The sequence below is a fragment of the Nocardioides kribbensis genome, assembly GCF_015070375.1.
In the GTDB taxonomy this organism is placed as follows: domain Bacteria; phylum Actinomycetota; class Actinomycetes; order Propionibacteriales; family Nocardioidaceae; genus Nocardioides; species Nocardioides kribbensis.
This window is the reverse complement of the sequence record NZ_JADCLL010000001.1, coordinates 116,371-172,353: the sequence shown is the minus strand read 5'-3', so window position 1 is coordinate 172,353 and position 55,983 is coordinate 116,371. Positions and strand designations below refer to the sequence as shown.

At 74.0% G+C, this 55,983-nt stretch carries 59 protein-coding genes (1 of these 59 only partly in view); 34 read left to right on the top strand and 25 right to left on the bottom strand.

Annotation, left to right across the window (positions count from 1 at the left end; translation table 11 throughout):
• The first annotated feature begins 67 nt into the window (after window positions 1-67).
• From IR170_RS00845 to IR170_RS00765, 17 genes are all read left to right on the top strand, one after another.
• Window positions 68-1,234, top strand: coding sequence for a site-2 protease family protein (locus tag IR170_RS00845; RefSeq protein WP_193660859.1), 1,167 nt, complete (start codon window positions 68-70; stop codon window positions 1,232-1,234).
• Between the two features lie 136 nt (window positions 1,235-1,370).
• On the top strand, window positions 1,371-2,282 hold the full coding sequence (locus tag IR170_RS00840; RefSeq protein WP_193661524.1) for a tRNA (adenine-N1)-methyltransferase: 912 nt from the start codon (window positions 1,371-1,373) through the stop codon (window positions 2,280-2,282).
• Between the two features lie 220 nt (window positions 2,283-2,502).
• Window positions 2,503-4,203, top strand: coding sequence for a proteasome ATPase (gene arc / locus IR170_RS00835; RefSeq protein WP_193660858.1), 1,701 nt, complete (start codon window positions 2,503-2,505; stop codon window positions 4,201-4,203).
• A 76-nt stretch (window positions 4,204-4,279) separates the two neighbouring features.
• Window positions 4,280-5,788, top strand: coding sequence for a depupylase/deamidase Dop (gene dop, locus IR170_RS00830; protein ID WP_056904051.1), 1,509 nt, complete (start codon window positions 4,280-4,282; stop codon window positions 5,786-5,788).
• 41 nt (window positions 5,789-5,829) lie between these two features.
• Complete coding sequence (locus IR170_RS00825) at window positions 5,830-6,027, top strand: ubiquitin-like protein Pup (protein WP_056864417.1); 198 nt, start codon at window positions 5,830-5,832, stop codon at window positions 6,025-6,027.
• Entirely contained in the window at window positions 6,027-6,872 is an 846-nt protein-coding gene (gene prcB, locus IR170_RS00820) for a proteasome subunit beta (protein WP_156697922.1), read from the top strand. The genes IR170_RS00825 and prcB overlap by 1 nt, the downstream gene beginning before the upstream one ends.
• On the top strand, window positions 6,869-7,678 hold the full coding sequence (gene prcA, locus IR170_RS00815; protein ID WP_193660857.1) for a proteasome subunit alpha: 810 nt from the start codon (window positions 6,869-6,871) through the stop codon (window positions 7,676-7,678). Before prcB ends, prcA begins: the two co-directional genes overlap by 4 nt.
• 220 nt (window positions 7,679-7,898) lie before the next feature.
• Window positions 7,899-8,204 carry a hypothetical protein gene (locus tag IR170_RS00810; protein WP_193660856.1) on the top strand — a complete coding sequence of 102 codons (306 nt, stop codon included), beginning with the start codon at window positions 7,899-7,901 and terminating at the stop codon, window positions 8,202-8,204.
• Window positions 8,204-9,835 (top strand): amidase, encoded by a 1,632-nt coding sequence (locus IR170_RS00805; protein ID WP_193660855.1) that lies wholly within the window; start codon window positions 8,204-8,206, stop codon window positions 9,833-9,835. Before IR170_RS00810 ends, IR170_RS00805 begins: the two co-directional genes overlap by 1 nt.
• Window positions 9,836-9,940: 105 nt before the next feature.
• Complete coding sequence (gene pafA, locus IR170_RS00800) at window positions 9,941-11,302, top strand: Pup--protein ligase (protein WP_193660854.1); 1,362 nt, start codon at window positions 9,941-9,943, stop codon at window positions 11,300-11,302.
• Between the two features lie 108 nt (window positions 11,303-11,410).
• Window positions 11,411-12,367 (top strand): FKBP-type peptidyl-prolyl cis-trans isomerase, encoded by a 957-nt coding sequence (locus IR170_RS20140; RefSeq protein WP_193660853.1) that lies wholly within the window; start codon window positions 11,411-11,413, stop codon window positions 12,365-12,367.
• The gene (locus IR170_RS00790; protein WP_056864424.1) at window positions 12,364-13,353 is read left to right on the top strand and encodes a helix-turn-helix transcriptional regulator; all 990 of its coding nucleotides are present in this window, start codon (window positions 12,364-12,366) and stop codon (window positions 13,351-13,353) included. The genes IR170_RS20140 and IR170_RS00790 overlap by 4 nt, the downstream gene beginning before the upstream one ends.
• The gene (locus IR170_RS00785; protein WP_193660852.1) at window positions 13,350-14,360 is read left to right on the top strand and encodes a helix-turn-helix transcriptional regulator; all 1,011 of its coding nucleotides are present in this window, start codon (window positions 13,350-13,352) and stop codon (window positions 14,358-14,360) included. Before IR170_RS00790 ends, IR170_RS00785 begins: the two co-directional genes overlap by 4 nt.
• A gap of 85 nt (window positions 14,361-14,445) precedes the next feature.
• Window positions 14,446-14,733: a Sec-independent protein translocase subunit TatA gene (tatA, locus tag IR170_RS00780; RefSeq protein WP_082500281.1), complete on the top strand. Its 288-nt coding sequence runs from the start codon at window positions 14,446-14,448 to the stop codon at window positions 14,731-14,733.
• Window positions 14,734-14,755: 22 nt separating this feature from the next.
• Window positions 14,756-15,592, top strand: a complete 837-nt coding sequence (tatC, locus tag IR170_RS00775) for a twin-arginine translocase subunit TatC (protein WP_193660851.1) — start codon at window positions 14,756-14,758, stop codon at window positions 15,590-15,592.
• Window positions 15,589-16,020: a hypothetical protein gene (locus tag IR170_RS00770; RefSeq protein ID WP_193660850.1), complete on the top strand. Its 432-nt coding sequence runs from the start codon at window positions 15,589-15,591 to the stop codon at window positions 16,018-16,020. The genes tatC and IR170_RS00770 overlap by 4 nt, the downstream gene beginning before the upstream one ends.
• 10 nt (window positions 16,021-16,030) lie before the next feature.
• Window positions 16,031-18,847, top strand: a complete 2,817-nt coding sequence (locus IR170_RS00765; protein WP_227488378.1) for a DEAD/DEAH box helicase — start codon at window positions 16,031-16,033, stop codon at window positions 18,845-18,847.
• 88 nt (window positions 18,848-18,935) lie between these two features.
• On the opposite strand, the gene IR170_RS00760 is transcribed toward IR170_RS00765, so the two are convergent.
• Together IR170_RS00760 and IR170_RS00755 are read right to left on the bottom strand one after the other, a co-directional pair.
• Window positions 18,936-19,592 (bottom strand): SDR family oxidoreductase, encoded by a 657-nt coding sequence (locus IR170_RS00760; RefSeq protein ID WP_193660849.1) that lies wholly within the window; start codon window positions 19,590-19,592, stop codon window positions 18,936-18,938.
• Between the two features lie 77 nt (window positions 19,593-19,669).
• Window positions 19,670-20,575: a 5'-3' exonuclease gene (locus IR170_RS00755; RefSeq protein WP_193661523.1), complete on the bottom strand. Its 906-nt coding sequence runs from the start codon at window positions 20,573-20,575 to the stop codon at window positions 19,670-19,672.
• Between the two features lie 77 nt (window positions 20,576-20,652).
• On the opposite strand from IR170_RS00755, the gene IR170_RS00750 reads away from it, so the two are divergent.
• Window positions 20,653-21,108, top strand: a complete 456-nt coding sequence (locus IR170_RS00750) for an Lrp/AsnC family transcriptional regulator (protein WP_082502899.1) — start codon at window positions 20,653-20,655, stop codon at window positions 21,106-21,108.
• A 197-nt stretch (window positions 21,109-21,305) separates the two neighbouring features.
• Here the strand turns inward: IR170_RS00750 and IR170_RS00745 are convergent, their stop codons facing one another.
• The 6 genes from IR170_RS00745 to IR170_RS00720 form a co-directional block, all read right to left on the bottom strand.
• Window positions 21,306-22,253: a type IV toxin-antitoxin system AbiEi family antitoxin domain-containing protein gene (locus IR170_RS00745; RefSeq protein WP_193660848.1), complete on the bottom strand. Its 948-nt coding sequence runs from the start codon at window positions 22,251-22,253 to the stop codon at window positions 21,306-21,308.
• 175 nt (window positions 22,254-22,428) lie between these two features.
• Window positions 22,429-23,895, bottom strand: a complete 1,467-nt coding sequence (locus tag IR170_RS00740) for a KamA family radical SAM protein (protein WP_193660847.1) — start codon at window positions 23,893-23,895, stop codon at window positions 22,429-22,431.
• Between the two features lie 85 nt (window positions 23,896-23,980).
• The gene (locus IR170_RS00735) at window positions 23,981-24,646 is read right to left on the bottom strand and encodes a GNAT family N-acetyltransferase (RefSeq protein WP_193660846.1); all 666 of its coding nucleotides are present in this window, start codon (window positions 24,644-24,646) and stop codon (window positions 23,981-23,983) included.
• Window positions 24,643-26,274, bottom strand: coding sequence for an amidohydrolase (locus IR170_RS00730; protein WP_319804840.1), 1,632 nt, complete (start codon window positions 26,272-26,274; stop codon window positions 24,643-24,645). Before IR170_RS00730 ends, IR170_RS00735 begins: the two co-directional genes overlap by 4 nt.
• Window positions 26,271-27,806, bottom strand: a complete 1,536-nt coding sequence (locus tag IR170_RS00725) for an AMP-binding protein (RefSeq protein WP_319804839.1) — start codon at window positions 27,804-27,806, stop codon at window positions 26,271-26,273. Before IR170_RS00725 ends, IR170_RS00730 begins: the two co-directional genes overlap by 4 nt.
• A complete protein-coding gene (locus IR170_RS00720) occupies window positions 27,799-28,545 on the bottom strand; it encodes an enoyl-CoA hydratase/isomerase family protein (protein WP_193660845.1) in 747 nt (248 codons plus the stop codon). The genes IR170_RS00725 and IR170_RS00720 overlap by 8 nt, the downstream gene beginning before the upstream one ends.
• Before the next feature lie 83 nt (window positions 28,546-28,628).
• Between IR170_RS00720 and IR170_RS00715 the strand changes: the two genes are divergently transcribed.
• The 4 genes from IR170_RS00715 to IR170_RS00700 all read left to right on the top strand — a co-directional run bounded on the left by IR170_RS00715 (window position 28,629) and on the right by IR170_RS00700 (window position 32,578).
• On the top strand, window positions 28,629-29,303 hold the full coding sequence (locus tag IR170_RS00715; RefSeq protein ID WP_193660844.1) for a TetR/AcrR family transcriptional regulator: 675 nt from the start codon (window positions 28,629-28,631) through the stop codon (window positions 29,301-29,303).
• A 316-nt stretch (window positions 29,304-29,619) separates the two neighbouring features.
• Window positions 29,620-31,200, top strand: a complete 1,581-nt coding sequence (gene lnt / locus IR170_RS00710; protein ID WP_193660843.1) for an apolipoprotein N-acyltransferase — start codon at window positions 29,620-29,622, stop codon at window positions 31,198-31,200.
• Window positions 31,197-32,009 carry a polyprenol monophosphomannose synthase gene (locus IR170_RS00705; protein ID WP_193660842.1) on the top strand — a complete coding sequence of 271 codons (813 nt, stop codon included), beginning with the start codon at window positions 31,197-31,199 and terminating at the stop codon, window positions 32,007-32,009. The genes lnt and IR170_RS00705 overlap by 4 nt, the downstream gene beginning before the upstream one ends.
• Window positions 32,006-32,578 (top strand): FxsA family protein, encoded by a 573-nt coding sequence (locus IR170_RS00700; protein ID WP_319804838.1) that lies wholly within the window; start codon window positions 32,006-32,008, stop codon window positions 32,576-32,578. The genes IR170_RS00705 and IR170_RS00700 overlap by 4 nt, the downstream gene beginning before the upstream one ends.
• A gap of 43 nt (window positions 32,579-32,621) precedes the next feature.
• Here the strand turns inward: IR170_RS00700 and IR170_RS00695 are convergent, their stop codons facing one another.
• The 4 genes from IR170_RS00695 to IR170_RS00680 all read right to left on the bottom strand — a co-directional run bounded on the left by IR170_RS00695 (window position 32,622) and on the right by IR170_RS00680 (window position 36,319).
• On the bottom strand, window positions 32,622-33,008 hold the full coding sequence (locus tag IR170_RS00695) for an RNA polymerase-binding protein RbpA (RefSeq protein ID WP_056864435.1): 387 nt from the start codon (window positions 33,006-33,008) through the stop codon (window positions 32,622-32,624).
• A gap of 224 nt (window positions 33,009-33,232) precedes the next feature.
• Window positions 33,233-34,654, bottom strand: coding sequence for an MFS transporter (locus tag IR170_RS00690; RefSeq protein WP_193660841.1), 1,422 nt, complete (start codon window positions 34,652-34,654; stop codon window positions 33,233-33,235).
• Window positions 34,651-35,520, bottom strand: coding sequence for a glycerophosphodiester phosphodiesterase (locus IR170_RS00685; protein WP_319804837.1), 870 nt, complete (start codon window positions 35,518-35,520; stop codon window positions 34,651-34,653). The genes IR170_RS00690 and IR170_RS00685 overlap by 4 nt, the downstream gene beginning before the upstream one ends.
• Window positions 35,521-35,629: 109 nt before the next feature.
• Window positions 35,630-36,319: a TetR/AcrR family transcriptional regulator gene (locus IR170_RS00680; RefSeq protein ID WP_193660840.1), complete on the bottom strand. Its 690-nt coding sequence runs from the start codon at window positions 36,317-36,319 to the stop codon at window positions 35,630-35,632.
• A gap of 58 nt (window positions 36,320-36,377) precedes the next feature.
• On the opposite strand from IR170_RS00680, the gene IR170_RS00675 reads away from it, so the two are divergent.
• Window positions 36,378-39,512 (top strand): crotonase/enoyl-CoA hydratase family protein, encoded by a 3,135-nt coding sequence (locus tag IR170_RS00675; protein WP_193660839.1) that lies wholly within the window; start codon window positions 36,378-36,380, stop codon window positions 39,510-39,512.
• Between the two features lie 179 nt (window positions 39,513-39,691).
• On the opposite strand, the gene IR170_RS00670 is transcribed toward IR170_RS00675, so the two are convergent.
• Window positions 39,692-41,218, bottom strand: a complete 1,527-nt coding sequence (locus IR170_RS00670; RefSeq protein WP_193660838.1) for a helix-turn-helix domain-containing protein — start codon at window positions 41,216-41,218, stop codon at window positions 39,692-39,694.
• Between the two features lie 103 nt (window positions 41,219-41,321).
• Between IR170_RS00670 and IR170_RS00665 the strand changes: the two genes are divergently transcribed.
• Both IR170_RS00665 and IR170_RS00660 read left to right on the top strand, forming a co-directional pair.
• Window positions 41,322-42,353 carry a zinc-dependent alcohol dehydrogenase family protein gene (locus IR170_RS00665; RefSeq protein WP_193660837.1) on the top strand — a complete coding sequence of 344 codons (1,032 nt, stop codon included), beginning with the start codon at window positions 41,322-41,324 and terminating at the stop codon, window positions 42,351-42,353.
• Between the two features lie 131 nt (window positions 42,354-42,484).
• Complete coding sequence (locus tag IR170_RS00660; protein WP_193660836.1) at window positions 42,485-44,158, top strand: alkaline phosphatase D family protein; 1,674 nt, start codon at window positions 42,485-42,487, stop codon at window positions 44,156-44,158.
• Between the two features lie 37 nt (window positions 44,159-44,195).
• Here IR170_RS00660 and IR170_RS00655 read toward each other — a convergent pair whose 3' ends face one another.
• From IR170_RS00655 to IR170_RS00630, 6 genes are all read right to left on the bottom strand, one after another.
• The gene (locus tag IR170_RS00655; RefSeq protein ID WP_193660835.1) at window positions 44,196-44,522 is read right to left on the bottom strand and encodes a hypothetical protein; all 327 of its coding nucleotides are present in this window, start codon (window positions 44,520-44,522) and stop codon (window positions 44,196-44,198) included.
• 175 nt (window positions 44,523-44,697) lie between these two features.
• Window positions 44,698-44,859 carry a hypothetical protein gene (locus IR170_RS00650; protein ID WP_193660834.1) on the bottom strand — a complete coding sequence of 54 codons (162 nt, stop codon included), beginning with the start codon at window positions 44,857-44,859 and terminating at the stop codon, window positions 44,698-44,700.
• A 184-nt stretch (window positions 44,860-45,043) separates the two neighbouring features.
• Window positions 45,044-45,436: a DUF6314 family protein gene (locus tag IR170_RS00645; RefSeq protein WP_227488458.1), complete on the bottom strand. Its 393-nt coding sequence runs from the start codon at window positions 45,434-45,436 to the stop codon at window positions 45,044-45,046.
• Between the two features lie 50 nt (window positions 45,437-45,486).
• On the bottom strand, window positions 45,487-45,891 hold the full coding sequence (locus IR170_RS00640; protein ID WP_056864441.1) for a hypothetical protein: 405 nt from the start codon (window positions 45,889-45,891) through the stop codon (window positions 45,487-45,489).
• 98 nt (window positions 45,892-45,989) lie between these two features.
• Window positions 45,990-46,565, bottom strand: a complete 576-nt coding sequence (locus IR170_RS00635; protein WP_193660832.1) for a hypothetical protein — start codon at window positions 46,563-46,565, stop codon at window positions 45,990-45,992.
• 26 nt (window positions 46,566-46,591) lie between these two features.
• Entirely contained in the window at window positions 46,592-47,242 is a 651-nt protein-coding gene (locus IR170_RS00630; protein ID WP_193660831.1) for a CG0192-related protein, read from the bottom strand.
• A gap of 36 nt (window positions 47,243-47,278) precedes the next feature.
• Here IR170_RS00630 and IR170_RS00625 point away from each other — a divergent pair, with 36 nt between their 5' ends.
• From IR170_RS00625 to IR170_RS00605, 5 genes are all read left to right on the top strand, one after another.
• On the top strand, window positions 47,279-48,121 hold the full coding sequence (locus IR170_RS00625; RefSeq protein ID WP_319804836.1) for an alpha/beta fold hydrolase: 843 nt from the start codon (window positions 47,279-47,281) through the stop codon (window positions 48,119-48,121).
• Window positions 48,122-48,131: 10 nt separating this feature from the next.
• On the top strand, window positions 48,132-48,758 hold the full coding sequence (locus IR170_RS00620; protein WP_193660830.1) for a GrpB family protein: 627 nt from the start codon (window positions 48,132-48,134) through the stop codon (window positions 48,756-48,758).
• A 32-nt stretch (window positions 48,759-48,790) separates the two neighbouring features.
• Complete coding sequence (locus IR170_RS00615; RefSeq protein ID WP_319804835.1) at window positions 48,791-49,093, top strand: AAA family ATPase; 303 nt, start codon at window positions 48,791-48,793, stop codon at window positions 49,091-49,093.
• A gap of 88 nt (window positions 49,094-49,181) precedes the next feature.
• Window positions 49,182-49,904: a carbon-nitrogen hydrolase family protein gene (locus IR170_RS00610; RefSeq protein WP_319804834.1), complete on the top strand. Its 723-nt coding sequence runs from the start codon at window positions 49,182-49,184 to the stop codon at window positions 49,902-49,904.
• Window positions 49,905-50,251: 347 nt separating this feature from the next.
• Complete coding sequence (locus tag IR170_RS00605; RefSeq protein ID WP_193660829.1) at window positions 50,252-50,719, top strand: hypothetical protein; 468 nt, start codon at window positions 50,252-50,254, stop codon at window positions 50,717-50,719.
• 83 nt (window positions 50,720-50,802) lie between these two features.
• Here IR170_RS00605 and IR170_RS19240 read toward each other — a convergent pair whose 3' ends face one another.
• The 3 genes from IR170_RS19240 to IR170_RS00590 are packed head-to-tail and all read right to left on the bottom strand — an operon-like array spanning window position 50,803 to window position 52,700.
• On the bottom strand, window positions 50,803-51,123 hold the full coding sequence (locus tag IR170_RS19240) for a hypothetical protein (protein ID WP_227488377.1): 321 nt from the start codon (window positions 51,121-51,123) through the stop codon (window positions 50,803-50,805).
• A gap of 29 nt (window positions 51,124-51,152) precedes the next feature.
• A complete protein-coding gene (locus IR170_RS00595) occupies window positions 51,153-51,701 on the bottom strand; it encodes a GrpB family protein (protein ID WP_193660828.1) in 549 nt (182 codons plus the stop codon).
• Window positions 51,702-51,710: 9 nt separating this feature from the next.
• The gene (locus IR170_RS00590) at window positions 51,711-52,700 is read right to left on the bottom strand and encodes a phosphotransferase (RefSeq protein WP_193660827.1); all 990 of its coding nucleotides are present in this window, start codon (window positions 52,698-52,700) and stop codon (window positions 51,711-51,713) included.
• A gap of 80 nt (window positions 52,701-52,780) precedes the next feature.
• On the opposite strand from IR170_RS00590, the gene IR170_RS00585 reads away from it, so the two are divergent.
• Window positions 52,781-53,008, top strand: a complete 228-nt coding sequence (locus tag IR170_RS00585) for a hypothetical protein (protein WP_056864450.1) — start codon at window positions 52,781-52,783, stop codon at window positions 53,006-53,008.
• A gap of 22 nt (window positions 53,009-53,030) precedes the next feature.
• On the opposite strand, the gene IR170_RS00580 is transcribed toward IR170_RS00585, so the two are convergent.
• Window positions 53,031-53,453 (bottom strand): MOSC domain-containing protein, encoded by a 423-nt coding sequence (locus tag IR170_RS00580; RefSeq protein ID WP_319804833.1) that lies wholly within the window; start codon window positions 53,451-53,453, stop codon window positions 53,031-53,033.
• Window positions 53,444-53,611: a hypothetical protein gene (locus IR170_RS19235; protein ID WP_227488376.1), complete on the bottom strand. Its 168-nt coding sequence runs from the start codon at window positions 53,609-53,611 to the stop codon at window positions 53,444-53,446. Before IR170_RS19235 ends, IR170_RS00580 begins: the two co-directional genes overlap by 10 nt.
• Before the next feature lie 93 nt (window positions 53,612-53,704).
• Between IR170_RS19235 and IR170_RS00575 the strand changes: the two genes are divergently transcribed.
• Window positions 53,705-54,277, top strand: coding sequence for a hypothetical protein (locus IR170_RS00575; RefSeq protein ID WP_193660826.1), 573 nt, complete (start codon window positions 53,705-53,707; stop codon window positions 54,275-54,277).
• 59 nt (window positions 54,278-54,336) lie between these two features.
• On the opposite strand, the gene IR170_RS00570 is transcribed toward IR170_RS00575, so the two are convergent.
• Window positions 54,337-55,131, bottom strand: a complete 795-nt coding sequence (locus IR170_RS00570; protein WP_319804832.1) for a DUF3626 domain-containing protein — start codon at window positions 55,129-55,131, stop codon at window positions 54,337-54,339.
• 59 nt (window positions 55,132-55,190) lie between these two features.
• Between IR170_RS00570 and IR170_RS00565 the strand changes: the two genes are divergently transcribed.
• Window positions 55,191-55,568 carry a pyridoxamine 5'-phosphate oxidase family protein gene (locus IR170_RS00565; RefSeq protein ID WP_193660825.1) on the top strand — a complete coding sequence of 126 codons (378 nt, stop codon included), beginning with the start codon at window positions 55,191-55,193 and terminating at the stop codon, window positions 55,566-55,568.
• A gap of 98 nt (window positions 55,569-55,666) precedes the next feature.
• Window positions 55,667-55,983, top strand: partial view of a DNA helicase RecQ gene (gene recQ, locus IR170_RS00560; protein ID WP_193660824.1) — the start only. Its footprint extends 1,525 nt past the window's final position; the window shows 317 of its 1,842 coding nt (coding positions 1-317); it begins with the start codon at window positions 55,667-55,669; the stop codon falls past the right edge of the window.

Sequence of the window (55,983 nt, the reverse complement as noted above, 5' to 3'; positions counted from 1 at the left end):
CCTAGGGCCGACCGCCGACGTCCCCGCGCCCGTGAGCGGGCCACCGCGGGTCCGATAGCCTCGCAGCGTGTCCCCGACCGGCCCGCAGGGCGACCCGCCGACCCCCGAGCGAGGCCGCGCGCGCCCCGCGGGCACGTTCAAGGTCGGCACCATCGCCGGCAGCGACGTCCTCGTCTCCTCCTCGTGGTTCCTGGTCGCGGCGCTGATCTCGGTCATCCTCGCCCCGCAGGTGGAGGCGGCCCGGGGAGGGCTGGGAGCGCTGAAGTACGTCGTGGGCGTCGTCCTCGCCGTGGTGCTCTACGGCTCGGTGCTGCTGCACGAGGCCTCCCACGCCGTCGTCGCCCGCCGCTACGGCTTCCGGGTCACCGCGATCACGCTGCACTTCCTCGGCGGCGCCACCACGATCGACGCCGAGTCGCGCACCCCGCGCCAGGAGTTCTGGATCGCCGTCGTCGGCCCCCTCACCTCCCTGGCCGTCGGCGCGGTGGCGGGTGGGCTGTGGTGGATCACCCCCGACGGCCTGCTGCGCCTGGGGATCGGCATCCTGGCCGCCTCCAACCTGCTGGTCGGCGTGCTCAACCTCGTGCCCGGCCTCCCGCTCGACGGGGGGCGGGTGCTCAAGGCGGCGGTGTGGGGCGCCACCGGCGACCAGCACCGCGGCAGCATCGTCGCGGGCTGGGGCGGCCGGGTGACCGCGGTGGCCGTGCTGTTCTGGCCGGCCGCGCAGCAGGCGCTCACCGGTGTGGCCCCCGACCTGCTCGACTACGTGCTGGCCTTCGTGGTCGCCACCTTCCTGTGGGCCGGGTCGAGCGCGGCCATGACGCACGCCCGGCTGCGCCGACGCCTGCCGGCGCTCGTCGCCCGCGACCTGGCCCGGCGCACCCTGGCGGTGCCGAGCGACCTGCCGCTGGCCGAGGCGGTCCGCCGCGCCCAGGAGGCCGCGGCCGGGAGCATCGTCACCGTCGCCCCTGACGGTCGCCCGGTGGGCGTCGTCAACGAGGCCGCCCTCCTCGCCACGCCGGAGGAGCGTCGCCCCTGGGTGGCCACCTCCACCGTCAGCCGGGCCCTCGCGCCCGGGCTGACCCTCCCGGTCGGTCTGAGCGGGGAGGGGCTGCTGCGCGCGATGGGCAGCGAGCCGGCCAGCGAGTACGTCCTGGTCTCCGACGACGGCTCGGTCTTCGGGGTGCTCTCCTCCGCCGACCTCGAGGCGGCATTCCGCGCCACTGCGGGCTGAGCGCGCCCGATGGCCTAGGGTTCCGGCCGTGCCCGACCAGCCTGAGCAGCCCGTGCCGACCGAGCCCGCCGAGCCCGCCGACGCTGCGGGCGAGCCGGCCCGCGATCCCGACGTACCGCCGGAGGCGTGGTCGGGTGTGCACCGCGGCCCGCTGCGCGCGGGGGAGTGGGTGCGCCTGACCGACACCAAGGGCCGCCGGCACAACTTCGAGCTGGTGCCGGGCAAGCGCTTCTTCTCCAACCGCGGCCACCTCGAGCACGACGACCTCATCGGGCGCGAGGAGGGCTTCACCCTCGCCTCGTCGGCGGGCGGGGAGTACCTCGTCTTCCGCCCGCTGCTCTCGGAGTTCGTCGTCTCCATGCCCCGCGGCGCGGCCGTCGTCTACCCCAAGGACGCCGCCCAGATCGTGGCCCTGGCCGACATCTTCCCGGGCGCGCGCGTGGTCGAGGCCGGGGTCGGCTCCGGCGCGCTGACCTGCTCGCTGCTGCGCGCGGTCGGTCCCTTCGGCCGGGTGACCTCCTACGAGCGCCGCGAGGAGTTCGCCGAGGTCGCCCAGCGCAACGTCCACCAGTTCTTCGGTGCACCCGAGGGCAGCAGCCACCCCGCGTGGCAGCTGCGCCTGGGCAACCTGGCCGAGGCGCTGCCGGCCTCCGGGGAGCGCTGCGACCGCATCATCCTCGACATGCTCGCCCCCTGGGAGTGTCTCGACGCCGCCGCCGACGCGCTCGTGCCCGGCGGCATCGTCTGCGCCTACGTCGCCACGACGACCCAGCTCTCCCGCTTCGTCGAGACCGTCCGGGCCCACGGCGGCTTCACCGAGCCCCAGCCGTGGGAGTCGCTCGTGCGCGACTGGCACGTCGAGGGCCTGGCGGTGCGCCCGGGCCACAAGATGATCGGCCACACCGCGTTCCTGGTGACCGCGCGCCGGATGGCCCCGGGGGAGCGCCCGCCGCGCAAGACCCGTCGTCCCGCCCCCGGCGCCTACGGCCCCGACTACTCCGGCCCCCGCCCGCCCGACGTGCCGGTCGAGGAGCCCGCCTCCGACTGAGCGCGCCCGGGTCGTCCCCACCCGCCCGGGTGGCACGGCGGTGCCGGTGGCGCGGCGGTGTCGGGGGCGCGACCAAAACGTGACCGACACCGTGGGATCCGCCCTTCCCTGACGTCGTCGCGCGGGTAGTGTCGCCAGCACAGGAGGTGCGCTGATGACGTCGGAGAACCCGTCAGGATCGAGTCGGTACGGCACGGGGGGCGCGAGCCCCGAGGAGCTCATGACCCAGGTCCGCTTCCTGGAGCAGGAGGTGGGCGACCTGCGTCGTCGTCTCTCCGAGGCTCCGGGGAGCCCGCGCGGCCTCGAGCTGCGCCTCGCCGACACCCAGCGGTCGCTGGCCGCGGTGACCTCGCAGAACGAACGCCTCGCGCAGACGCTGCGGGAGGCCCGCGACCAGATCCTCAAGCTCAAGGAGGAGGTCGACCGCCTGGCCCAGCCGCCGGCCGGCTTCGGCACGTTCCTGGCGCGCAACGACGACGACTCCGTCGACGTGTTCACCGGCGGGCGCAAGCTGCGGGTGACGGTGAGCCCGGGCGTCGACCTCGACGACCTGCGCCGCGGCCAGGAGGTCATGCTCAACGAGGCCCTCAACGTCGTGGCCGCCCTGGAGTTCGAGCAGGTCGGCGAGGTCGTGATGTTCAAGGAGCTGCTCGCCGACGGCGAGCGGGCCCTGGTCATCGCCAACGCCGACGAGGAGCGCGTCGTGCGCCTCGCCGAGCCCCTGCGCCAGGAGACCATCCGCGCGGGCGACTCCCTGCTGCTGGACTCGCGGGCGGGCTACGTCTACGAGAAGGTCCCGAAGTCGGAGGTCGAGGAGCTGGTCCTCGAGGAGGTCCCCGACATCGCCTACGAGTCGATCGGCGGCCTCGGCGGCCAGATCGAGATGATCCAGGACGCCGTCGAGCTGCCCTACCTCCACCCCGAGCTGTTCAAGGAGCACGAGCTCAAGCCGCCCAAGGGCGTGCTGCTCTACGGCCCGCCCGGCTGCGGCAAGACCCTCATCGCCAAGGCCGTCGCCAACAGCCTGGCCAAGAAGGTCGCGGCCAGGACGGGACAGGAGGGCAAGTCGTACTTCCTCAACATCAAGGGCCCCGAGCTGCTCAACAAGTACGTCGGCGAGACCGAGCGCCACATCCGGCTGGTCTTCCAGCGCGCCCGGGAGAAGGCCAGCACCGGCACCCCGGTGATCGTGTTCTTCGACGAGATGGACTCCCTCTTCCGCACCCGCGGCTCCGGGGTCTCCTCCGACGTCGAGAACACCATCGTCCCGCAGCTGCTCAGCGAGATCGACGGCGTCGAGCTGCTCGAGAACGTGCTGGTCATCGGGGCCTCCAACCGCGAGGACATGATCGACCCCGCGATCCTGCGCCCGGGTCGGCTCGACGTGAAGATCAAGATCGAGCGCCCTGACGCCGAGTCGGCGCGCGACATCTTCAGCAAGTACCTCAAGACCTCGCTGCCGCTGCACGCCGACGACCTCGCCGAGTTCGGCGGCGACCGCGACGCGTGCGTGGCCGGCATGATCCGGGCCACCGTCGAGCGGATGTACACCGAGACCGAGGAGAACCGCTTCCTCGAGGTGACCTACGCCAACGGCGACAAGGAGGTCCTCTACTTCAAGGACTTCAACTCCGGGGCGATGATCCAGAACATCGTCGACCGTGCCAAGAAGATGGCCATCAAGGACCTGCTCGACCACGACCAGCGCGGCCTGCGGGTCTCGCACATGCTTCAGGCGTGCGTCGACGAGTTCAAGGAGAACGAGGACCTGCCCAACACCACCAACCCCGACGACTGGGCGCGGATCTCGGGCAAGAAGGGCGAGCGGATCGTCTTCATCCGCACGCTCATCACCGGCAAGCAGGGCACCGAGCCGGGGCGCTCCATCGACACCGTCGCCAACACCGGCCAGTACCTCTAGGCCGCAGCCGGCTCCGCGGCCGACCGGACCCCCGGTGGCCGCGGAGCCGCAGGCACCTCCGGCGTAGGCTCGCGCCATGAGCGTGCGACGGGTCATGGGCACCGAGGTCGAGTACGGCATCTCCGTGGCCGGGCAGCCCCACGCCAACCCGATGGTGGCCTCCTCGCAGGTCGTCAACGCCTACGCCTCGGCCACGGTGCGCGCCCGCCGGGCCCGGTGGGACTTCGAGGAGGAGTCGCCCCTGCGCGACGCCCGCGGCTTCGACATGTCGCGCCAGGTGGCCGACGTCTCGCAGCTGACCGACGAGGACCTCGGCCTGGCCAACGTGATCCTCAGCAACGGCGCCCGGCTCTACGTCGACCACGCCCACCCCGAGTACTCCACGCCCGAGGTCACCACGCCGCTCGATATCGTGCGCTGGGACAAGGCCGGCGAGCAGGTCATGCTCGACGCCCAGGTCAGGGCGGGCCAGCTGCCCGGCGGCGCGCCGATCCTGATGTACAAGAACAACACCGACGGCAAGGGCGCCTCCTACGGCGCGCACGAGAACTACCTCATGCGCCGCTCGACCCCGTTCGCCGACATCGTCAAGCACCTGACACCGTTCTTCGTCAGCCGCCAGGTCGTCTGCGGAGCCGGCCGGGTCGGCATCGGCCAGGACGGTCGCCAGCACGGGTTCCAGGTCAGCCAGCGCGCCGACTTCTTCGAGGTCGAGGTGGGCCTGGAGACCACGCTCAAGCGCCCGATCATCAACACCCGTGACGAGCCGCACGCCGACCCCGAGAAGTACCGCCGCCTCCACGTCATCATCGGCGACGCCAACCTCGCCGAGGTGTCGACCTACCTCAAGGTGGGCACGACCTCGCTGGTGCTGGCCATGATCGAGGACCGCTTCCTCGACCGCGACCTGGCCGTCGAGGGCCCCGTCGCCGCGCTGCGCGAGGTCTCCCACGACCCGACGCTGCGCCAGCTGCTGCGGCTGCGCGACGGGCGCACGCTGACCGCGGTGCAGCTGCAGATGGAGTACCTCGAGCTGGCCCGCAAGTACGTCGAGGACCGCCTCGGCGACGACGCCGACGCGCAGACCGTCGACGTGCTCGCCCGCTGGGAGTCGGTGCTCGACCGGCTCGAGCGCGACCCGATGCTCTGCGCCGGCGAGCTGGACTGGGTGGCCAAGCTCAAGCTGCTCGAGCAGTACCGTTCCCGCGACGGCCTGGACTGGGACGACGCCAAGCTGGCCCTCATCGACCTCCAGTACTCCGACATCCGCCCCGAGAAGGGCCTCTACCACCGCCTCGTCGGCGCCGGGCGCATCGAGCGCCTGCTCGACCAGCCCGGGGTCGACGACGCCATGCACGACCCGCCGGAGGACACCCGCGCCTACTTCCGCGGCCGCTGCCTGGAGAAGTACGCCGACCACGTCGCCGCGGCCTCGTGGGACTCGGTGATCTTCGACCTGCCGGGGCGCGAGTCGCTCCAGCGGGTGCCGACCATCGACCCGCTGCGCGGCACGCGGGCCCACGTGGGCGAGCTCCTCGACCGCTGCGAGACCGCCCAGCAGCTCTTCGCCGCGCTCACCCGCTGAGTCCCGGCTCGTCGCGCCCGGGGAGTCGCTAGGGTCGGCGTATGGCACAGGAGCAGAAGCAGCCGCGCAGGTCCTCGGAGACCGAGGAGGCCGTCGAGACGGCCCCCGAGACCGACGTCGCCGAGCGCAAGGGCACCATCGACGCCGACGTCGACGACATCCTCGACGAGATCGACGACGTCCTGGAGACCAACGCCGAGGACTTCGTGAAGTCGTTCATCCAGAAGGGCGGCCAGTGATCCCCGGTCCACGACTTCCCGCGTCCTACCTCCAGCCGGGGGTGTCCTCCTTCAGCGACTTCCTCGCCGACCAGGCCCCCGACCTGCTGCCGGGGCGCCGGGCGCTGCCGCAGGGGCAGGCCGGCGACCTCGCGCCGCACGGCACGACCATCGTGGGGGCGACCTTCCCCGGCGGCGTGCTGCTGGCCGGTGACCGTCGCGCCACGATGGGCAACATCATCGCGCAGCGCGACATCGAGAAGGTCTTCGCGACCGACGAGTACTCCGCGGCCGGCATCGCCGGCACCGCCGGGCTGGCCATCGAGATGATCCGGCTCTTCCAGACCGAGCTGGAGCACTACGAGAAGATCGAGGGCACGACGCTCTCCCTCGACGGCAAGGCCAACCGGCTCTCGGCGCTGATCCGCTCCAACCTCGGCATGGCCATGCAGGGTCTCGCCGTCGTGCCGCTGTTCGCGGGCTTCGACCTCGGCGACGCGCGCGGACGCATCTTCAGCTACGACGTCACCGGCGGGCGCTACGAGGAGACCGGCTACACCGCGGTCGGCTCGGGCTCGATGTTCGCCCGGGGCTCGCTCAAGAAGCTCTACCGCCCCGACCTCACCGAGGCCGAGGTCGTCACGCTGGCCGTGCAGGCGCTCTACGACGCCGCCGACGACGACTCCGCCACCGGCGGACCCGACGTCGCGCGACGCATCTTCCCCATCGTCCACGTCATCACCGCCGAGGGCGGTCGTCGCCTCTCCGGCGACGAGGTCGCGGCGGTCGCCGACCGTGTCATCGCGGGCCGGATGTCGCACCCCGACGGACCCACCGCCCCGCTGACCGGAGGGGGGCACGCATGAGCACGCCGTTCTACGTCTCGCCCGAGCAGCTGATGAAGGACCGGGCCGACTTCGCGCGCAAGGGCATCGCCCGCGGCCGCTCGGTCGTGGTGATCCAGTACGCCGACGGCGTCCTCTTCGTCTCCGAGAACCCCTCCCAGGCGCTGCACAAGGTCTCCGAGATCTACGACCGCATCGCCTTCGCCGCGGTGGGGCGCTACAACGAGTTCGAGAACCTCCGCATCGCCGGGGTGCGCCTCGCCGACATGCGCGGCTACGCCTACGACCGGCGCGACGTGTCGGGCCGCGCGCTGGCCAACGCCTACGCCCAGACCCTGGGCACGATCTTCTCCAGCGGCGGTGAGAAGCCCTACGAGGTCGAGCTCTTCGTGGCCGAGATCGGCGACGAGGCCGCCGAGGACCAGGTCTACCGGCTCACCTACGACGGCCAGGTCGCCGACGAGCACGGCTACGCCGTCATGGGCGGTGCGGCCGACGTCGTCGCGGGCTACCTCAAGGAGCGGTACGCCGAGGGCGCCGAGCTCGGCGACGCCCTGCGCCTGGCGGTGGCGGCCCTGGGTCACACCCCGGACGAGAAGGGGGTGGCGCGCGACCGGGTCATCGCCACCCGCGACCTCGAGGTCGCCGTGCTCGACCGCACGCGCCAGCGCCCGCGCAAGTTCGTCCGGCTCAGCCCCGCGCGCCTCGAGCAGCTGCTCGGGGACCGCGCGTCCTCGGTGCCCGAGCCGGCAGCGGGGGAGACCACCACCCCCGACCTGCTCGGCGGGGCCGGTGAGGTCGAGGGCGAGCCGCCCGTCGCGCCCTGAGCCACCACCGGCACCCGTCGGCACCCGTCGGCACCCGCCGGCACCCGCACCACCCGAGCCCGCCCCGGACCCACGTCCGGGGCGGGCTCGTGGCGTACGGGACCAGAGCGACACACACCGGCGTCCCACGAAATCCCCCGGTCACACCGTCGACACCGCACGCGCGAACGACCTTCCTACGGTCGGGCTCGACCCCACGCCCGCCCGAAAGGTGCCCTGCATGCCCGTCTCCGCCGCCAGCCTCACCGACGAGGAGCTCACCGCCTTCGTCAAGGCCCGCCTGCTCGTCTCCGGCTTCGACCTCTCGCTCCTGCCCACCACCTTCGACCCCGCCACGGGCGTGCCGACCCAGGACTCCCTGGTCGCCTCGCTCAAGGGCTTCGTGCGCTCCACCCCCGGCGCGATCAACACCTGGCGGCCCGCCAGCGGCTCACCGACCGACGACGACCTCTACGCCCAGCAGGTCGCGCCCCCGCTGGAGTACCCCTCGATCGTCGAGGCCTGGACCGGGAAGGTGGACGCCTGATGGTCGCCGAGGTCAACCGCCGCGCCTTCCTCGCCGCCACCGGCGCCGCCGCCGCGCTCGGCGTGGTGGGCACGACCGAGGGTGCGGCCGCCGCCCCGGCGGCCGGCAGCGCCGCCGAGCGCGCCGCCACCGCGCGGGCCATCGCCGGCATCAGGCTGCCGAACGTCGCGGTGCGGGCCGCGGCCAAGGCCGACCCCACCGAGGCGACGCTGGCCGAGGCGGCGCAGCTGCTGCGCCGCAACGTCGTCACCGCCACCGAGCTGGTCTCGGCCCACCTCGAGCGGGCCGACACCTACGACGGGGTCTACCAGGCCTTCAACGCCCGGCCGGCCGAGGCCGCCCTGGCCCGAGCACGGGCGGTCGACCGGGGCAGGGTGCGCGGGCCGCTGGCCGGGATCCCGCTCACGATCAAGGACAACTTCTTCACCGCCGGCGTCGCGACCACGGCCAACTCGACCATCTTCGAGGACTTCGTGCCGACCTACGACGCCACCGCCTGGTCGCGCCTGCAGACCGGGGGAGCGGTGATGGTGGGCAAGGGTCAGATGGGACCCCTGGCGACGACCCGCGCCACCCTGCCCAACGGCACCGTCACCACGGTCAACGCGTGGACCCCGGCCGACGCGAGCGTCGACCCGGGCGGCTCCTCGACCGGTCCCGCGACCTCGGTGGCGGCGCGGATGGCCTGCTCCTCCATCGGCACCCAGACCGGCGGCAGCATCATCCTGCCGGCCAACCGGCAGAACCTCACCGGCCTCAAGCCCACGATGGGCCGGGTCTCGCTCCACGGGGTCGTCCCGCTCACCTACACCCGCGACCACGTGGGCCCGCTGGCCCGCGACGTGCTCGACGCCGCGATCATGCTCCAGGTGCTGGCCGGCGTCGACAGCCAGGACCCCCGCACCCAGGGCCTGCCCCGCAAGCCCGACTTCATCGCCTCCGCGCTGCCGAAGCTCGACCGCAAGGGCAGGGTCACCGCGCGCCGGGCCACCCGGGTCGGCGTGCCCGAGGGCTACCTCGCGAGCTTCACCGGCGAGGCGCTCGCCCTGCAGACCCAGGCGCTGGCCGCACTCGACGCGATCCCCGGGCTGACGCTGGTCGACGTCACCTACCCCGACGACTGGGCCCTGCTCACCGGCACCTTCAACGCGGTGCGCCTGCCCGAGCGCACCGAGCCCTTCCTGCGTCTTCTGCAGCAGGACCCGACGAGGTTCGGGGTCTCGCTGACCTCGTGGGTGCAGGGCCTCTTCCTCTCCGGCGACGAGTGGATCACCGGCCAGCGGGCCAAGCACCGGCTGCTGCGCGACGTGCTCGACACCGTCATGGCCGACTGCGACGTGCTGCTGCAGACCAGTGTCGTGCCCTTCGACATCCTGGGCCTGCCGGAGATCGGCTTCCCGATCGGCTTCGCCGCCTCCAGCGCCGGTCCCGACACCCTGCCCGTGGGCACGGTCCTCGGGGGCGCGCCCTACGAGGAGGACCGCCTCATCGAGGTCGTCACGGCCTACCAGGCCGTCACCGACTGGCACCTGCGCCGCCCGGCCGACCCCGACCTCGGCGGCCGGGTCGCCGGACGTCGCGGGGCCGCGCCCCGCCTCAGCGCCGACGAGGTGGCCCGCCTCACCGCCTGACCCGGCCCACACCACGGCGGCGCGGACGGCCCTCCACCCGGAGGCGTCGTCCGCGCCGCGGCGTTCCGCCCCCCGATCCCACGCGGAGCGACGTACTGTCTCCCCATGGACCGTCGGATCTTCGGGATCGAGAACGAGTACGGCGTCACCTGCACCTTCAAGGGGCAGCGCCGGCTGAGCCCCGACGAGGTGGCGCGCTACCTCTTCCGCAAGGTCGTCAGCTGGGGCCGCAGCAGCAACGTCTTCCTGCGCAACGGCGCCCGGCTCTACCTCGACGTGGGCAGCCACCCGGAGTACGCCACCCCGGAGTGCGACGACATCACCGAGCTGGTCACCCACGACAAGGCGGGCGAGCGGATCCTCGAGGGCCTGCTGCTCGACGCCGAGCAGCGGCTCCACGACGAGGGCATCGCCGGTGAGATCTACCTGTTCAAGAACAACACCGACTCCGCCGGCAACTCCTACGGCTGCCACGAGAACTACCTCGTGGGACGCGCCGGGGAGTTCTCCCGGCTGGCCGACATCCTCATCCCCTTCCTGGTGACCCGCCAGATCATCGTCGGCGCGGGCAAGGTGACCCAGACCCCGCGGGGCGCCTCCTACTCGGTCTCGCAGCGCGCCGAGCACATCTGGGAGGGCGTCTCGAGCGCCACCACGCGCAGCCGCCCCATCATCAACACCCGCGACGAGCCGCACGCCGACGCCGAGAAGTACCGCCGCCTGCACGTCATCGTCGGCGACTCCAACATGAGCGAGACCACCACGATGCTCAAGGTCGCCACCTGCGACCTGGTGCTGCGGATGATCGAGGAGGGCGTGGTGATGCGCGACCTCACCATGGAGAACCCCATCCGCGCGATCCGTGAGATCTCCCACGACATGACGGGGCGGCGCAAGGTGCGCCTGGCCAACGGCCGGGAGGCCAGCGCCCTGGAGATCCAGGGGGAGTACCTCGCCAAGGCCCGCGACTTCGTCGACCGCCGCGAGATCGGCACCCCCACGATCGAGCGCGCGCTCGACCTGTGGGAGCGCGGGCTGAAGGCGGTGGAGTCCGACGACCTGGGGCTGGTCGACCGGGAGATCGACTGGGTCATCAAGTGGAAGCTCATCGAGGCCTACCGCGCCAAGCACGGCCTGCCGATGGGCCACCCCCGCGTCGCCCAGCTCGACCTGGCCTACCACGACATCCACCGCGGCCGCGGCCTCTACTACCTGCTGGAGAAGCGGGGGGCGGTCGCGCGGGTCACCCACGACCTCAAGGTCTTCGAGGCCAAGTCGGTGCCCCCGCAGACCACCCGGGCCCGGCTGCGCGGCGACTTCATCCGCCGCGCCCAGGAGCGGCGCCGCGACTTCACCGTCGACTGGGTGCACCTCAAGCTCAACGACCAGGCCCAGCGCACCGTGCTGTGCAAGGACCCCTTCCGCGCCGAGGACGAGCGGGTGCAGCGACTCATCGACGGCATGTGACCCGGCGAGGGGCCGCAGGCCGCGGCGGGGCCGCCTCGTAGGATGCAGGTCGCTCCTGGGTCACCGGCCACCGCCGGCCCCGACGACCGCCACGTGAAGGATGTACCGGTGTCACGACACCTCCGCAGGCCGCTGGCCGTGCTGCTCCCGCTGCTGCTCGCCCCCACGCTCGTCTCGTGCGGCGAGGAGGTCGGCGCCCAGGGCGAGACCTCCGAGGGCCTGTCCGCGCTGAGCATCGAGGGCGACGTCGGCACCGACCCCGACGTCACGTGGTCGTCGGCCATGAGCTTCGACGCCGACGCCGACCCCGAGGTCGAGACCCTCGTCGAGGGCGACGGCCCGGAGGTCACCGCCGAGGACACCGTGCTGGTCAACTACTGGGTCGGCAACGGCTACACCGAGAGCCAGAGCTTCAGCACCTACACCGACGACGGCGCGCCGCAGGCGCTCGACCTCTCCGCCGAGGACCTGGTGCCGGTCTTCACCGACCCCCTGGTCGGCCAGACGGTGGGCTCGCGCGTGGCGGTCGCCTTCAACGCCGAGGAGCCCTTCGGCGGCGCCGGCAGCCCCGCGCTGGGCATCGGCAACCAGGACCCGGTCGTCATCGTCTTCGACATCATGGGGCCCTACGACGTCTCCGAGCCCTACGAGACCGAGGGCGCGGCCTGGACCCCCGACCTCGTCCTCGACGAGGACGGCAACCCCGAGGCGATGCGCTTCAAGGGCCGCCCGCGCCCGACCGGCGAGCTGCGCAGCCAGACCCTCGTCGAGGGCGACGGCCCCGCGCTCACCGCCGACGACACCGTGCAGGTCAAGTACCTGGGCCAGGTCTACGCCAAGGCCAAGCCCTTCGACGGCAACTACGACAAGCCCGACTTCCTCACCTCCCCGCTGAGCGGGCTGGTCGAGGGCTGGGCACAGGGCCTGGAGGGCGTGCCGGTCGGCTCGCGCGTCGTGCTCGCCATCCCGCCGGAGCTCGGCTACGGCGCCGAGGGCAACCCCGACGCCGGGATCAAGGGCACCGACACGATCTACTTCCTGATCGACATCGTCGGCGCGGGGTGAGCGTCCGCAAGAGCGAGCGCCTGCTGAACCTGCTGATCATGCTGCTGGTCCAGCGGCACTTCGTGCCCAAGGAGCGCATCCGCTCGATCCTCTACCCCGGCTCCTCCTCCGAGGCGTTCGAGAAGATGTTCGAGCGCGACAAGGACGAGCTGCGCTCGCTCGGGGTCCCGATCGAGGTGGGCAGCATGGACACCTACTTCGACGACGAGCCCGGCTACCGGATCCGTCCCGACGAGTTCGCGCTGCCCGACATCGACCTGACCCCCGACGAGGCCTCGGTCGTGGGCCTGGCCACCCGGGTCTGGCAGCACGCCAAGCTCGCCGACGCCACCACCGAGGCCGTGCGCAAGCTCCGCGCGCTGGGCGCACCGGTCGACGTGACGGCCCTCGACATCGTCGAGCCCCGCCTGAGCGCCGAGGAGCCGTCCTTCGACGCCTTCTGGGAGGCCACCGCGGAGCGCACCCCCGTCGTCTTCGGCTACCGCCGCCCCGGCCAGGACGAGGTGACGACCCGTCACCTCCAGCCCTGGGGCGTCACCCGCTACTCGGGGCGGTGGTACGTCGTGGGCCTCGACACCGACCGTGGCGAGGAGCGCGTCTTCCGCCTCTCCCGCGTCGAGGGCGAGGCGCGGCCCGACGGCCCCGCCGGCTCCTACGACGTGCCCGCCGGCACCGACGTGAGCGCGGTGGCCCGGCGCCTGGCCCCGGCCCCCGTGGTGCAGCGCGCCGTGCTGCTGGTGCGCCGCGGCGCAGGCCACCAGCTGCGCCGCGGCGCCGCCGGGGTCGAGACCGACGTGGTGGGTCCCGACGACCACACCACCTGGGACCGCGTGGTGCTCGAGCGCGACACCCTCGGCCTGGCCGACGAGGTGCTCGGCCACGGCGCCGACGTCTGCGTCGAGGAGCCGCTGGAGCTGCGGGCCCAGGTCGTCGAGCGGCTCCGGGCCGGCCTGGACCGTGCCAGCACGGCGGGCGGCGTCGCATGACCCCGCCGACACCCGCCCCCGCCCCGGGCGCCCGCGACCAGGTCGCCCGGCTGCTGACGCTGGTGCCCTACCTCCACGCCCACGGCCAGGTGCGCCTCGACGAGGCGGCCGCCGCCCTCGGGGTGGCCCCGCGCCAGCTGCTCAAGGACCTCAAGGTCCTGCTGATGTGCGGTCTGCCGGGCGGCTACCCCGACGACCTCATCGACGTCGACCTCGACGCCCTCGAGGACCCCGACGGCGACGGCGTCGTCCGCGTGACCAACGCCGACTACCTCGCCCGTCCGCTGCGGCTGACCCCCACCGAGGCCACCGCGGTCATCGTGGCGCTGCGCGCGCTGCGCAACGGCGCGCGCCCCGACACCCGCGAGGTCGTCGACCGCGCGCTGGCCAAGCTCGAGGCGGCGGCCGCCGCCGGGTCGGCCGCACCCCGCATCGACCCGGGCGCCGACGGGGGAGACCCCGACACCGCCCTGCTGGCCACCCGCCTGCAGGACGCCGCCGACCGCGGTCGCCAGGTCGACCTCACCTACTACGTGCCCAGCCGCGACGAGGAGTCGGTGCGCACCGTCGACCCGCGCGGCGTGGTCTCCACCGGCGGCGTCGCCTACCTCGACTCGTGGTGCCACCTCGCCGGGGCGCCACGCCTCTTCCGCCTCGACAGGATCCGTGAGGCCGTCGTCTCCGAATCACCTGTCGTGACCGACCCCGAGCCGCCGCGCGACCTCGCCGAGGGCATGTTCGCGCGCTCGGGCGGCACCACCCCGGTGACGCTGCGCCTGGACCCCCCGGCACGGTGGGTCGTGGAGTACTACCCCGTCGAGGAGGTGCGGCCCCAGTCCGACGGCGGCGTCGAGGTCGACCTGCTCGTCGCCGACCCGCGGTGGCTGACCCGCCTCCTGCTCCGGCTCACGCCGCACGCCAGCGTCGTCGACCCCGACGGCGCTCACCCAGAGTTCACCCAGACGTACACAGCAGCGGCCAGGTCAACCCTCGGTCTCTACACATGACGAGGCGTACAGTGGACCTCGTCGCGGTCGACGCCCCCGGGCACCCGACCGAGACCCGCACGCACACCCAACAGAGAAGGTCCTGATGTTCCTCCCCATGATCGGCATGCCCCAGGGCGCGGAGTGGCTCGTCATCCTCGCCATCGTCATCCTGGTCTTCGGTGCGGCCAAGCTCCCCGACCTCGCCCGCGGCACCGGCCAGGCGCTGCGCATCTTCAAGGCCGAGACCAAGGGCCTCAAGGACGACGACGACAAGGAGGGCACCGCCGCCGACACCACGCCGGCCGCCGAGCTCCCGCCGTCGCCCACCCCCGCGCCCACCCCGGCCGAGGACCTGACCGAGCAGCGCCCGACCGACCAGCACCGCAGCTGAGCCGCGACGACACCTCCCACCCGTGTCGATCTCCGGAGTCGTCAAGCTCTTCGTCGGTAAGCCGGTCCACCCGATCGGGTCCGACGGCCGGATGGCCCTCTCGGACCACCTCCGGGAGCTGCGCGCACGCATCCTCAAGGTCGTGCTCGCACTCCTGGTCACCCTGATCATCTCGCTGTTCTTCTTCGACCCGCTCTTCGCGGTCGTCAACGACCCCTACCAGCAGGCCCAGGACGCCCTGGGCGCCGACCGCACCCAGGCCACGACCTCGGGCGCCGGCGGCGGTCTGCTGCTCTACCTCAAGCTGTGCGGCCTGGCCACGCTGGTGCTGACCAGCCCGGTCTGGCTCTACCAGATCTGGGCCTTCATCCTGCCGGGGCTGCACCCCCACGAGCGCAAGTGGACGCGCGTCTTCGCCGCCATCGCCGGGCCGCTGTTCTTCGCCGGCATCGTGCTGGGCTACGTCACGCTGCCCAAGGGCCTCGAGGTGCTCATCGGGTTCACCCCCGACGGGCTGACCAACCTGGTGGAGTTCAACGAGTACCTCACCTTCTTCAGCCGCACCCTGCTCGTCTTCGGCATCGCCTTCGAGATCCCGCTCTTCGTGGTGATGCTCAACCTCGCCGGCGTGGTCAAGGGCAAGTCGCTGGCCGCCCACCGGCCCTGGATCATCGTCGGGGTGTTCATCTTCGCCGCGGTGGCCACCCCCTCGACCGACCCCTTCACCATGACGTTCATGGCCGTGCCGATGGTGCTGCTCTTCCTCGTCTCCGAGGTCATCGCCCGGTGGAACGACAAGCGGCGCGCCGCGCGCGGCATCAACGCCGGGCTGTCGCCCGACGAGATCTCCACCCTGTGAGCGTCGCCGTCACGCTGCACGACCTCGACCCCTTCGAGCTGCCCGAGTGGCTCGGGGAGGACGACGTCACGTGGGCCGCCGAGTCCGGGGTGCTCAGCGGCCACCGGGTGACCGGGGTGCTCTCGGGGCGCGCCGCCGGGTCGGGCCCGCTGCCGTGCGACCTGCTCGCCGTCGACGAGGCGCACCCGCGCCCGGTCGCCGCCGACGACGTCCGCTCCCGCGCCCACCTGGCGTGGCGCCACGGCCAGGTGCTGCTGGTGCAGCCGGCCGACGGCCCCGAGGAGGACCGGTTGACCCTCGCCGTACCCGGCCGGTCCTTCAGCGCCGACCTGGTGCTCGACGCCCTCGGGCGCCTGGCCAAGGCGGTCGGCGGCTCGCCGGAGCACTACAGCGTCCTGCTGCGGATCGGGGTAGGGCCGCTCCCGTAGGTTGGGGGTCATGAGCACGGCTGACGAGATGACCCCGGCCGAGCGCTACGCCTCCTACCGCGCGCACCGCAGCCACCCCGTCGTCCACGACTTCGAGGCGATGTACGACTTCGGCCTCGACGACTTCCAGCGCCGCGCGTGCCGCGAGATCGAGGACGGCCGCGGCGTGCTGGTCGCAGCGCCCACCGGGTCGGGCAAGACCATCGTGGGGGAGTTCGCGATCCACCTGGCCCTCCAGACCGGGCGCAAGGCGTTCTACACCACCCCGATCAAGGCGCTGTCGAACCAGAAGTACCACGACCTGGTCGCGCGCTACGGACCCGACCAGGTCGGGCTGCTCACCGGCGACAACACCGTCAACGGCGAGGCGCCCGTGGTGGTGATGACCACCGAGGTGCTGCGCAACATGCTCTACGCCGGCTCGCGCACCCTCGACGGCCTCGGCTTCGTGGTCATGGACGAGGTGCACTACCTCGCCGACCGGTCCCGCGGCGCGGTCTGGGAGGAGGTCATCATCCACCTGCCCGACTCGGTCACCGTGGTGTCGCTGTCGGCCACGGTCTCCAACGCCGAGGAGTTCGGGGAGTGGCTGGAGACCGTGCGTGGCGACACCACCACCATCGTGGAGGAGAAGCGGCCCGTGCCGCTCTACCAGCACGTCATGGTGGGCAAGCGGCTGCTCGACCTCTTCGCCTCCTCCGACGTCGACGCCGCCGCCGGCTTCGTCAAGGAGGGCGCCCCGGTCAACGAGGAGCTGATGAAGGTCGCCCGCGACGACTGGGCCGCCTCCCGGATCAAGGACCGGCGCTCGCCCAAGGGAGCGCGCGGCAAGGGCGGGCCCAAGCAGGTCGGCAACGGCCGGCGGGTCTGGATCCCCAGCCGCTACGACGTCATCGAGCGCCTCGACCGCGAGGGCCTGCTGCCCGCGATCGTGTTCATCTTCAGCCGGGTCGGCTGCGACGCCGCGGTCTCGCAGTGCCTCAACGCCGGCATCCGGCTCACGACGCCCGAGGAGCGCGACGCCATCTACGCCTTCGTGGAGCAGAGCTGTCGCCACCTGCCCGACGACGACCTCCACGTGCTGGGCTACCACGACTTCCTCGACGGGCTGACCCGCGGTGTCGCGGCCCACCACGCCGGCATGCTGCCGGCCTTCAAGCAGGTCGTCGAGGAGCTCTACCTGCGCGGCCTGTGCAAGGTCGTCTTCGCCACCGAGACCCTCGCGCTCGGCATCAACATGCCCGCGCGCACCGTGGTCATCGAGAAGCTCTCGAAGTGGAACGGCGAGACCCACGCCGACATCACCCCGGGGGAGTACACCCAGCTCACCGGGCGGGCCGGGCGCCGCGGTCTCGACACCGAGGGCCACGGCGTCGTGCTCTGGCAGCCCGGCACCAACCCGCGCGAGGTCGCCGGCCTGGCCTCGACCCGCACCTACCCGCTGCGCTCCTCCTTCCGGCCCTCCTACAACATGGCCGTCAACCTGGTCCACCAGTTCGGCCGCGAGCGGGCGCGGGCCACGCTCGAGCAGTCCTTCGCGCAGTTCCAGGCCGACAAGGCGGTCGTCGGGCTGGCCCGCCAGCTCCGCAAGAGCCAGGACGCCCTCGAGGGCTACGCCGAGGCCGCACAGTGCGACCGGGGCGACTTCATGGAGTACGCCCGGCTGCGCAAGCGCATCGGCGAGGTGGAGAAGGACGCCAGCCGCGCCAAGCGGGCCGACCGCCGTGCCGAGGCCATCGAGTCGCTGCGCCTGCTCAAGGTGGGCGACGTGATCGAGGTGCCGACCGGCAAGTTCGCCGGCCTGGCCGTCGTGGTCGACCCCGGCTGGGACGAGGAGGCGCCGCGCCCCTCGGTGGTGACGATGGACCGTCAGGCCCGCCGACTGGCGATGATCGACTTCCCGACCCCGGTGCAGGCGCTCACGCGGATCAAGGTGCCCAAGAGCTTCAACGGCCGCAACCCGCAGATGCGCCGCGACCTGGCCTCCGCGCTGCGCTCGCGCACCCAGGGCGTCGTGCCGCCGCCCAGCGCCGGCGGCGGCTCGCGCCGCTCCTCCATCGCCCGCTCCGGGGCCGACGAGGAGGTGCTGGGGCTGCGTGCGCAGCTCAAGGCCCACCCCTGCCACGACTGCCCCGACCGCGAGGACCACGCACGCTGGGCCGAGCGCTACTTCAAGCTCGAGCGCGACGCCACCACCCTGCAGCGCCGGGTGGAGAACCGCACCAACACGGTCGCGCGCCAGTTCGACCGCGTCTGCGACGTGCTCAGCGCGCTGGGCTACCTCGCCCCCGACGGCGACGACCCCAGCGACGCCCGGGTCACCGACCGGGGCAAGCGGCTGATGCGGCTCTACTCCGACATGGACCTGCTGGCCGCCGAGGCGATCCGCGAGAAGCTCTGGGACGCCCTGCCCGCCTCCGGTCTCGCCGCCGCCCTGTCGGCCCTGGTGTTCGAGGCCCGTCGTGCCGAGGACCCCACCTCGCCCCGCCTGCCCGGCGGCGCCACGCGCGAGGCCATGACCGCCACCGTGCGGCTGTGGGGGGAGCTCGACCGCCTGGAGAAGGACCACAAGCTCGACTACCTGCGCCAGCCCGACCTCGGGTTCGCGTGGATCGCCTACCGCTGGTGCGAGGGCGACGACCTCGACGACGTGCTCGGCGACAGCGACATGTCGGCCGGCGACTTCGTGCGCCGCATGAAGCAGCTGCTCGACCTCGGTGGCCAGGTCGCCGACGCCGCCGGCGACACGCCCCTGCGGCGTACGGCGCGGGAGATGATCACCCGCATGAAGCGCGGCGTCGTCGCCTACTCCGGGCTGCCCGACTGACCCGGTCGACACGCTGCCGCGCACGCACGACGGCCCGCCACCGGGACCGGTGGCGGGCCGTCGTGGGAGCGGGCCGGGCTGGACGGTCTCAGACCGCCTGCTCGATGGCTGCGGCCACCGGGGTGGACCCGCCGACCAGCTCCCACTGCTTGCCGATCGTGCGGTCGTCGACCAGGCACGCGGCCACCACGGCGGCCACGTCGGCGCGGGGGACCTCACCGCGCTCGAGGGTCTCGGCCAGCGCGACCTGACCGGTGCCCGGGTCGTCGGTGAGGCCGCCGGGGCGGATGATCGTCCAGTCCAGGTCGCTGGCCCGCAGCGCCTCGTCGGCGCCGCGCTTGGCGTCGACGTAGGCCTTCCACGCCTCCTCGACGTCGTCGCCCACGGGGTTGTCGACGCCGATGGCCGAGACCTGCACGAAGCGGCGGATCCCGGCCTTGCCGGCGGCCTCGATCGACTTGGTCGAGCCCTCGAGGTCGACGGTGCGCTTGCGCTCGATGTTGCCGTCGGCGCCCCCGCCCGCGGCGAAGACGACCGCGTCGCAGCCCTCGAAGGCCGCGGCGAACCCGTCGGCGTCCTGGGCCTCGATGTCGAGCAGGCGCACCTCGGCGCCCAGGGCCTCGAGCTCGGAGCGGTACTCCTCCTTGCGCACGAGGGCCACCGGCACGTGGCCGTGGTCCTTCAGCACACCGTGCAGCTGCTGGGCCACCTTGCCGTGGCCCCCGACGATCGCGATTCGACTCATGCCGTCCAACGTACGTCGCCCCCGCGCCGCGCCGATCACCCGAGCGGGGGGTCGGGGCGCCCGGCCCTGCGCGCGGCTCAGGCCTGGCCGAGCACGCCGAGCAGGCGCTGTACCGGCGACTCGAGGCCCCAGCGCGCGGCCAGGTCGGCCAGTCGCTCGGGGTCGGCCGGCGAGGAGGGCAGCGCCGTGGGGGAGCGCTCCAGGTCGATGTCGCGGGCCACCGCGACCACGCGGGGCGCCACCGCGAGGTAGTCGGTGGCGGCCAGGACCTTGGCCCGCGGGCCCTTGGCCAGGTCGGAGTCGGGGTCCTGGGCGGCGGCGAGGATGGCGGGGATGTCGCCGTGGCGCGACAGCAGCGTCGCGGCCGTCTTGTCGCCGACCCCGGCGACGCCCGGCAGCCCGTCGGAGGCGTCGCCCCGCAGGGTGGCGAAGTCGGCGTACTGCCCGGCGCCCACGCCGTACTTGGCGCGGACCCAGGCGTCGTCGACCCGCTCGTGGTTGCCGACCCCGCGCGCGATGTAGAGCACCCGGACGTCGGCGGCGTCGTCGACGAGCTGGAAGAGGTCGCGGTCGCCGGTGACCACGTCGACGGGCTGGCCCGCTCCGGTGGCGAAGGTGCCGATGACGTCGTCGGCCTCATAGCCCGGGGCGCCCACGACCCGCAGGCCCACCGCCTCGAGCACGTCGCGGATGATCGGCACCTGCACCTGCAGCGGGTCGGGCACCTCCTCCACGTCGGGGTCGGACTCGACCTCCTCCACGACGCGGTGGGCCTTGTAGGAGGGCAGCAGGTCGACGCGCCACTGCGGGCGCCAGTCGTCGTCCCAGCAGCAGACGAGGTCGGTGGGGCGGTAGTCGCCGACGAGGCGGGAGATGAAGTCGAGCAGGCCGCGCACCGCGTTGACCGGGGTGCCGTCGGGGCCGGTGATCTCCGGGACGCCGAAGAACGCGCGGAAGTAGAGCGACGCCGTGTCGAGGAGCATCAGGCGGCCGGGGGCGTCGGTCTGCGGGCTGGTCACGCCCGGCAGTCTCCCACGCGGCCTGCCCTACGCTGTCGGCCGTGACCACATCCGACGTCGAGGCCACCGACCGCAGGATCCTCGAGCTGCTCGCCACCGACGGGCGGATGTCCTACACCGACCTCGGCAAGGCCACCGGGCTGTCGACGTCGGCGGTGCACCAGCGGGTCAAGCGCCTGGAGACCCGCGGCCTCATCCAGGGCTACGGCGCCACCATCAACCACGCCGAGATCGGCCTGCCGCTGACCGCGCTGATCTCCATCCGGCCCATCGACCCCTCGCAGCCCGACGACTGCCCCGACCGGCTCCAGCACCTCACCGAGATCGAGTCCTGCTGGTCGGTGGCCGGCGAGGAGTCCTACGTGCTCAAGGTCCGCACCGCCACCCCCGCCGCCCTCGAGGACCTCCTGGCCCGCATCCGCCACGCCGCCAACGTCTCCACCCGCACCACGATGGTCCTCTCCACCTACTACGAGAACCGCCCGGTGACCGGCTGAGGGTGGCTCGGCGCCGGCGGCGGGTTTCACCAGCCGGCTGGCGAAACCCGCACCTGTCGGCCCACGCGTCGGCCGACAAGTGCGGTTCTGGGCCGACCGGTCGGCCGATCGCCGATTCTCGAGAGAGACGAGAGCCCCAGCGGGCCCGGCCGCCTCGCTGTGCACCCCGAGACCCGGGCCGGGCGCGGGGCCGTGGGTCAGGCGGCCCAGAGGCCGCCGGCGAGCACGGCACGGACGCGTGCGACGGTGCGCTCGGGGTGCTGCAGGTCGGCCCAGGTCAGTCGGACGCAGCGCCAGCCGGTGAGACCGACGACGAGCTGCTCGCGCCGACGCTCGCGCAGCAGGGCATCGGCCGCGGAGTCGCCGGGCGCCAGCAGCGTCGTGTACTTGACCTTGCCGTCGACCTCGGCGAACACCCCGAGGTCGGGCCAGGCGAAGTCGAGCCGGGCGACGATCACCCCGCGGGCGTCACGGACGACGTACTGCGGGATCGGCGTCGGCAGGTGGTGGCGCCAGAACAGGTACATCGTGCGCGACTCGGCGACGCTCTCGCAGCGCCCGTCGGCCAGTCCGACGACCAGCCGGGCGTGGAGGTGGCGGGGCCAGCGGACCGTGCTCGCCAGGCCCTGCCGCAGCGCGGGCAGGGAGGTCTCGCCGCGGTGGAGGAGCGCGTTGGTGACGACCAGACCGTGCTCGACGTCGGTGAGGCTGATGACGTCGAGGGCGGTGCGCGTGCCCGACGTCGCCCAGCGGCCGTCGCGGCGGGTCAGGTCGCCGACCCTGACCGTCCCGCGGTGCTGCGCCACCCCGGCCTGCGAGCGACCGGCTCGTGCGTCGGTGCGGGTGAGGTGGACCGTGTCGGGCAGGTCCCACACCTCGGCCCCGAGCAGGTCGGCCGCACTCGTGTGCGACAGCACCACGTGGGAGCGCGCCGCCTGGTAGGCCGCTTCGGCCACCAGCAGCCGGCGCCGGCGTGCGTCGGCATCGCGCCACAGCGCACCGGCGCAGTAGGCGCCGTGCCGCAGCCGGTGCCACTCGCCCGAGCGCACCAGTCGGGCGATGCTCTTGTCGTCGTGGCCGAGGGCGAGCGCGTCACGGGTGGCGAAGACGTCGCTCACAGCGTGCGGGCGTGGGGTCGGGTCCATGCCTCGGAGGATGACCGGGCCCGGCGCGGTTCAACCCGCGGTACGCCGTGCCTGTGGACAACCCCGCGGCACCCGAGCCTGTCGGCCCGGACCCGCACCTGTCGGCCCGTGCGTGGGCCGACAGGTGCGGGTTTCGCCAGCCGGCTGGCGAAACCCGCGACGCGCGGTCAGCGACTCACCAGGCCTGGAGGGCGGCGGTGCGCCGGGAGGCCTCGGCCATCTCGGCGGCCTTGAGGGCGGAGGTGTCGAGCTCGCCGTGCTCGGCCCACCAGTCGCGGCCGGCCTGGGGGAGGGTGTGGATCGGGTCGTAGTACTCGAAGGTGCGGGTGAGCGCCTCGGGGTCGGCGGCCTCGATGGAGGTGCGGTAGTTCTTCGTCCAGTAGGAGATGCCACGCTCGGTGTCGTAGTCGGCGAGCTGGTGCACCCAGCGCTTGCCGACGAAGGGCACGTCGCAGACGATGCGCGGGGTGGCGAAGCCGGGGAGGTAGCCCATGATGTGGTGCTGCAGGCGCTGGGCGTCGGCGACCGAGACCCGCCAGTGCTCCGAGAACGGGATCATGTCGCACATGTAGAAGTAGTAGGGCATGATCTGCGCGCCGTCGAGCAGGCGGAAGCACAGGTCGAGCAGCGCGTGCGGGTCGGCGTTGACGCCGTTGAGCAGCACGCCCTGGTTGCGCACGTCGCGCACGCCGGCCTCGAGCATCGCGCGGGTGGCGTCGGCGACCAGCGGGGTGATCGAGTTGGCGTGGTTGGCGTGGGTGTGGATGGCCAGCGAGACGCCGCGGGCGCGGGCCAGACCGGCGACGCGGGCGACGCCCTCGCGCACGTCGTCCTGGAGCCAGTGCTGGGGGAGCCCGACGAGGGCCTTGGTGGCCAGGCGGATGTCACGCACGTTCTCGATCTCGAGCACCGACATCAGGAAGGCCTCGAGGCGGGGCCACGGCATGTTGGCGACGTCGCCACCGGAGACGACCACGTCGCGCACCGAGGGGGTGCGGCGCAGGTAGTCGAGCATGTCCTCGATGCGGTTGGTGGGCTTGCCGGCGAACTTCAGCTTCTCGATCACCGGGGTGGAGTTGCCCACGAGGTCCATGCGGGTGCAGTGGCCGCAGTACTGCGGGCAGGTCGGCAGCAGCTCGGCCAGCACCTTGGTGGGGTAGCGGTGGGTGAGGCCCTCGGTGGCCCACATGTCGTGCTCGTGCAGCGAGTCGCGGGTGGCGTAGGGGTGGGAGGACCAGTCGGTGCGGCGGTCGGAGAAGACCGGGATCATGTAGTGGCGCACCGGGTCGGCGTAGAAGGCGTCGGTGAGCGAGCCGGGGCCGGCGGGCTCGGTGGTCGGCGCCATCGTGTTCATCATCTGCGGCGGCACGAGCATCGACATGGTGGCGCGCTCGGCCTGGTCGCGCTCGAGGTCGGCGTAGAACCGCTCGTCGAGCAGGTCGCCCATCAGCTCGCGCAGCTGGCGCACGTTCTTGACGCAGTGCGAGCGCTGCCACTGCACCGAGGCCCACTCCTCGGCGGTGACGTCGCGCCAGCCGGGGAACCGGGTCCAGTCGGGCTCGACCAGCTCGACGCGGCGGTACGGGTACGGCTGACCCGTCTGGTCCTCCACCAGGGAGGCAATGGACGTCTCGATGCTCATAAGGGAACCGTAAACGAAGATCCTCCTGCGTGTCGAACCACACGCCGCAAGATCTCCGGTCTCACGGCGCTGAGGGCGTCGTCCTCTAGACCAGTCCGCTCGCCGCCAGGGTCCGACGTACGACGGGGTCGTCGGCGGGCACGCCGTAGCGCAGCGCGTAGACGGTCTCCACCAGCTCCCGCAGGCCGACCTCCTCCGGACCGGCGCCGGGCGGGAGGAGGGGCTGGTCCATGAGCAGCAGCCGCGGGGCGTGGCCGTCGTCGTGGGGCGGCAGGTAGTCGCGCACCGGTCGCAGCCGCCCGCCGAGGCGCTCGTAGAAGACGATGCGGCGGCGGTGCTCCTCGACCAGGTGGGCCGCCAGACCCGGCTCGTCGGGGTCCTCGACGTCCCAGACCAGCCGGGTGCGGCCCTCGGCGCGCAGCCGGTCGGTGAGCTCGGCCCACAGCGCCGAGCCGATGCCCTGCCCGCGCCGCCCGGCGGCGAAGTAGCGCAGGAAGGTCCAGCCGGTGTCGCCGCGCCCGGCGGGCGCGGCGTCGACGAGGTCGCGCACGAGGGCGAGCCCGACGGGCACGCCCCGGCCGTCCTCACGCTCCACACCGTCCTCCCCGGCGAGGTAGACGAGCATCCGGTCGACGAGGAGGTCCTCGAAGGGGGCGAGCAGCTCGTCGGGGAAGGCGCCCTCGTAGATCGCGCGCACCGCCTCGACGTCCGCCGCCCCCAGGGACGACAGCTCGACCAGACGGCCGCTCACGCGGACCACACCCGCTCGCCACCGAGCCACGTCTCGCGCACCTCGACCTCGCGCAGCCGGGCGGGGTCGACCTCGGTCGGGTCGCCGGGGTCGGCCGACAGGACGGCGAGGTCGGCGAGCATGCCCGGCGCCAGGGTGCCGCGGCTGGTCTCCACCCGGGAGGCGTGGGCCGAGCCGTAGGTGTAGGACACCAGCGCCTCGAGCCCGGTCACCGCCTCCTCGGGCCCGCAGGGCAGCCCGCCGTCGGTGAGGCGGTTGACCATGTCGTGCATGCCCAGCAGCGGGGCGCCGTCGACGACGGGCCGGTCGGAGCTGCCGGGCACCACGATCCCCGCGTCGAGCAGGGTGCGGTGGCGGTAGGCCCACGCGGAGCGCTCCGGGCCGAGGGCCCGCAGCATGCCGTCGCCGATCTCGCCGACGAAGCGGCCCTGCGGCACCGGCACCACCCCGAGCGCCGCGGCTCGCAGCACCTGGTCGGGCCGCGAGACCCCGAAGTGCTCGATGCGGTGGCGCACGTCGGGTCGCGGCCAGCGCTCCTGGGCCTCGGCGTAGGCGTCGAGGACGAGGTCGATGGCGGCGTCGCCGATGGCGTGGGCTGCCACGCGCCACCCCGAGCGGTGGGCCTGGAGGATGCGACTGCGCAGCGCCTCGGCGTCGTCCTGGAGGTAGCCCCGCTCGCCGGGGGTGTCGGAGAAGTCCTCGCACATGGCGGCGGTGTGGCCGATCAGCGAGCCGTCGGAGAACACCTTGACCGGCCCGAGCCGCAGCCGGTCGTCGCCCAGGCCGGTGCGCACGCCCAGGTCGAGGCCGAGCGGCATGTCGTCGTCGACGTGCGCGGTGAGCGGGTGCAGCGCGTCGGCGGCCACCATCAGCTCCACCCGCACGGGCAGGCGGCCCTGCTCGCGCGCGGAGAGGTACGCCGCGACCTCGACCGGGCTCTTGCCGATCCAGCCGCCGCCCACGCCGGCCTCGACCACCGAGGTGATGCCCTGCGAGAGGTAGACCCGCCCGGCGCGCTCGATCGCGTCGACCAGCGTGGCCACGGGGTAGGGCAGCACCAGCGCGTTGAGCAGCTGCTGCGCCTGCTCCTGCAGCAGCCCGGTCGGCCGGCCGGCGGCGTCGGTCACGACCAGGCCGCCCGGCACGTCGCGGGCGGCGTCGGCCAGCCCCAGCTCGGCGAGCAGCGGGGTGTTGACCACGCACATGTGGCCGGAGGTGTGGCGCAGCCACACCGGTCGGCCGCCGGCGGCGCGGTCGAGCGCGTCGCGATCGGGGTGGGCGCCGATCTTGTTCTCGTCGTAGCCGGCTCCCACCACCCACGCGCCCTCGGGGAGCGTCGCGGCGCGCTCGGCGACCGCGGCGTAGAGCGCCTCGAGGTCGGGCAGGCGCAGGTCGACCTCGGCCAGGCTGAGGCCGTACCACGCCATGTGGTTGTGGGCGTCGTGGAAGCCCGGCACGACGACGGCGCCACCGAGGTCGACGACCCTCCGGGCGGGCACCTCCTCGGTGGCCACCACCCGACCGTGGAGCAGGGCGAGGTGGGAGGCGACGTCGGCGCGACCGGGGCCGGTGAGGGTGCGGACCCGGGCGTTGGTGAGCAGGACGTCGGCCTGCAGCGCGGAGCTCACGACGCCGTCCCGGCAGCGGCGGCCTCGCGGCGCAGCGCGGCCTTCTCGACGCGCTGGGAGGCGGTCAGCGGCAGCGACGCGCGCAGCTCCCAGTAGCGCGGCACCTTGAAGGCCGCGAGCCGCTCCTCGCACCACGCGCGCAGCACCTCGGGCGCGTCCTCGCCGAGACCGGGCGCCACGACGTAGGCCTTGACCTCCTCGCCGCGCACCTCGTCGGGCACGCCGAGCACGGCGGCCAGGCGCACCTCGGGGTGCGACTGGAGCACGTCCTCGACCTCGTGGGCGGCGACGTTCTCCCCGCTGCGGCGGATCATGTCCTTCATGCGGCCCGCGAGGTAGACGCGGCCCTCGTCGTCGAGGCGGGCCAGGTCGCCGGTGGGGAACCAGCCGTCGGGGTCGAAGGGGCTGGGGTGGCCGAGGTAGCCGTCCATCATCCCCGGCCCGCGCAGCCACAGCTGCCCGTCGTCGTCGACGCGCACCTCGCGGTGGGCGGCGGGCCGGCCCAGGCAGCCGGTGCCGACCAGCGCGTCGTGCTCCTCGGCGCCGACGCGGATGTCGGCGCCGGTCTCGGTCATCCCGAAGGCCTCGTGCCAGCCGACCCCCCACCGCTCCTCGATCTCGGCGTGGCGACCGGGCGGGATCGCCGAGCACTGCACCGCGCGCACCCGGTGGTCGCGGTCGGCGGGGTCGGGGTCCATGCGCAGCAGCAGCACGGGCATCGAGGCCAGGCAGTAGAAGTAGGTGACCCCGTGGGCGCGCACGCGGGAGAAGAAGGTGGAGGGGTGGAAGCCGTCGAGGGCCACGAGGTGCGCCCCGGCCATCAGTGCGGCGGCGACGTTCCACTGCGGGTCGATGTAGTGGAAGGGCTGGGCGGTGAGCATGACGTCGTCGCCGGTGAGGTGGGGGAACTCGGTGGTCAGCGAGCCGGCCAGGGTCGTCCAGTACCGGTGGGGGAGCAGGCAGCCCTTGGGGCGACCGGTGGTGCCGGAGGTGTACTGCACGTTGGCGGTCGTGGCGGGGTCGACCGGCCGCTGCTCGAAGGGCGCCGCGGTGGCGGCACCGGCGTCGAGGTCGGCGACGTCGAGCACCTCGGGGGCCGGCGCGACGCCCGCCAGCACCGCGGAGTACGCCGGGGACGCCAGCACCAGCCGCACGCCGGCGTCGGCGAGCACGTGGCCCGCGTCGGCGCTGCGGTAGCGGACGTTGAGCGGCACCATCGCCGCGCCGAGCCGGGCCAGGGCCAGCCACGCGGTCGGGAAGTCGGCGGTGTTGCCCAGCAGCACGCCGACGCGGTCACCCTGGTCGACGCCGCGCTCGCGCAGCTGCTGCGCCCACGCGGCGGTGCGGGCCTCGACCGCGGCGAAGTCGAGCCGGGTGAGGCCGCCGTCGGCGTCCTCGAAGGTCCAGGCCGGCCGGTCGGGCCAGCGGCGCGCGGCCCGCACGACGAGGTCGGCGAGGCTGGCGTCCTGCAGGTCGGCCCCTGCCAGCGGCGGCTCCTCCCGGGGCGTGCCCGGCGCGGCGGTCTCAGCCACGGACGAACTCCTCGCGGGGGGCCTCGCCCTCGCCCGAGAGCGAGGTGAGGACGGCGTGGTCGACCTCGCGGGCCATGGCCTCCTCGATCGTGGCGTCGAGGCCCAGGTCGAGCACCTGCTTGGCCAGGCTCACCGAGAGCGGCGGCCGCGCGGCGACGCGGCGCGCGAGCTCGAGGGCGACCTCCTCGTGCTGGCCCGGGGGCACGGCGCGGGCGACCAGGCCGATCGCGGCGGCCTCGGCGCCGGAGACCCGCTCGCCCAGGAGCAGCAGCTCCTTGGCGCGGGCCCAGCCCACGAGCACCGGCAGCAGGCGCGAGACCCCGCCGGTGACGCTGAGACCGACGCTGACCTCGGGGAAGCCGAAGGCGGCGTCCTCGGCGGCGACGACCACGTCGCAGGCCAGCGCGAACTCCGCACCCGCCCCCAGGGCGTAGCCGTGGACGGCCGCCACCACCGGGCCGGGGAAGCGACGCACGAGCCGGGTGACGTCCTGGATGGCCTCGAGCCGGGCCCGGGTCTCCAGGACGGTCTCGACCGGCTCGGGCTCCTTGAGGTCGTGGCCGGCGCAGAAGGCCCGGCCGCGCCCGGCCAGGACCACGGCGCGCGCCCCGTCGGCCTCGGCACGCCGCAGGCCGGCGGCGAGGGCGTCGGTGAGGGCGGGGACGACGGCGTTGAGCCGCTCGGGTCGGGCCAGGTGGAGCTGGGCCACCGTGCCGTCGTAGGTGTAGTCGACGCTCACCGGCGCGGCCTCCTGCTAGTCTCGGACTCCGTCGATCGATCGATCGATCGATCGGGTCGCACGCTACACCACCGGGAGGCCGGATGAGAGCCGCGGAGACCGCGCCGGCCCCGACCGCGCAGCGCGTGCGCGAGGCCGCCTTCGAGCTCTTCGCCGAGCGCGGCTACCACGGCACCGGGATCCGCCAGCTCGCCGAGCGCGCCGGGCTCTCCTCGGCCTCGCTCTACCACCACATGGGCTCGAAGGAGGAGCTGCTCGGCGCCCTGATGCGCGAGAGCCTCGAGCGGCTGCTGGCCGAGGCGCAGGCCGTGGCCGCCCGGGAGTCCGACCCGGGGGAGAGGCTGTGCGCGCTGGTGCGGATGCACGTGCGCAGCCACGGCGAGCGCCCGCTGGAGACCCGGGTCGTCGACGGCGAGGTCGCCGCGCTCACCGGGCCGGTGCGCGCGGAGGTGGTCGCGCTGCGCGACCGCTACGAGGCGCTCTGGCACGCCACCATCGACGCCGGGCTCGACGCCGGGCAGTTCCACGTCACCTCGCCGGCCCTGGCGCGCCGGGCCCTGCTGGAGATGTGCAGCGGGGTCGCGCGGTGGTTCGACCCGGCCGGGCCGACGGCGCTGCCCGACCTCGCGGAGCAGTACGTCGACCTCGCCCGCGCCCTCCTCGGTGCGACTGCCACAGCAGGTCGGCGCGTCGACGGCGACACGCCGCGACCGGTCGAGATTTCTGAGGGATTTTCACGATCCAGAGCCCCGCGCTGACCTGCGCAGACGCGCGTCGTCGCAGGTCAGCGATCGGTTGACACCCGAGCGCGCCGAAAGCCATCGTGTGCCGTCCGCTCGCGCAGATCGCGGGAGTCGGACCGACGTCCGAGTGGCCGTGTCGGAGGGTGTGGGTGCCACGCACCTGTCCGACGCTGTTCGCGGAGGTCGGTCCGCTCCGCGGGAGTGGGCACGGAAGGATCCTGGTCCCCCTAGACAACAGCGCGGCCGCGGCAGCCGGTCTCGCCCGGGCTGGACCGAAGGGCGCCGGGATCCTTCCGTACCTCTGCCGGGGCACGCCCCGTACCGTGGTCGCGTGCTGATCCGGAGCCTGGGCGCCCTCCTCGCCGGTGCCGCCCTCTCGCTCGCCTTCGAGCCGGTCGCGGTGCCGGCGGTGCTGCCGCTGGCCGTGGCCGCCTTCTTCGTCTGCGCCCACGGCCTGTCGGCGCGGCGCGGGCTGGTGGTCGGCCTCGCCTTCGGGCTGTCCTTCTACCTGGTGCACATCTGGTGGATGCGCGCCGTGGCCGTGCCCGCCTGGATCGCGCTGTCGGTGGTGGAGGCGCTCTTCTACGCCGCCCTCGGCGCCGCGGTCGCACGGCTCTCCACAGCCCCGCGCACACGGGGCGCCTGGCCGCTGTGGGCGGGCGCCGCCTGGGTGGCCGCGGAGGTCGTGCGCAGCGGCTGGCCCTTCAGCGGCATGCCCTGGGGCCGGCTGGCCTTCGCGGTCGTCGACACCCCCGTGGCAGCCTCGCTGCCGTGGGTCGGCATGGTCGGCGTGAGCGCGCTGCTCGCGCTCGGCTCGGCGCTGCTGGCCTGGCTCGTGGTGGCCACCGGCCGCTCCCGGCTCGCGGCGGGCGGAGCACTGGCGGGCCTGGTCGCGCTGCTGGCGGTGCCGGCGCTCGCGCCGTACGACGCAGGGGCGCGCGAGCTCGACGAGGCCCCGGGCACCGCGACGGTCGCCGCCGTGCAGGGCGACGTGCCCGGACCGCTGGGCAACGACGTGCTCTACGACTTCCGCCAGGTGACCGAGAACCACGTGCAGGCCACCGTCGACCTCGCCGCCGACGTCGCGCGCGGCGAGGTGGCCCGTCCCGACTTCGTGCTGTGGCCGGAGAACTCCACGGCCGTCGACCCCTTCAGCGACGTCACGACGCGCACCGGGATCGAGCGGGCGGTCGGCGCGATCGGGGTGCCGGTCGTGGTCGGCGGGCTGGTCGACGACGGCCCCGACCACGTGCTCAACCAGGGCATCGTGTGGGACCCGGTCAGCGGCGCGGGGGAGCGCTACACCAAGTGGCACCCGGTGCCCTACGGGGAGTACATCCCCTTCCGGCAGCTGCTCGACGTCAACTTCGGCGAGCTGGCCCGCATCCAGCGCGACATGCGGGCCGGCACGCGGGTGGAGCCGCTCGAGGTCGCCGGGGTGAGCGTGGCCGACGCCATCTGCTTCGACATCGCCTACGACGACGGCATCTACGCCCAGGTGACCCGCGGCGGGGAGCTGCTCACCGTGCAGACCTCCAACGCCACCTTCATCCAGACCGACCAGATCGACCAGCAGTTCGCGATCACGCGGCTGCGGGCGATCGAGACCGGGCGCTGGACGGTGGTGGCCTCCACCAACGGCGTCTCTGGGGTGATCTCCCCGACCGGCGAGGTCGTCGAGACCGCCGACCCCCGCACCACCGCCGTGCTGGTCTCGGAGGTCGGGCTCACCAGCACCGTCACCCCGGGGGTCAGGGTCGGGCCGTGGGTGGCCCGGCTGTGCATCCTGGCGTCGCTCCTCGGACTCCTGGCGGCCGTCGTCCCGTATCGTCGTCGCCCCACACTCACGCACCGCACCTCCGGGAGCGCGCCCGCGCTCGCCGGCCACTCGAGCGAACGAGGCCCCGCATGAGCATCGCCGGACTCGGCCGCGTCGTCATGGTCGTCCCGACCTACGACGAGGCCGAGAACATCGCCTGGATCGTCGGGCGGCTGCGCCGGGCGCAGCCCGACGTCGACGTGCTCGTCGTCGACGACGGGTCGCCCGACGGCACCGGCGACATCGCCGACGGCCTGGCCGCGGCCGACCCCCGCGTCAGCGTGGTGCACCGCACCGCCAAGGAGGGCCTCGGAGCGGCCTACCTGCACGGCTTCGACGTCGCGCTGCGCGCCGGCTACGACGTCATCGGCGAGATGGATGCCGACGGCTCCCACCAGCCCGAGCAGCTCGGCGCCCTGCTCGACGCGCTCCAGCAGGCCGACCTGGTGATCGGCTCGCGCTGGGTGCCCGGCGGCTCGGTCGTGAACTGGCCGTGGCACCGCCAGGCGCTCTCGCGCGGGGGCAACCTCTACGTGCGCCTGCTCCTGGGCATGTCGGTGCGCGACGCCACCGCCGGCTTCCGGGTCTTCCGGCGCACCACCCTGGAGAAGATCGACCTGTCGACGGTCGCCTCGACGGGCTACGTCTTCCAGACCGACCTCGCCGCCCGCACGCTGCGGGCGGGCCTGCGGGTGCGCGAGGTGCCGATCGAGTTCGTCGAGCGCGTGCGCGGCGACTCCAAGATGAGCGGGTCCGTGGCCTCGGAGTCGCTGCGGCGCGTCACCGAGTGGGGCCTGCGCGAGCGGCGCCGCCAGCTGACCGAGGCCGTACGCCGCCGCCGCGCCCGCACCGCCGGGTCGGGCCGCTCGCGCCGCGCGCGCAGCGGGGCGGGCCACCCGTGAGCCAGCCCGGCGGCGCGCCCCGGCCCGGCGGGCGACCCGGCAGCGCGGGCGCCGGCCGGCGCCGGCCCTGGGCGCTGCTGCTCGTGGTCGCCTTCGTGGTGATGCCGATCGTCGAGATCTACGTGCTGATCCAGGTCGGCCAGGTCATCGGCGTGGGCTGGACCGTGCTGCTGCTGGTGCTCGACAGCATCCTCGGCGGGTGGCTCATCCGCCGCGAGGGGGCGCGCGCGTGGCGGGCGATGCGCGCCACGCTGGAGGCCGGGCGCATGCCCGCGCGCGAGCTGGCCGACGGCGGGCTGGTCGTGCTGGGCGGCACGCTGATGCTGAGCCCGGGCTTCGTGACCGACGTCTTCGGCATCCTGCTCATCCTGCCGATCACGCGCCCGCTCTTCCGCGGCGTGCTCACCACGCTCCTCTCACGCCGCCTGGTGGGTGGCGTGGCCGGCGGACCCGCCGGACCCGGCGGCTTCCCGGGTGGGTTCCCGGGCGCACCCCGCCCGGACGCACGACGCCCCGGACCGGGGCCGCAGGGGCCGGTGGTCCGGGGCGAGGTCGTCGACGACGAGTAGTCGCCGCGTCGCGGGTCCGGCCGGAGCCGGACCCGCGCGGGCGTCAGGCGGAGGCCTGGCGCTTCTTGGCGTTGGCGCGGTGGAGGTGGGCCGGGCCGATCTCGCCGCCGCGCAGCAGCTCGAGGCGCTCCTTGAGGATGTCCTCGAGCTCCTTCTCGGAGCGGCGCTCGAGCAGCATGTCCCAGTGGGTGCGCACCGGCTTCTCGGCCTTGACCTCCTTCTCGATGCCCGACGTGCTCAGCGCCTCGGCGCCGCAGCGCGGGCACTCCCACACCGCCGGGATCTCGGCCTCGACCGACATCGTGATCTCGAAGCCGTGACCCTGCGGGCAGCGGTAGCCGACCTGCTGGCGGGCCGCGAACTCGATGCCACGCTCGTCCTCGAAGCTCTGTCCTCCGAGTCGCGCTCCGCGCAACGTGCGCTCAGCCATGAGGCACCTCCAGTTCTTTGTCCCCCGGGTGGTCTGACGTGAGGCCGAAGCACGGCACGGTCGCCGTGGGCCGCGGGAACGCAGCGGCCGTCGCGATGCCGGTCTCACGAAGTGATCAACGGTACTGAGGTCCGGACAATTCCGGAAAACACCGCGACGCGGCTCACCCCCGCGGATTCACAGTCGCCTCTCAGGATGCGGCGCCCGGGCGGCGGGTGAGCCCCTCAGGCCGCCGACCGCCGCAGCAGCGAGGCCGGCACGGTGTTGCCGGCCTCCTCGATGCCGCGCCGGGGGTCGAGGCGCAGCAGCACCAGGAAGCCCAGCAGGAAGAACACCAGGAGGGCGAAGATGGCGGGGCGGTAGGAGCCGGTGAGCTGGAAGACCAGGCCGAAGAGCAGCGTGCCGAACCACGAGGTGCCACGCTCGGCGGCGTTGTAGAGCGCGAAGTACTCCCCCTCACGGCCGCGGGGGATCAGCAGGCTGAAGAACGAGCGCGACAGCGCCTGGGTGCCGCCCATGACGACCGCGATGGCGGCGCCGGTGAGCACGAAGAGCCCGACGTCGCCCGCGGGCAGGGCGATGGCGGCGACGACGATGGCCATCCACCCGACCGTGCCCCACAGCAGGCACCGGTAGGCCCCGTGGGTGGAGGCCAGCCGGCCGAAGAGCAGCGCACCGCCGAAGGCGACGAACTGGATCATCAGGATGGTCGCGATGAGCACCGTCTGGCTCAGCCCGAGCTGCTTGGAGCCGTAGGTCGAGGCGCTCGCGATGACGGTCTGGATGCCGTCGTTGTAGAAGAGGTAGGCGATCAGGAAGGTCATGGTCATCGGGTAGCCGCGCAGCTCGCGCATCGTGGTCCACAGCTGCCCGAAGCTGCGCTGCACGAGGGAGCCCTCGCGCGACGGCGCCTCGGGGGAGGGCTGGTGGTCGCGCAGCCGCACGAAGGGCACGATCGTGAAGCCCGCCCACCACAGCGCCGCCGAGAGCATCGAGAGGCGCACGGCGAGCTCGGTGCCGATGCCGAAGGCGTCGTGGCCCAGCACGACGACGAGGTTGAGCAGGAGCAGCAGACCTCCGCCGAGGTAGCCCCAGGCCCAGCCGCGCGAGGAGACCCGGTCGCGCTCCTCGACGGTGGAGATGTCGACGAGGATCGCGTAGTAGCTCACCAGCGAGCAGCCGCCGAGGATGCTCGCGGCCACCACGGCGACCGCGCCGAGCTGCCAGTCGTCGCCCTCCATGAAGAACAGCAGCGACCCGGCGAGCGCGCCGGCCCACGCGAAGCCGGCCATGTGGCGCTTCTTGTGCGCCGAGCCGTCGACGAAGGCCCCCACCACGGGCAGCACGAAGGCGCTGGCGATGGTGGCGAAGGTCGTCAGGTAGGCCGGCAGCGAGCCGGCGGCCAGGTCGAGCCCCAGCAGCGAGACGGTGCGGCTGCAGGTCTCGTCGGGGTCGGGGCAGCCGGCGGCCCGGCCGGCGACGGTGATCATGTACGGCGCGAAGAGCACCGTCAGCACCGAGGTGTAGAAGGCGGAGTTGGCCCAGTCGTACCAGCTCCAGGCCCGTTGCTCGCGCCGCCGCTCCAGCGGGCGCAGGTCGGCGACGCCGCGCGGGGCGCCGGTCGACTGCTCGGGGTCGGTGCTCATGCGGGCTCCCTCCACCGCCCCGCCGCCACGAGGACCTCGCGGAGGACGTCGGTGCGGTCGGTCATCAGGCCGTCGACGTCGAGGTCGAGCAGCGCGGTCATCTCCTCGGGGTCGTCGACGACCCACACGTGCACGTGCTTGCCGGCCGCGTGCGCCCGGCGCACGAGGGAGCGGGTCACGACCTGCAGCCGCCAGCGGCCCCACCGCCGCTCCCGCGGCACCTGGAGGGCGGCGACCCGCCGTCCGGTGAGCAGGTCGGCGAGGCGCGCGCTGGGGCACAGCCGCCACACCGCCACCTCCACGGGGTGGGCCGACGTGGCCACGCGCCCGCCGGTGAGGCGGCGGAAGCGGCCCAGCCGCCGCGGGGAGAACGAGCCCACCAGCAGCCGGTCCCACGCCCCCCGGTCGGCCACGAAGTCGGCGAGCGCCTCGACGGCGCCGTCGGACTTGAGGTCGACGTTGAAGCGGGCCCCGGGCAGGGCGTCGAAGAGCTCGGCCAGGGTCGGCACCTGCTCCCGGCCGCCGACCCGGGCCCGTCGGACCTCGGCCAGGCTCAGCGAGGAGATCGCGCCGCGCTGGTCGCTGACCCGGTCGAGCACGCTGTCGTGGAAGGCCAGCAGGACGCCGTCACGGGTCACGTGCACGTCGGTCTCGAGGTAGCGGTAGCCGAGGTCGGCGGCGTGGCGGAAGGCCGCCAGCGTGTTCTCCAGCCCCTCGATCTCGGGGTGGAAGGCCCCGCCGCGGTGGGCGAAGGCCAGCACCGGTCGGGTCGGCCCGGCGCCCGTGGTGCCCTCCCGCAGGTACGCCGGCACCGCGTCGGCCCGCGACGCCCGCGGTGCGGCCGAGGGGCGCGGGCGTCGGGTCACGGGCGTGAGTATGCACCTCCGCGCCCGCCGCCGGGGAGCGGCGGGCGGCGGGGCCCGCCGCGCGTGTCGGGCGCCGGCCGGGCCCGGGTGGGGACCGGTCGGGGGCGGGTCACAGCCAGGTGTCGGCGTCGGCGCGGCCGAGGAGCACGGGGAGGGCGCGTCGCCACCGCTCCACGACCCGCGCCTGCGCGGAGCCACTGGGATCGACGAGCCGGGTCATCGCGGCGCCGGTGAGCAGGTCGACGGTGAACTGCACGAGGGTCGCGACGCGGGGGTCCTCGTCGCCGACGACCCCCGCCACGGTGGCGTGCACCGTGGCGAAGACCCGGCGCTCGACCGGGCCCAGCACCGACCTGAGGTCGGGGTCGGTGCGTGCGGCGACCCACAGCTCCAGCACGGCCAGGAAGACGGGGTCGGCCAGGTCGGCCTGCACGAGGTCGACCGCCGCGTCCCAGCCGGTCCGCGGGTCGGTCCGCGTGTCGGTCTGCGGGCCGGTCTGCGGGCCGGTCCGCTCATGGGCGCTGGCGCGGGCCTCGGCGCCGGCCCGCTCACCGAGCACCCCGAGGCGCCGGGCGGCGACCTCCTCGACGACCGCCACCATCAGCGCCGCCCGGGTGGGGAAGTGGTGCAGCAGCGTGCCGCGGGCCAGCCCGGCGCGCTGCTGCACCTCGGCCAGCGTGGTGGCGGCGTGGCCCTTCTCGAGCAGCGAGGCCACGGTCGCGTCGAGCACACGGGTCCGGGTGGCCGCGCTGCGCTCGGCCTGGCTGCGCCGCGGGTGTGACGGGCGGGTCGCGGTCATCGGGCCAGGCTAACGGTCCAGGGTCACAAACAGTCCAGGCCGACGGTATGTTGTGGGCATGGACCCCGAGCCCTCCGCGGCGACCGACCCCGCCCGACCCGCCGCCCCCGGCCGCGCGCCGGCACCCGCCGACCGGGTGGTGCGCGCGGTGCGGCGTACGACGGCGGGGGCGCGGGGCGCGGTGTCGCTCGCGCGGACCCCGGGGCTGGTGCGGGGCCTGGCCGCCGGGGTGGGCGAGGGCCTCGCCGCGCGGGTGGGGCTGGCCGGCTCCGCGCGCAGCGGGCCGGAGGAGGTCGCGGGGCCGGGCGAGCACGGCGTGCTCGACCCCGACGCCGCGATGCCCGCGCCCGAGGGGCTCGACGGGTTCGCGCGGCGCGTCAGCGCGGCCCGGTCGGTGCCGTCGCCCGCGGCAGCGGTGGTCGAGCTGATGCACTCCACCGGGGCGCTCGCCTCGTGGCTGACCCTGCACGCCGCCTACCGCGGCGAGGTGCCGGAGGTGCTGGCCGAGGGCGACGCCCTGCGCCAGCAGATCCTGCTCATGGACATCCCCGCCGAGGCGCGCTGGCGGGTGGAGGCGGCCGACGAGCACGGCCTGGCCCTGCGTGGCACCGGTCCGATGGGCATCACCCTCGCGCTGTGGCTGCGCGTCGCGCCGACCGACGGCGGCAGCGTGGTGAGGCTCGACGCCGGTCTCGACGGCGCACCCCTGCGCGGCCCCGTCGGCACGACCGCCACCCGCAGCGTCGAGGCCGCCCTCGCCTCCTCCCTGGTGGCGCTCTCCGAGGCGCTCAGCGGCGCGGCACCGGCGGGCCCGCGGCTGCGGGTCGGCTCCGCCCCCGTGCTCCACCGGGCCTCGGGCCGGATGCTCGAGGCGAGCACCCCGGTGATCGTGGGCGTGGGCCAGGTCGTGCAGCGCGACCCCGACCCGGTGGCTCGGCCCGACCGCGACCCCGTCGCGCTGGCCGTCGAGGCGCTGCGGCTGGCCGCCGAGGACTCCGGCGCGGCGCTCGACCTGCTCGCTGCCGCCGACCACGTCTACGCCGTGCCGAGCGCGTCGTGGACCTACGCCGACCAGGCCGCCCTCGTGGCCGCCGGCGTCGGCGCGACCCCGGTCGCGACCGTGCAGTCGAGCCCCTTCGGCGGCGACGGCGGCCAGCTGGTCGTCAACGACGCCGCCGAGGCCGTGGCCGAGGGGCGCGCGCACGTCGTGCTGCTCGCCGGCGCGGAGGCCGGCGCCACGGTCTCGCGGGCGCAGGCGCTGGGGATCGAGCTCGACTGGCCCCGCCAGCCCGAGGGCACCGCCCCCACCCGCACCGTCGGGGTCGACCGCGTCGCCAACACCGAGGCGGAGACCGGGGTGGGCCTCGGCGCGCCCGTCTACGTCTACGCCCTGCTGGAGTCGGCGGTGCGCCGGCGCCTGGGTCGCAGCGCGGGCGAGCACCTCAAGCACGTGACGCGGCTGTGGTCGCGCTTCTCCGGCGTCGCCGCGGCCAACCCCTACGCGTGGTCGCCGCACCGGGTCGCCGCGGAGGACCTGGCCACGCCCGCACCCGACAACCGCGCGGTCAGCGCGCCGTACACCAAGCTGCTGTGCGCCAACCTGCAGGTCGACCTGGCCACGGGCACGGTGCTGACCAGCGTCGCCGCCGCCGAGGCCGCCGGGGTGCCGCAGGAGCGGTGGGTCTTCGTGCACGCGGGCGCCTCGGCCCACGACGAGTGGTTCGTCTCCGAGCGCGACGACCTGTCGCGCTCGCCCGCGATCGCCGCGATCGGCGCGGCCGCGCTGGCCCACGCGAACGCCTCGATCGAGGACGTCGACCTGGTCGACCTCTACGCCTGCTTCCCCTCCGCGGTCGAGATCGGGGCCGATGCACTGGGGCTGCCCCTCGACGACCCCGACCGGCCCCTGACGGTGACCGGCGGGCTCACCTTCGCCGGCGGCCCCGGCAACAACTACGGCAGCCACGCCGTCGCCACCATGGTGCCGCTGCTGCGGGCCCGCCCGGCGGCGCTCGGGCTCAGCACCTCGCTGGGCTGGTACGCCACCAAGCACGCCCTCGGCCTCTACTCCGCCACCCCGCCCGAGCGCCCCTTCGCCCACCTGCGCCCGGTGGTGGACCGCCCGCCCCGGCGCCCCGTGCTGGCCTCCTACGCCGGACCCGCCGTCGTGGAGGCCGCCACGGTGCCCTACGACCGCTCCGGCGAGCCCGAGGCCGTCGTGGCCAGCCTGCTGACGCCGGCAGGGGAGCGGGTGCTGGTGCGCAGCGAGGACCCCGCGCTCGTCACGGCGATGCTCGACGACGTGCTGCTCGGCGCGGAGGTCGAGGTCGCCGTCGGCACCGGGAGCGGCACCGGGAGCGGGGAGGAGCGTCTCGTGGTGACCGCCCCCGGGCGCCCGGGCTCGACGCCGGCCCCGCTGCCCGCGGCGCCGCGCCCTCCGGTGCGCACCGAGCGTCGCGGTGCCGTGCTGGTCGTCACGCTCGACCGCCCGGAGGTGCGCAACGCCGTCGACGCCCGCACCGCCGAGGCCCTCGAGCAGGCCGTCGACGACGCCGAGGCCGACCCCGGGGTGCGGGCCATCGTGCTCACCGGAGCGGGTGGCACCTTCTGCGCGGGCATGGACCTGCGGGCCGCCGCCCGCGGCGAGCTGCCGGTGACCGCCGGGCGCGGGCCCCTCGGGCTGACCGGTCGACCGCCCACGACGCCCCTCGTGGTGGCGGTGGAGGGGGCGGCGCTCGCCGGGGGCTGCGAGCTCGTGCTCGCCGCCGACCTCGTCGTGGCCGCGCAGGACGCGACCTTCGGGCTGCCCGAGGCCCGACGCGGACTGGTGGCCGCCGCCGGCGGCATGGTGCGCGCCCGCGAGCGGCTGCCGCGCAACGTCGCCATGGAGCTGGTGCTCCTGGGCGAGCCCGTCGACGCGCCGCGCCTTCACGCCCTCGGCCTGGTCAACCGGCTCGTGGCGCCGGGCGATGCCCTGGAGGAGGCCGTCGCCCTGGCCGCGCGGATCGCCGGCAACGCACCGCTCAGCGTCGCGCTGGGCAAGCGGGTCGTCGACGAGTCACCGGGCTGGGCGCCCGCGGAGGCCTTCGAGCGGCAGGGCGAGCTGGCCTCGGCGGTGCTGCTCTCCGACGACGCGCGCGAGGGCGTCGAGGCCTTCGCGGAGCGCCGCGACCCGGTGTGGCGGGGTCGCTGACCCCGGTCGCCGCACCTGCCGGGGCCGCGGGCGCACGTGTGCCGCGCGTGCCCGTCGTACGGCGGGAGGGGGAGCTGTCGGCCCGGACCCGCACTTGTCGGCCCGTGCGTGGGCCGACAGGTGCGGGTTTCACCGGCCGGCTGGTGACACCCGCAACCGCCGCCGGGCGCGGCCCGGCCTCAGATGTCGCGGAAGGTCTCGATCGAGGCGCCGAGGGTGTTGAGGCGCTCGGCGAGGTCCTCGTAGCCGCGGTGGATGACGTAGGTCGAGCGCAGCACGGAGGTGCCCTTCGAGGCCAGCATCGCCAGCAGGATCACCACGGCAGGGCGCAGCGCGGGCGGGCAGACGATCTCGGTGCCGGAGAAGTGCGTCGGCCCCTCGATCATCACGCGGTGGGGGTCGAGCAGCTTGACCGAGGCGCCGAGCTTGGTCAGCTCGGTGAGGTAGATCGCGCGGTTCTCGTAGACCCAGTCGTGCAGCAGCGTCTGACCCGTCGCCACCGCCGCGATGACCGCGAAGAACGGCAAGTTGTCGATGTTGAGGCCGGGGAACGGCATCGGGTGGATCTTGTCCAGCGGCGCGTGCAGGTCGGAGGCGTGGGTGGTGAGGTCGACCAGCCGGGTGTGGCCGTTGCGCGCGACGTACTCCTCGGTGCGGTCGTAGCGGAAGCCCATCTCCTCCAGCGTGGCCAGCTCGATCTCGAGGAACTCGATCGGCACGCGCTGGATCGTGATCGAGGACTTGGTGACGATCGCGGCGGCGAGCAGCGACATGGCCTCGATCGGGTCCTCGGCCGGGGCGTAGTCGACGTCGACGTCGATGACCTCGCAGCCGGTGACGGTGAGCGTCGTGGTGCCGACGCCCTCGACGGTGACGCCGAGGCGCTGGAGGTAGAAGCAGAGGTCCTGGACCATGTAGTTCGACGAGGCGTTGCGGATCACCGTGGTGCCCGGGTGCAGCGCGGCGGCCATGAGGGCGTTCTCGGTGACGGTGTCGCCGCGCTCGGTGAGCACGATCGGGCGGCCCGGCTCGATGGCCCGGTTGACCTGGGCGTGGTACATCCCGTCGGTCGCCTTGACCTCGAGGCCGAAGGGACGCAGCGCGGCCATGTGCGGCTCGACGGTGCGCGTGCCGAGGTTGCAGCCGCCGGCGTAGGGCAGCTCGAAGGCGTCGGCACGATGCAGCAGCGGACCCAGGAACATGATGACCGAGCGCGTACGCCGCGCCGCGGTCTCGTCGACCGCGTCGAGGCGCAGCTCCTTGGGCGGGATGATCTCCAGGTCGTTGTCGGCGTTGAGCCAGCGGGTCTGCACCCCGAGGCTGCCGAGCACCTCGAGCAGGCGGTTGACCTCCTCGATGCGGGCGACCTTCCGCAGCGTCGTGCGCCCGCGGTTGAGCAGCGAGGCGCACAGCAGCGCGACGCCGGCGTTCTTGGAGGTCTTCACCTCGATGTTGCCGGTCAGCGTGGTCGGACCGCTCACGCGCAGGTGCGTCGGACCGGCGCCGAGGGCCACGATCTCGGAGTCGAGCGCGGCGCCGATGCGGGCCAGCATCTCCAGGGAGAGGTTCTGGTGGCCCTTCTCGATGCGGTTGATCGCGCTCTGGCTGGTGGAGAGCAGCTCGGCCAGCTGGTGCTGGGTGAGGCCTCGGTGCTTGCGGGCGTCGCGGATGAGGTTGCCGATCCGACCCTTGTATCCCTCGCTCATGCCGTCCACGGTAACTCACATGTGAGATAGCACCGCATCCTCCGTGCCCCGCGCGTGTCGGGCCGGTCCGGGCGGTCGGGGAGGGCGTGCCAGGATCGGCACCATGAAGGCCACCACCATCCACGCTGCCCGCGACATCCGCTTCGAGGAGGTGCCCGACGCGCGCGTCGAGCAGCCCACCGACGCCGTCGTCCGTGTCACCACCGCCTGCATCTGCGGCTCCGACCTGTGGCCCTACCGGGGCGAGAACCCGATCAAGGCCGGCTCCACCATCGGCCACGAGTGCATCGGCGTCGTCGAGGAGGTCGGCTCCTCGGTCTCCCAGGTCCGCGTCGGCGACTTCGTCGTCGTGCCCTTCGACCACTGCGACAACACCTGCGCCCACTGCCGCGCTGGCATGCAGTCGGCCTGCGTGGACCTCTCCATCACCCAGAGCGGCCAGGGCGAGCTGGCCCGCGTCGGACACGCCGACGGCAGCCTCGTGCGCGTCGACGGCGTGCTCGGCGACGGCCGCCCCGATCCCGCCCTGGTGCCCTCGCTGATGGCCCTCTCCGACGTCATGCCCACCGGCTGGCACGCCGCGGTGAGCGCGGGCGTCGCCGAGGGCGGCACGGCCGTGGTCGTGGGCGACGGGGCCGTCGGCCTGTGCGGGGTGCTCGCGGCCTCGATGATGGGCGCCGAGAAGGTCGTGGTCATGTCGCGCCACGAGTCGCGCCAGCGCATCGCCCGCGACTTCGGCGCCACCCACGTGGTGGCCACGCGCGGCGAGGAGGGCGAGGCCGAGGTCATGGAGATCACCGGGGGCGTCGGCGCCGACGCGGTCCTGGAGTGCGTCGGCACCGACCAGGCCATGCGCACCGCCTTCACGGTCGCCCGCCCCGGCTCGACGGTGGGCTTCGTCGGCGTGCCCCACGGGGTCGAGCTGCCGATCCGGCGGATGTTCTCCCACAACGTCGGCCTCGCCGGCGGCATGGCCCCCGTGCGCCGCTACCTGCCCGAGCTGCTCGACCACGTGCTGGCCGGCCGCATCGACCCGGGCCTGGTCTTCGACCTGACCCTGCCGATGGACCAGGTCGCCGAGGGCTACGCCGCCATGGACGAGCGCCGCGCCACCAAGGTGCTGCTCCAGCCCTGAGCGCACCGCAGGGACCGGGGCGCGCCGCCGCGCGCCCCGGCAGCGGCCGGGCCCACACGGGTGGGCCCGGCACCGTCGGCCGCGAGTAGCGTGCCCGCGGGAGAGGTCCGCACGGACCGGTGGGAGGACGCATGACCGAGCTGGTGCTGGGACCGTTGCTGCGCCACGTCGACGAGACGTCGGCGACGATCTGGGTGGAGACCTCCGACGCCACGTCGGTCACGGTCAGCACCACCGACGAGGGCGGGGGAGCGGGCCCGAGCGCGCAGGCCCGCACCTGGCGGGTGCACGGGCACCACTACGCGCTCGTCGAGCTGACCGGCCTGCAGCCGGGGTCGCGCTCGGCCTACACCGTCTCCCTCGACGGCGCCGAGGTCTGGCCCCCGCCGGAGACGCCGCAGGAGGACTCGGTCATCGGGACCCTGCTGGCCGGGCGTCCGCTGCACCTGCTCTTCGGGTCGTGCCGCGTCGCGGTGCCCCACGACGAGGAGCACCACGAGAGCTTCGGCGTCGACTCGCTGCGCACCTTCGGCCTGCACCTGATCCGTCACCCCGAGCAGCGACGGCCCGACCTCATGATGTTCCTGGGCGACCAGGTCTACGCCGACGAGACCTCGGAGTCGATGCGCGACTTCATCGCCGCGCGTCGCGACCCCGACCAGGACCCGGGCTGGGAGCTGCAGGACTACGAGGAGTACGCCGAGCTCTACCGCCTCGCCTGGAGCGACCCCGCCAACCGCTGGCTGCTCTCGACCGTGCCCAGCGCGATGATCTTCGACGACCACGACATCCGCGACGACTGGAACACCTCGGTGACCTGGCGCCGCGACATGGAGGCCACCTCGTGGTGGAAGGGCCGCATCGTCGGCGGGCTCGCCTCCTACTGGGTCTACCAGCACCTGGGCAACCTCGACGCCGCCGGTCGCGCCGAGGACCGGGTCTGGCAGCTCGTGGCCGGCCACGAGGGCCCCGAGGAGCTCGACCTCACCCAGACCCTCGACGAGCTGGCCGACCTCGCCGACCGCGAGCCCACCACCTACCGGTGGAGCTACGCCCGGACCTTCGACACCCAGGCGCGCCTGGTCGTCGTCGACTCCCGCGCCGCCCGGGTGCTGGAGCCCCAGCTGCGCTCGATCATCGACGACGAGGAGATGGCGTGGCTCGACTCGCAGATGCGCGGCGACGTCGACCACCTGCTCGTCGGCACCTCGCTGCCGTTCCTCATGGCCCCGGGACTGCACCACACCGAGGCCGTCGTGGAGGCGGTCGCGGAGGGAGTGTGGGGCAAGCACGTCGCGCGGCTCGCCGAGAAGCTGCGCCGCGCCGTCGACATCGAGCACTGGGCCGCCTTCCAGGACGGCTTCCGCAAGGTCGGTCTGATGGCGCGCGAGGTGGCCGCCGGCGAGCGGGGCCGCGCCCCGGTCACCGTCACCTTCCTCAGCGGCGACGTGCACCACAGCTACCTCGCCCGCGCCTGGCCCGACCCGAGGGCCGGCGTGGAGGCGCGCAGCCGGATCGTGCAGGCGGTGTGCTCGCCCATCCGCAACCCCCTGCCGACGGTGATGCGGCTGGCCTTCTCGCTGGGCGTCCGCGGCAAGGCCCGCCCGCGGGGCTGGGTCATGGGGCGGCGCACCCTGCGCTCGCCGCTGCACTGGGAGGTCACCGACGGGCCGTGGTTCACCAACCTGCTGGCCACCCTCGATGTGCGCCCCGGCGGGCTGTCGATCACCTGGTCGACGGGCGAGGTCCGCGACGGCGACCACGACCGGCCGGTCTGGCGCGCGGTGTCCTCGGTCGACGTCTGAGCCGCGCGGCGAGTCGACCCCGACGAGCGGAGCCCGCTCAGGCGGGCCCGATGAAGGCGACGGGCTTGCCCCGAGCACGGGCGTAGGCGACCTCGCGGCGGGTGGACTCGCCGAGGTGTCCACCGGGGGCGACGACCAGGACCCTGTCGGCCAGGTCGATGCGGCGCAGGTGGAGCTCACCGAGCGCGGTGCGCTGCTCCTCGCTCACGGACTCGTCGGTGACGGCCAGGTCCGATGGCCGGTCGAGCACGACCGGCGCGAGCACGATCGCCCCGGCGAGGGTGAGCACGCGCGTCGCCTCGGCCAGTTCCTCGGCGAAGCGGAGGGAGCCGCAGAGGCACACGACCTCGGGGCGTGGGGGCACGGCTGGTCCTCGCGGGTCGGTGACTCGGTTGCGCACCAGGATGACAGAACGTGCATGTGAAGGCGGCTGCGGCCGAGACGCTGCTCGACCACCGCTCAGGCCGGGTAGGTTTCGAGACACTCGCTGGCGCTCGCTCCTCAACCACCGGAGCAGGCCTCGCGACCGGCCTGCGGGGTCAGGCGACGCGGGCGGTGCGCACGGGGGTGCCCGGCATGACGACGGGCTCGCAGGAGCAGCTGTCGCCGCAGGCCAGGAAGGTGTGCACGGCGTGGCCGCAGCGCAGGCACGGCATGTCGTGCGACAGGTGCGTGTCGGTGGCGGGGGTGGTGTCCCACATGGCTGGTTCCTCCTCTCGTCGTCGGTCCGGGATCCGTCCCCTGACCGTACGGACACCGGGGGGCCGATGTGAGGTGAACGACACGCGCGTCGCGAAGACTGTCCGGACGGGGCGGGGGAGGCCTGGCCCGGACGGGCCATGCGCCGTGGTCACCTGTGACCACGTGTGGCGTCGGGCCGTCGGATCAGCCGTGCAGCGGGCGGTGCGCGGCGACCATCGTGTAGTCCTTCGCCGGGCCCCGGACCTCCCAGGTGATGGTCCAGCCGCCGGCCGGGGAGCCGGGCTCGAGCAGCCCGCGGTAGTGGTCGCGTCCGCAGGGGTGGTCGACCTGCACGCCGGGCTCCCAGGGGTGGAAGTCGCGTCCGTCCTCGAAGGTGACCCACCAGCCCTGGGCGCGGGACTCGACGTAGAGGGTGCGGGAGACGGGCACGCTCGTGCCTGGCCACGACATGGTGCCGTGCTCGTGCCACCGCACACGGCCGTCGCCGAGGAGGGCGAGCTCGGCGAGCCCCACCACGCTGCGGCGCAGCCCTTCGTGGCGGTCGTCGATGTCGCGCTCGACCGACCACGTGCCCAGCAGGTCGAGCGGCCCGGCCGGGGTCGACCGGCCGGGCGGGGGAGCCGTCGTCAGCGGCTCTGGGTGGTGCGCAGCGTCGCGGCGATCAGCACGACGATGCCGGCCGACAGGTCGCTGACCATGACGGTCGTCGAGCTGTTGGCGAAGATGCCGACCAGCACCAGGCCGATGCCGCACAGGAAGAGCACGCCGATGGCGGGTGCGGCCGGGAGGTCGACCTTGAGAGAGAGCGCCGCGAGGATGATCACCAGCGCGAAGGACTGCGAGATGTAGCCCGACCACATGCCGTCGGGGGTGTCGGTGGAGTAGAGCATCCAGCTGGAGAGCAGGAGCGCCGTCGCGGCGCCGAGCGCCAGGGCCCAGCCGAGCGGGCCGGCGACCGGCGGGGGAGCGACGTAGGGCTGCTGCGTGACGGTCTCGGGGGTGGCCGGGGTCGACGCCTCGGGTCGGGACACGGGAAGGGACACGGTCGGGCCGCTCTCTGCTCGGAGTTCGATCGGGGGTGGTGCGTGCAGCCGGGCTGCGCTCGTGCGAGGTGCTGCTGGGGCCGATCCTAGCCGGGCGTGCGCCGCCGCCGGTGGGCCAGGTGGGGCGAGGGATCGGGCGGAGGAGGGGGCGGGAGCAGCTCGTTCTGCCGCTCGCGCACGGCGAGCTTGATCTGCTGCAGGTTGTTGCGCAGCAGGTCGGAGACCAGCTCGTCCATGCGGGGGTCGCCGAGCATCTCGATCAGCACCCGCAGGGTGGTCTCGGTGACCTCGGAGACCACGAGGTCGTAGCCGGGCAGGCGTCCGATGAGCCGGGAGGTCGGGTCGTGGCGGACCTTCTCGGTGACCAGGGCCTTGAGCTCGTCGTGGTTCTCGAGCAGGGCGTCGGAGATGTTCTTGGTGTAGTGACCGGTCTGGATGACGTCGGCGACCTCGTCGAGCACCATGATCGTGATCGGGCGCTTCACCATCGAGACCACCTTGTCGCGCCCCTTGTTGATCTGGCGGATCGCGAAGGGCGTGCGCAGCCCGCGCCGCACCAGGAAGCGGGTCACGACGGCCGAGACCACGGCGAGCGCGATGAGCAGGACGACGATCAGCGCGACGAGCTGGGTCGTGCTGAGGCCGGCCAGGAGGGGGATCACGGCGCCATCCTGCCGGACCGCAGCCCTCACCTGGTGAGCGTGGCGAGCAGCAGCGGTCCGGTCGCCTCGCCCGCGTGGCCCGTGAGCACCCCGGCCGGCGGGTCGGACGGAGCGGCCGCGGGGTGCCGGGAGACGCCGAGCGTCGCGCCCCCGACCCGCACGAGGGTCCAGCCGTCGACGTCGGTGACGGCCTCCTCGCCCAGCGCGCGCCCGACGTCGAGTGCGGTGTCCGCCAGCGGCGCAGCGCCGCCGGTGCCGTGCGCGCGCGCCGACGGGTCGCGCTCCACCTCGGTGCCGTCGTCCTGGCGCACCACCTCGCGGGCCTCGCCGGCCGCGTCGGCGATCGTGGCCGCCAGCGTCGCGACGTACGCCGGGTCGCCGCAGCCGTCGTAGACCCAGCGCGGACCCAGCACGGTGTGCTCCATGGTCGTGACCAGCCAGCGCTCGCCGTCGGGCAGCGGCGCGCCACGGAAGGTCAGCGGCACCTGGAGCACACCGCCGGCGGCGTCGCGCACGAGGAAGGTCTCCACACCCACCTCGCCGGCCGGGTCGTCGAACCGGAAGGCGCCCAGGGTCTCGACCTCGCCCGCGTCGAGCGCCCACGGCTGCTGCGGCAGCCAGGCGTTGATCGCCTCGAGCTTGGTCGGGACGATGCTCGCGCGGTGCAGGAGGGCCATGCCCGGCAGGCTAGCCGGGGCTCCTAGGCTGCACCGGTGACCTCGCCCGACGCCGCTGCCCCCGAGCCGTCGACCTCCGACACGTCCCCGCCCGCGCTGCACACGACCGAGGTCGGCTCGACCGGTCCCACCGTGGTCTTCCTCCACGGGCTCTTCGGGCAGGGCCGCAACTTCACCCAGGTCGCCAAGGCCCTCCAGCCCGACCTCCGCTCGGTGCTCGTCGACCTGCCCAACCACGGACGCTCGCCGTGGACCGGCACCGCCGACTACGAGACGGTCGCCGAGAGCGTCGCCACTTGGCTGCGCGCCACCTACGCCGCGCAGGGCCCGGTGCACCTCGTGGGCCACTCGATGGGCGGCAAGGTGGCGATGGTCCTCGCGCTGCGTCACCCCGACCTCGTGGACCGGCTCGTCGTGGTCGACATCTCCCCGGCGCCCAGCGACGGGGCGGGGGAGTTCGAGCACCTGCTGGGAGCGCTGGCCGGGCTGGACCTGCCTGCGCTGACCAGCCGTGCCGACGCCGACGCGGGTCTGGCCGAGGAGATCGACGACGAGCGAGTGCGCGGCTTCCTGCTGCAGAACCTGCGCTCGGGCCAGGACGGCTTCCGCTGGCAGGCCGACCTCGACCTGCTGCGCCGCGAGCTGGCCGCCATCGCGGGCTTCCCCGTGCTCGACGACATCGCGCCGTTCGACCACCCGGTGCTGTGGATGGCCGGCGAGCACTCGGCGTACGTGCAGCCCGAGCACGAGCCGTCGATGCGCTCCCTCTTCCCGCGCACCCGCCAGGTGACCATCAAGGGCGCCGGGCACTGGGTGCACTCGGAGCGGCCGGAGGCCTTCGTCTCCGCGCTGCGCGTCTTCCTCACCGCGGCGCTCTAGCCTGACCGGCATGCCGACCCGCGCCCAGATCGTGTCCTTCGCCGGCGACGAGGCACCGCCGGGCGCGTCGCCCTGGGTGGCGGGCCGGGGCCCGAGCCCGTACGTCGCGGTCGTCGAGCCGGACCCGTCGTGGCCCGAGCGCTCCGCGCAGGTCGCGGCGACGGTGCGCAGCGCCCTGGGCTGGCGGGTGCTGGCGCTGGAGCACGTGGGCTCCACCGCCGTGGCGGGGCTCGCCGCGAAGCCCACCCTCGACCTCGACCTGGTGCTCGCCGACCCCGACGCCGAGGACGCCTACGTGCCGGCGCTGGAGGCGCTGGGCTTCGTGCTCACCGTGCGTGAGCCGTGGTGGCAGGGCCACCGGCTGCTGCGCCTCGACCCGCCGGCGCTGGGGGAGAGCCTCGGCTGCCACCTGCACGTCTTCGGGCCGGACAGCGCCGAGCCGTGGAAGCACCGGCTCTTCCGCGACTGGCTGCGCGCGCACCCCGACGAGCGGGAGCTCTACGCCGCCGCGAAGCGCTCCGCCGCCGACGCCGCGAGCGCGGCGGGGGAGCACTCGATGCTCTACAACGCCCGCAAGCAGGACGTGGTGCGCGCGATCTACGCCCGTGCCTTCCGCGCCGCGGGCCTGTCGGACTGAGCAGCGACCCCAGGGCGCACCAGCCTGGCGTGGTGCCCAGGGTCGTCGTCATGTGCGGGCCGGCCGGGTCGGGCAAGACGACCTGGGCGAGACGTCTCGAGACGGCCGGCATGACCCGGCTGTCCTTCGATGTCGAGATGTGGCGGCGCGGGATCACCACGGTGCCGCTGCCGCCCGAGGTGCGGGCCGAGAACGAGACCGACCTGCGCGCCCGTCTGCTGCAGCTCGTCGGGGACGGCGCCGACGTGGTGCTCGACTTCTCCTTCTGGTCGCGCGCGATGCACAACGACTACGCCGGCTGCTGGCGCCGCTGGGCGTCGTGCCCGAGCGACTGAGAGGGAAGGTCGCGGCACTCCGGTCGCCGTGGCGCGTGGGGTCGCCGTGGCGCACGGGGTCGCCTCGGGGCGTGGGATCGTGTGCCGCGTGAGCGACCCCGCCCTGCCCGACCTGCCCGTCGCCGTCGCGCAGCCGAGGGTCCATCGCGGCGACCTCGCCGCCACCGCGCGCGAGCACGCCCTCGCCCTCGCCTCGGCCGGTGCCCGCCTGGTCGTCTTCCCGGAGCTCTCGCTGACCGGCTACGAACTGGACGCGGAGCCCGTCGCGCTCGACGACCCGCGCTGGGCGGTCGTCGTCGAGGCCTGCGCCCGGGCTGGAGCCGTGGCCCTGGTCGGCGCTCCGGTGGCCGTCGATGACCGCCTCTTCATCGCCACCGTCCGTGTCGACGGCGACGGGGTCTCGCTGGCCTACCGCAAGAGCTGGCTCCACGGCGACGAGCACCGCCGCTTCACCCCCGGCGACGGCCCGGCCACCACGACGGTCGACGGCTGGATCGTCGGCCTGGCCATCTGCAAGGACACCGGAGCGAGCCAGCACACCGCGGCTCTCGCCCCGCTCGGCGTCGACCTCTACGCCGCCGGTGTCGTCGACGTGCCCGCCGACGTCGTCGAGTGCCGCGCCCGAGCCTTCGTGATCAGTCGCGCGCTCGGCGTGCCCGTGCTCATCGCCAGTCACGCCGGCGGCACCGGCGGGGGATTCACCGAGACCGCCGGCCGCTCGGTGGTCGTCGCCGCCGACGGATCGGTCCTGGTCGAGGCCGACGAGGCCGTCGGCCGCGTCGTGCGGGCCACGCTCGTCGCCTCGACGTAGCCCGGCTCGGCAGGGCCACCGTTCCGCGCGGTCAGCCGCGCCCGGTGTCGCTATGACCTAGGATCGCGACGTCTTTACTTTTCCGTCTCGGGAGGTCCGTCGTGTTCACCTGGATCCTCGTCGCCTGTCTGGCGGCCGTCGTCCTCTACGCCGTCGCCGGCTGGGTCAGCGCTGGTCGGGTCGCACGCCGCCTGCGCAGCGGTGAGACCGGGGGAGAACAGCTGTCGAGCCGCCACGAGGCCGACCAGCGTGCTCGAGCCAGCGCGGCGAAGGCCCAGCGGGACGCCGTACGTTTCCACCAGCCCGGGTCGTCGGGTCCCAACCCCTCCGGGCCCTAGCCTGTCGCGATGTCCGTCTCGCTGAAGTACGCCGTGGTCGAGCGCGAGCGACGCTGGCTGGTCCGTCGGATCCCCGAGGGGGTCTCGAGCACGAAGGACATCGTCGACCGCTACGTCACGGGCACGCGCCTGCGGCTGCGCGAGGTGACGGAGGCCGACGGCACTGTGGTCCGCAAGCTCGGGCACAAGGTGCGACTGTCCGACGGCCCGGCCGAGGTCGCGTGCACCAATCTGTACCTCGACGACGCCGAGTGGGCCGTCCTGGCCGCGCTGCCGAGCCGGGTGCTGCGCAAGCGCCGCCACATGATCCACCGCGACGGCCTGCTGGTCGTCGTCGACGAGCACGAGGACGGCTCGCTGGTCGCCGAGCTCGACGACGGCGACCGGCCCGCAGGCAAGATCCCGGCCTGGCTCGACGTCGTCCGGGACGTATCCGAGGACGAGTCGTGGACCGGGGCCAGCCTCGCCGGGTCCTGAGCTCGTTACTGTCAGGATCCGACGCGTGGTCAGCACCCTGCTGACCCGCTCGCCTACCTCCGAAGCACCGCCGATAACTGACATTATGTCAGGTCGCGGAGAATGACAGCCGTGTAACGCGTCTCCGCCCCTCCCCGGTGCCCGCTCCCGACCCGCGCCTCGATGTAGGCCGTCGTCGCGAGGTAGTCCTCCTGCGGGTAGACCACCGGACGGATGACCGGGTGGTTGACCGAGAGCAGCAGCCGACCGCCGGGCTCCAGCACCCGGCGCAGCTCGACCAGCGGGCCCCGGACCAGTCCTGAGCCGGCCGCCGAGACCGTCTCTCCCGTCCAGAACCACCGGAACCCCGGCGCGACCGGCCCGGTCGGGCGCGTCTTCCGGTCCCCCGCCCGCGGCTGCGCCATGGCCCGAGGCTAGTCGTGCCCCACGCCCCTCAGGCGCTGCTCGGGTCGTTGAGCCGCAGGATCCGGCGTCGCTCCTCGGCGGTGAGGTCGGCGACCGCGAGCACCTCCTGGAGCACCGCCGACTTGCGGGCGACATAGGTGTCGATGTCCATCGCCGGCTCGGCGGCCAGGGCGAGCTTGACCGCGGCGTAGGCCTCGCGCAGGTCCTCGCGGCGTCGGAGCACGTCGCGCACGGCGAGGTGGTTGCGCACGCTCAGGCTGCCGGCGGGGCAGACGTAGACGTGACGCCGCGGATCGTCGTCGGGTGCGTGGAAGGCCTCGCGGTCGGGCACGCCGAGGTCGCCGCGGTGCACGTAGCCGGCCGACTCCAACGCCGCCACCGCGGCGTCGACGTCACCCGCGGGGACCACGACGTCGATGTCGAGCACCGGTTTGGCGGCCAGACCGGGCACCGCGGTCGAGCCGACGTGCTCGACGTACGCCGAGGGCACCGCGGTCAGGGTCGACCGCAGCTGCGCGGCGACCCGGTCGAACTGCACGGGCCACTGCGCGGAGTACGGGACCACCTCGATCGGCACCCGGCGATGCTAGCCGCCGAGGCGGGCCGTGACGGCTCGGGCCTCGCTCCCCCAGCCGGTCGGATCTCCACCCGTCGGCACCATCGCCCAGGACGCCGCGAGCTCCACGACGTCGAACCAACGGCTCTCGGCAGGCGAGAGTCGGCTCACCGACTCATAGCCCGCCCGGAACGTGTGGCGGACCCCGCCCGGGACCGGCGCCCAGTCGTGGAAGCGGGTGCCGAGGAGCACAGCGGCCCGCGCCAGCTCGACCACGCGCTGCTCGGCGCGGGCCTCCTCGAGGTCGAGCAGCGCCACGACCTCGGATCCCCGGCACAGCACGTTGGCCGAGCGGACGTCGCCGTGGACGAGCTGGGGCGCGCTACCCAGGTCGGGTGCCTCCCGCAGCAGGCGGCGCAGGAGGGCGCCGGCCCCGGCGGGCACCTGGCTGCTGTCGGCCTCGAGCCGGCCGGCGAGCGCTCGCCGCGGGTCGACGTAAGCCGGCGAGCCGGCGAGGTGCACGCCGCCCGGCCAGCGCGCGAGAGCCAGGTGCAGACGCGCGAGCGCTGCACCCGCGGCCCAGACCTGGGCCGGGTCGTCGACGTCGAGCACCTCGCCGCGCACGACGCGCTGCACACCCGTCGAGACCCCGTCGTGCTCGACCTGGAGCCGTCCGTCGCGAGCCGGCACCAGCGCCGAGACCGGCTGCCCCTCCCCCTCCAGCCAGCCGGTCAGCGCCGCGAGCTGCTGCAGCCGGGCGAAGCGCTCCTGTGAGCGCGTCCACTTCGCCAGCCGGGGTCCGTCGTCGGTCGACAGCCAGGCGAGGGCGTTGACGTCGCTGAGGACGATCCGCTCGCAGACCACGTCGTGGGCGCCCCACACCCGCCCCACCAGCGAGCACACCCATCGCCCGGCTGCGGCCGCGCCGTCGAGGCCGAAGCGCTGTCTCAGCACGCGGTCGGGGTCGGCGTCCTCCCACAGCATCGCGACCTGCGGCGCGGTCGTCGGGGAGTCGCTCATCGGTCCACCCCATCACGAACGGCCTGCGGACGGCCGGCCCTCGCCGGTCGAGTCAGACCCGACCAAGCTAGCGTCGCGCTGTGAAGCTCATCTACGCCTACCTGACCGTCGTGTTCGGAGGCGCACTGATCGCCATCGTGGTCCTGCGATCGAGGGAGCACGGGCTCGTCGCGACCCTCGTGTGGATCGCTGCCACGGTGGCCGTCTCCCTCGTCGCCGTGCGCCGGCAGCGCGCGAGGGACGCCGGTCGCCCGAGCAGGACCGACCAGGCGGCCGACTCCACCGGGAGCAGCACGGACCCCCGCTGACCCAGGGACCGCCCCGCCGGTCTCAGACCGGCTCGAGCCGCTGGTGCGGCTCGGGCGGCAGCTCGACCTCGACCGCCGTGCCGGGGCACACCTCTCCCCCGCGCTCGACGACGGCCATGACGCCCGCCCGGCGGGTGATGCCGGCTCCGTCGATCGACTCCGCCCCGCCGGTCGGACCGAGGGTGATCTCGGAGGTCGAGGGCCGGGCGTCGGCGCGGGCCACGACGACCTTGAGCAGCCCGGCGGAGAAGTCCTCTATCTGGCGGCACGGGTTGCGGAGTCCGGTCACGCGCAGCACCACTTCGCCGAGGCGCAGACGGGTGCCGGTCGGCAGGGCGAGCAGGTCGACCCCGGTGGTGAGGACGTTCTCTCCGAGCCCGCCCGGGCCGAGGTCGTGGCCGGCCGCGCGTGCCTCGGCGAGCAGGTCGTCCTGGATCAGGTGCACCTGGCGCAGGTTGGGGGCCGGCCGGGGTCACGGCGCACGCGCGAGCGGTGCTGCACGAGCGCACCCGCGTGGGCGTCGCCGACCACGCCGAGGCCGGTCACGAGGGTGATCGACTCGCGCGGGGTCTTGCTGAAGCGGTGGGTCTCGTCCCGACTCACGGCGACGACCCTGCCTGTCCCGGCCATGCACCGAGGCTAGCCGTGCTGACCAGGCACGTTGACGACGTCGCGGGCCGCGCCGAGGCTGTCACGGTGACCCGCTACGTCGACCTCGCCGCCGAGACTTCGCCCCAGGGCGTCCGCGGCCTGTGCGTCGTGCTGCCGGGCAGGCAGTACTCCCCCGACGCCCCGCTGCTGTTCTTCGCCACCCAGGTCGCCCTGGCCCGCGGGTGGCACGTGCGCCAGGTCTGGTGGGACCCCGCCGCCCGCGGAGCGCTCGAGATCGAGGACGAGGCGGTCTGGGTGGGCGAGCAGCTGCGCGCCGCCGCGGAGGGGTACGACGGCCGGCTCGTCGTCGTGGCCAAGTCGCTGGGCACCCTCGCCGCTCCCGTCGCGGCCGACCTCGGCTGTCCCGCCGCCTGGCTGACCCCGCTGCTCATCGAGCCGCTGGTGAGCGAGGCGCTGCTGGCGTACCCCGCACCGCAGCTCACCGCCATCGGGGAGTCCGACCCCTACCTCGACCGCACCGTGCTCGCAGCCCTGGGCGGTCGCACCGTGCTGGTCCCCGGCGACCACGTGCTGCGGGTGCCCGACGACCCTAGGGCGATGCTCGCGGCCCACACCGAGGTCACCCTCGCCCTCGACGCGTGGTTGCGAGACCGCTGACCGCCGCCCTCTCCGGACCGCCCGGACGGCCCGGAGTGGGCTCACGTCGTGGGCCGGGGTCACCCTCGCCCGAAGCGCGCCAGGCAGTGCCACAGCTGCTTGACCGTCTGCGGCGGGTGGTCCCCCGACCGGGCCGCCCGGCCCAGCACCGCGGGCGTCAGCTCCCCGCCCAGCCTGCGGGCCAGGTCGACGACGTGCGCGCCGCGGTAGGCGGGGTCGAGGTCGTCGGCGGCTGCCCTGAAGCCGGGGTGCAGCTCCACCGGCCATCCCTGCTTCTCGGCTATCCCGCTCACCTCGGTGCCGGCGTAGCACGGGTCGAGCACGAGGGCCTCGATGTCGTCGGCCAGGCTCAGCGGCCCATGCACGTGGGCCTCCACGTAGTCGTCGAGGGGGTCGAGACCGGAGGCGTCGGCCATCGCGCACAGGCGCGGCAGCAGGTCGGCCTCCCCCACGTCGGCGGGGTCCGGCTCGAGGACGGAGTCGGGGAAGCAGAACGTGGAGCGTGTGACGACTTCCGGGCGCAGCCGCAGGTAGGACGAGCCGAAGCGCACCGCGCCGCCGTAGGGGTCGGCGTGACGGTTCCAGGCGCCGTAGACCGGGCGGTCGCCGGGAGGGGCCTTGTCGTAGCGCCCGGCGAAGAGCCTGCTCTCCCACCGCCACCGGTCGCCGCCGGGGAAGGCCGTGAGTCCGCCGTTGGAGACGCCCGTGACGAACTGCGAGCGATAGCGACCGTCGGCGGCCAGCGACGCCACCACGGTCGAGCCACCGTGCGGCCAGTCGGGGTGGAACTGCACCGTCACGGCCTCCACGGCGCGCGCGGGCGCAGCGGTGGCTCCGTCGGCACCGGCGTCCACGACCGTCAGCCTAGGGCAGCAGCGCGCGGGCGTCACCGGGGATCTGTGACGATCGGCGGGTGAGCGCCCCTCCCTGCCTCTGGCTGACCACGCTGCGTCCCGACGGCTCGCCCCACACGACCCCGGTGTGGTTCGTGCGCGACGCCGACGTGGTCTGGATCGCGACCTCCCGCGCGGCCGTGAAGACGCGCAACCTCGAGCACGACCCGCGGGTCTCGCTCGCCCTCGACGGCAGCGCGGCCGACCCGACGGTCGGCGAGGGGCGCGCGGTCGTCCACGACCTGTCCGGGCCGCGGGGGCGCGAGGCGCACGCGGCCGTGCTGGCGGCGTTCGCCGAGCGGTACGCCGGGTGGGACGCCGCCGACCCGTCGCGCTACGGCGCGCGGGTGCTGGTCGAGGTGGCCGTGGAGCGCTGGCTGCTGCGGCCCGGCGCCTGAGACCACACACCCGACGCGGGCCCGCGACGGCCGCTGCGTCCGCAGGTGGGGTGGCCCGGGTCGGCGTACGGTCGGGAGGGGTCGGCACGATGGACCCCATGACCGTCACCGACTCCCCCGCCGGCTCGCCCCTCGAGGTGCTGGAGCGGGTCTTCGGCTACGACGCCTTCCGCGGCGACCAGGCCGAGATCATCGACACCGTCGTCGGCGGCGGCGACGCGCTGGTGCTCATGCCCACCGGCGGCGGCAAGTCGCTGTGCTACCAGGTGCCCTCCCTGGTGCGCGAGGGCACCGGCGTCGTCATCTCGCCGCTGATCGCGCTCATGCAGGACCAGGTCGACGCCCTCGACGCCCTGGGCGTGCGGGCCGGCTTCCTCAACTCCACCCAGACCACGGACGAGCGACGCGCAGTCGA

Bases quoted from the DNA above. Each gene is read 5' to 3' on its own strand.
- arc (WP_193660858.1), top strand. From the start codon at position 2,503: ATGACCCAGGTCCGCTTCCTGGAGCAGGAGGTGGGCGACCTGCGTCGT.
- dop (WP_056904051.1), top strand. From the start codon at position 4,280: ATGAGCGTGCGACGGGTCATGGGCACCGAGGTCGAGTACGGCATCTCC.
- IR170_RS00825 (WP_056864417.1), top strand. From the start codon at position 5,830: ATGGCACAGGAGCAGAAGCAGCCGCGCAGGTCCTCGGAGACCGAGGAG.
- prcA (WP_193660857.1), top strand. From the start codon at position 6,869: ATGAGCACGCCGTTCTACGTCTCGCCCGAGCAGCTGATGAAGGACCGG.
- IR170_RS00810 (WP_193660856.1), top strand. From the start codon at position 7,899: ATGCCCGTCTCCGCCGCCAGCCTCACCGACGAGGAGCTCACCGCCTTC.
- IR170_RS00805 (WP_193660855.1), top strand. From the start codon at position 8,204: ATGGTCGCCGAGGTCAACCGCCGCGCCTTCCTCGCCGCCACCGGCGCC.
- pafA (WP_193660854.1), top strand. From the start codon at position 9,941: ATGGACCGTCGGATCTTCGGGATCGAGAACGAGTACGGCGTCACCTGC.
- IR170_RS00785 (WP_193660852.1), top strand. From the start codon at position 13,350: ATGACCCCGCCGACACCCGCCCCCGCCCCGGGCGCCCGCGACCAGGTC.
- tatA (WP_082500281.1), top strand. From the start codon at position 14,446: ATGTTCCTCCCCATGATCGGCATGCCCCAGGGCGCGGAGTGGCTCGTC.
- IR170_RS00765 (WP_227488378.1), top strand. From the start codon at position 16,031: ATGAGCACGGCTGACGAGATGACCCCGGCCGAGCGCTACGCCTCCTAC.
- IR170_RS00760 (WP_193660849.1), bottom strand. From the start codon at position 19,592: ATGAGTCGAATCGCGATCGTCGGGGGCCACGGCAAGGTGGCCCAGCAG.
- IR170_RS00755 (WP_193661523.1), bottom strand. From the start codon at position 20,575: ATGCTCCTCGACACGGCGTCGCTCTACTTCCGCGCGTTCTTCGGCGTC.
- IR170_RS00745 (WP_193660848.1), bottom strand. From the start codon at position 22,253: ATGGACCCGACCCCACGCCCGCACGCTGTGAGCGACGTCTTCGCCACC.
- IR170_RS00740 (WP_193660847.1), bottom strand. From the start codon at position 23,895: ATGAGCATCGAGACGTCCATTGCCTCCCTGGTGGAGGACCAGACGGGT.
- IR170_RS00715 (WP_193660844.1), top strand. From the start codon at position 28,629: ATGAGAGCCGCGGAGACCGCGCCGGCCCCGACCGCGCAGCGCGTGCGC.
- IR170_RS00705 (WP_193660842.1), top strand. From the start codon at position 31,197: ATGAGCATCGCCGGACTCGGCCGCGTCGTCATGGTCGTCCCGACCTAC.
- IR170_RS00695 (WP_056864435.1), bottom strand. From the start codon at position 33,008: ATGGCTGAGCGCACGTTGCGCGGAGCGCGACTCGGAGGACAGAGCTTC.
- IR170_RS00690 (WP_193660841.1), bottom strand. From the start codon at position 34,654: ATGAGCACCGACCCCGAGCAGTCGACCGGCGCCCCGCGCGGCGTCGCC.
- IR170_RS00680 (WP_193660840.1), bottom strand. From the start codon at position 36,319: ATGACCGCGACCCGCCCGTCACACCCGCGGCGCAGCCAGGCCGAGCGC.
- IR170_RS00675 (WP_193660839.1), top strand. From the start codon at position 36,378: ATGGACCCCGAGCCCTCCGCGGCGACCGACCCCGCCCGACCCGCCGCC.
- IR170_RS00670 (WP_193660838.1), bottom strand. From the start codon at position 41,218: ATGAGCGAGGGATACAAGGGTCGGATCGGCAACCTCATCCGCGACGCC.
- IR170_RS00665 (WP_193660837.1), top strand. From the start codon at position 41,322: ATGAAGGCCACCACCATCCACGCTGCCCGCGACATCCGCTTCGAGGAG.
- IR170_RS00660 (WP_193660836.1), top strand. From the start codon at position 42,485: ATGACCGAGCTGGTGCTGGGACCGTTGCTGCGCCACGTCGACGAGACG.
- IR170_RS00650 (WP_193660834.1), bottom strand. From the start codon at position 44,859: ATGTGGGACACCACCCCCGCCACCGACACGCACCTGTCGCACGACATG.
- IR170_RS00630 (WP_193660831.1), bottom strand. From the start codon at position 47,242: ATGGCCCTCCTGCACCGCGCGAGCATCGTCCCGACCAAGCTCGAGGCG.
- IR170_RS00620 (WP_193660830.1), top strand. From the start codon at position 48,132: ATGCCGACCCGCGCCCAGATCGTGTCCTTCGCCGGCGACGAGGCACCG.
- IR170_RS00605 (WP_193660829.1), top strand. From the start codon at position 50,252: ATGTCCGTCTCGCTGAAGTACGCCGTGGTCGAGCGCGAGCGACGCTGG.
- IR170_RS19240 (WP_227488377.1), bottom strand. From the start codon at position 51,123: ATGGCGCAGCCGCGGGCGGGGGACCGGAAGACGCGCCCGACCGGGCCG.
- IR170_RS00590 (WP_193660827.1), bottom strand. From the start codon at position 52,700: ATGAGCGACTCCCCGACGACCGCGCCGCAGGTCGCGATGCTGTGGGAG.